This is a genomic window from Photobacterium japonica (assembly GCF_050337005.1).
Classification (GTDB): Bacteria; Pseudomonadota; Gammaproteobacteria; order Enterobacterales; family Vibrionaceae; genus Photobacterium; species Photobacterium japonica.
The window spans coordinates 1-48105 of sequence record NZ_JAKJSN010000048.1 but is presented as its reverse complement, the minus strand read 5'-3'; the positions used below and the strand labels follow the sequence as shown (position 1 = coordinate 48105).

39 protein-coding genes and 1 pseudogene are annotated in these 48105 nt (G+C 50.0%); 20 read left to right on the top strand and 20 right to left on the bottom strand.

Features of this window, described 5'->3' with window-relative positions:
* Nucleotides 1-168 precede the first annotated feature (168 nt).
* From L4C36_RS17750 to L4C36_RS17720, 7 genes are all read left to right on the top strand, one after another.
* Nucleotides 169-1239 carry a permease gene (locus tag L4C36_RS17750; protein ID WP_428479138.1) on the top strand — a complete coding sequence of 357 codons (1071 nt, stop codon included), beginning with the start codon at nt 169-171 and terminating at the stop codon, nt 1237-1239.
* A gap of 556 nt (nt 1240-1795) precedes the next feature.
* Nucleotides 1796-2929 carry a sugar ABC transporter substrate-binding protein gene (locus L4C36_RS17745; RefSeq protein ID WP_428479137.1) on the top strand — a complete coding sequence of 378 codons (1134 nt, stop codon included), beginning with the start codon at nt 1796-1798 and terminating at the stop codon, nt 2927-2929.
* A 109-nt stretch (nt 2930-3038) separates the two neighbouring features.
* A complete protein-coding gene (locus tag L4C36_RS17740) occupies nt 3039-4337 on the top strand; it encodes an ABC transporter permease subunit (protein WP_428479136.1) in 1299 nt (432 codons plus the stop codon).
* A complete protein-coding gene (locus L4C36_RS17735; RefSeq protein ID WP_428479135.1) occupies nt 4337-5254 on the top strand; it encodes a sugar ABC transporter permease in 918 nt (305 codons plus the stop codon). Before L4C36_RS17740 ends, L4C36_RS17735 begins: the two co-directional genes overlap by 1 nt.
* On the top strand, nt 5254-6390 hold the full coding sequence (locus tag L4C36_RS17730; RefSeq protein WP_428479134.1) for an ABC transporter ATP-binding protein: 1137 nt from the start codon (nt 5254-5256) through the stop codon (nt 6388-6390). The genes L4C36_RS17735 and L4C36_RS17730 overlap by 1 nt, the downstream gene beginning before the upstream one ends.
* A 107-nt stretch (nt 6391-6497) precedes the next feature.
* Nucleotides 6498-7121, top strand: a complete 624-nt coding sequence (locus L4C36_RS17725) for a hypothetical protein (protein WP_428479133.1) — start codon at nt 6498-6500, stop codon at nt 7119-7121.
* A 163-nt stretch (nt 7122-7284) separates the two neighbouring features.
* On the top strand, nt 7285-8205 hold the full coding sequence (locus L4C36_RS17720; RefSeq protein ID WP_428479132.1) for a LysR family transcriptional regulator: 921 nt from the start codon (nt 7285-7287) through the stop codon (nt 8203-8205).
* Nucleotides 8206-8381: 176 nt separating this feature from the next.
* On the opposite strand, the gene L4C36_RS17715 is transcribed toward L4C36_RS17720, so the two are convergent.
* Nucleotides 8382-9629, bottom strand: a complete 1248-nt coding sequence (locus L4C36_RS17715; RefSeq protein ID WP_428479131.1) for a right-handed parallel beta-helix repeat-containing protein — start codon at nt 9627-9629, stop codon at nt 8382-8384.
* A 318-nt stretch (nt 9630-9947) separates the two neighbouring features.
* Between L4C36_RS17715 and murQ the strand changes: the two genes are divergently transcribed.
* The 8 genes from murQ (at nt 9948) to L4C36_RS17675 (ending at nt 18842) form a co-directional block, all read left to right on the top strand.
* On the top strand, nt 9948-10850 hold the full coding sequence (gene murQ, locus L4C36_RS17710; RefSeq protein WP_428479130.1) for an N-acetylmuramic acid 6-phosphate etherase: 903 nt from the start codon (nt 9948-9950) through the stop codon (nt 10848-10850).
* A gap of 420 nt (nt 10851-11270) precedes the next feature.
* The gene (locus L4C36_RS17705; protein ID WP_428479129.1) at nt 11271-12617 is read left to right on the top strand and encodes a magnesium transporter; all 1347 of its coding nucleotides are present in this window, start codon (nt 11271-11273) and stop codon (nt 12615-12617) included.
* 294 nt (nt 12618-12911) lie between these two features.
* Nucleotides 12912-13274, top strand: coding sequence for a DUF6404 family protein (locus tag L4C36_RS17700; RefSeq protein WP_428479128.1), 363 nt, complete (start codon nt 12912-12914; stop codon nt 13272-13274).
* A gap of 400 nt (nt 13275-13674) precedes the next feature.
* Nucleotides 13675-15441, top strand: a complete 1767-nt coding sequence (locus L4C36_RS17695) for a tetratricopeptide repeat-containing diguanylate cyclase (RefSeq protein ID WP_428479127.1) — start codon at nt 13675-13677, stop codon at nt 15439-15441.
* A gap of 306 nt (nt 15442-15747) precedes the next feature.
* Nucleotides 15748-15969: a hypothetical protein gene (locus L4C36_RS17690; protein ID WP_428479126.1), complete on the top strand. Its 222-nt coding sequence runs from the start codon at nt 15748-15750 to the stop codon at nt 15967-15969.
* A gap of 215 nt (nt 15970-16184) precedes the next feature.
* Complete coding sequence (locus L4C36_RS17685) at nt 16185-16667, top strand: DUF2127 domain-containing protein (protein WP_428479125.1); 483 nt, start codon at nt 16185-16187, stop codon at nt 16665-16667.
* A 142-nt stretch (nt 16668-16809) separates the two neighbouring features.
* Nucleotides 16810-18267, top strand: a complete 1458-nt coding sequence (locus tag L4C36_RS17680; protein WP_428479124.1) for a hemolysin family protein — start codon at nt 16810-16812, stop codon at nt 18265-18267.
* 191 nt (nt 18268-18458) lie between these two features.
* Nucleotides 18459-18842, top strand: a complete 384-nt coding sequence (locus L4C36_RS17675; RefSeq protein WP_428479123.1) for a DUF2541 family protein — start codon at nt 18459-18461, stop codon at nt 18840-18842.
* 129 nt (nt 18843-18971) lie between these two features.
* Here L4C36_RS17675 and L4C36_RS17670 read toward each other — a convergent pair whose 3' ends face one another.
* The 11 genes from L4C36_RS17670 to L4C36_RS17620 all read right to left on the bottom strand — a co-directional run bounded on the left by L4C36_RS17670 (nt 18972) and on the right by L4C36_RS17620 (nt 34326).
* The gene (locus L4C36_RS17670; protein ID WP_428479122.1) at nt 18972-21128 is read right to left on the bottom strand and encodes a glycoside hydrolase family 3 N-terminal domain-containing protein; all 2157 of its coding nucleotides are present in this window, start codon (nt 21126-21128) and stop codon (nt 18972-18974) included.
* Nucleotides 21125-21664, bottom strand: coding sequence for a hypothetical protein (locus L4C36_RS17665; RefSeq protein ID WP_428479121.1), 540 nt, complete (start codon nt 21662-21664; stop codon nt 21125-21127). Before L4C36_RS17665 ends, L4C36_RS17670 begins: the two co-directional genes overlap by 4 nt.
* Nucleotides 21664-22485 (bottom strand): carbohydrate ABC transporter permease, encoded by an 822-nt coding sequence (locus L4C36_RS17660; RefSeq protein ID WP_428479120.1) that lies wholly within the window; start codon nt 22483-22485, stop codon nt 21664-21666. Before L4C36_RS17660 ends, L4C36_RS17665 begins: the two co-directional genes overlap by 1 nt.
* On the bottom strand, nt 22482-23189 hold the full coding sequence (locus tag L4C36_RS17655; protein ID WP_428479119.1) for a carbohydrate ABC transporter permease: 708 nt from the start codon (nt 23187-23189) through the stop codon (nt 22482-22484). Before L4C36_RS17655 ends, L4C36_RS17660 begins: the two co-directional genes overlap by 4 nt.
* Before the next feature lie 214 nt (nt 23190-23403).
* Nucleotides 23404-24648, bottom strand: coding sequence for an extracellular solute-binding protein (locus L4C36_RS17650; protein WP_428479118.1), 1245 nt, complete (start codon nt 24646-24648; stop codon nt 23404-23406).
* 10 nt (nt 24649-24658) lie between these two features.
* Nucleotides 24659-25645 carry a LacI family DNA-binding transcriptional regulator gene (locus L4C36_RS17645; protein WP_428479117.1) on the bottom strand — a complete coding sequence of 329 codons (987 nt, stop codon included), beginning with the start codon at nt 25643-25645 and terminating at the stop codon, nt 24659-24661.
* 196 nt (nt 25646-25841) lie between these two features.
* Nucleotides 25842-29216: a GH36-type glycosyl hydrolase domain-containing protein gene (locus tag L4C36_RS17640; protein ID WP_428479116.1), complete on the bottom strand. Its 3375-nt coding sequence runs from the start codon at nt 29214-29216 to the stop codon at nt 25842-25844.
* 38 nt (nt 29217-29254) lie between these two features.
* Nucleotides 29255-30370, bottom strand: coding sequence for an ABC transporter ATP-binding protein (locus L4C36_RS17635; RefSeq protein WP_428479115.1), 1116 nt, complete (start codon nt 30368-30370; stop codon nt 29255-29257).
* Between the two features lie 125 nt (nt 30371-30495).
* Nucleotides 30496-31911 (bottom strand): hypothetical protein, encoded by a 1416-nt coding sequence (locus L4C36_RS17630; RefSeq protein WP_428479114.1) that lies wholly within the window; start codon nt 31909-31911, stop codon nt 30496-30498.
* Between the two features lie 104 nt (nt 31912-32015).
* Nucleotides 32016-32975 carry a hypothetical protein gene (locus L4C36_RS17625; protein ID WP_428479113.1) on the bottom strand — a complete coding sequence of 320 codons (960 nt, stop codon included), beginning with the start codon at nt 32973-32975 and terminating at the stop codon, nt 32016-32018.
* Between the two features lie 19 nt (nt 32976-32994).
* Nucleotides 32995-34326 carry a glucoamylase family protein gene (locus L4C36_RS17620; protein ID WP_428479112.1) on the bottom strand — a complete coding sequence of 444 codons (1332 nt, stop codon included), beginning with the start codon at nt 34324-34326 and terminating at the stop codon, nt 32995-32997.
* Nucleotides 34327-34797: 471 nt separating this feature from the next.
* Between L4C36_RS17620 and L4C36_RS17615 the strand changes: the two genes are divergently transcribed.
* A complete protein-coding gene (locus L4C36_RS17615) occupies nt 34798-36048 on the top strand; it encodes a putative glycoside hydrolase (protein WP_428479111.1) in 1251 nt (416 codons plus the stop codon).
* A gap of 128 nt (nt 36049-36176) precedes the next feature.
* Here L4C36_RS17615 and L4C36_RS17610 read toward each other — a convergent pair whose 3' ends face one another.
* Nucleotides 36177-37508, bottom strand: coding sequence for a DUF4397 domain-containing protein (locus L4C36_RS17610; protein ID WP_428479110.1), 1332 nt, complete (start codon nt 37506-37508; stop codon nt 36177-36179).
* 194 nt (nt 37509-37702) lie between these two features.
* On the opposite strand from L4C36_RS17610, the gene L4C36_RS17605 reads away from it, so the two are divergent.
* From L4C36_RS17605 to L4C36_RS17595, 3 genes are all read left to right on the top strand, one after another.
* Nucleotides 37703-38329, top strand: a complete 627-nt coding sequence (locus L4C36_RS17605) for a hypothetical protein (protein WP_428479109.1) — start codon at nt 37703-37705, stop codon at nt 38327-38329.
* Between the two features lie 81 nt (nt 38330-38410).
* Nucleotides 38411-38980 carry a sigma-70 family RNA polymerase sigma factor gene (locus L4C36_RS17600; RefSeq protein WP_428479108.1) on the top strand — a complete coding sequence of 190 codons (570 nt, stop codon included), beginning with the start codon at nt 38411-38413 and terminating at the stop codon, nt 38978-38980.
* Entirely contained in the window at nt 38973-39695 is a 723-nt protein-coding gene (locus L4C36_RS17595) for a ChrR family anti-sigma-E factor (protein ID WP_428479107.1), read from the top strand. Before L4C36_RS17600 ends, L4C36_RS17595 begins: the two co-directional genes overlap by 8 nt.
* A 179-nt stretch (nt 39696-39874) precedes the next feature.
* Here the strand turns inward: L4C36_RS17595 and L4C36_RS17590 are convergent, their stop codons facing one another.
* Genes L4C36_RS17590 through L4C36_RS17575 form a run of 4 tightly spaced genes read right to left on the bottom strand, consistent with a single transcriptional unit; the run spans nt 39875 to nt 45370 of the window.
* Entirely contained in the window at nt 39875-42973 is a 3099-nt protein-coding gene (locus L4C36_RS17590; protein ID WP_428479106.1) for an efflux RND transporter permease subunit, read from the bottom strand.
* Nucleotides 42970-43224, bottom strand: a complete 255-nt coding sequence (locus L4C36_RS17585; RefSeq protein WP_428479105.1) for a hypothetical protein — start codon at nt 43222-43224, stop codon at nt 42970-42972. Before L4C36_RS17585 ends, L4C36_RS17590 begins: the two co-directional genes overlap by 4 nt.
* Nucleotides 43221-44294 (bottom strand): efflux RND transporter periplasmic adaptor subunit, encoded by a 1074-nt coding sequence (locus L4C36_RS17580; protein WP_428479104.1) that lies wholly within the window; start codon nt 44292-44294, stop codon nt 43221-43223. Before L4C36_RS17580 ends, L4C36_RS17585 begins: the two co-directional genes overlap by 4 nt.
* Nucleotides 44294-45370 (bottom strand): efflux RND transporter periplasmic adaptor subunit, encoded by a 1077-nt coding sequence (locus tag L4C36_RS17575; RefSeq protein WP_428479103.1) that lies wholly within the window; start codon nt 45368-45370, stop codon nt 44294-44296. The genes L4C36_RS17580 and L4C36_RS17575 overlap by 1 nt, the downstream gene beginning before the upstream one ends.
* A gap of 199 nt (nt 45371-45569) precedes the next feature.
* Here L4C36_RS17575 and L4C36_RS17570 point away from each other — a divergent pair, with 199 nt between their 5' ends.
* Nucleotides 45570-46316 (top strand): TetR/AcrR family transcriptional regulator, encoded by a 747-nt coding sequence (locus L4C36_RS17570; protein WP_428479102.1) that lies wholly within the window; start codon nt 45570-45572, stop codon nt 46314-46316.
* Between the two features lie 95 nt (nt 46317-46411).
* Here L4C36_RS17570 and L4C36_RS17565 read toward each other — a convergent pair whose 3' ends face one another.
* The 3 genes and pseudogenes from L4C36_RS17565 to L4C36_RS17555 all read right to left on the bottom strand — a co-directional run.
* The gene (locus L4C36_RS17565; protein WP_428479101.1) at nt 46412-47317 is read right to left on the bottom strand and encodes a hypothetical protein; all 906 of its coding nucleotides are present in this window, start codon (nt 47315-47317) and stop codon (nt 46412-46414) included.
* Between the two features lie 231 nt (nt 47318-47548).
* A complete protein-coding gene (locus L4C36_RS17560; protein WP_489685893.1) occupies nt 47549-47959 on the bottom strand; it encodes a hypothetical protein in 411 nt (136 codons plus the stop codon).
* A 17-nt stretch (nt 47960-47976) separates the two neighbouring features.
* Nucleotides 47977-48105: pseudogene (locus tag L4C36_RS17555) on the bottom strand (ISAs1 family transposase); the annotation flags it as partial.

Genomic DNA, 48105 nt, shown 5'->3' with positions numbered 1-48105 from the left:
ACCCTGCATCCCCCCTCTTTTTCATAAAAAATTTAGTCTAAAAATCATAACGATAATTACGAACCTGTAATTATTTCGATTTTTATCGAAATAATTAATTGACGCAGGCCTCTCCCACCCTTATATTTCGACATATATCGAAATAAACCTCCTGTGAAGGTAAATACTATGAGTCCTGAAATCGTCACAATGATCAAAGAGGCAGCAGACATGTTCCTGTTTCTGGCTGCCGAATTAACCGTTCTGTTTCTGGTTGTTAGCTACCTTGTCGGTGTACTACAAGAGTTTCTGACACCAGAAAAAATTCAATCTATTTTGAGTTCGCGTAAAGGCAAAGGCTACTTCGTTGCAGCACTGCTTGGCTCCATCACCCCATTTTGTTCATGCTCAACCATTCCTTTTTTAAAGGGCTTACTGCGAGCACGTGCTGGCTTTGGCCCGATGATGGTGTTTTTGTTTGCCAGCCCACTGCTTAACCCAGTGATCATTGGTCTCTTTGTGGTGACCTTTGGTTGGAAAGTCGCGGTGTTCTACTTCCTGATTGCCATGATCGTATCAGTGGTCGCAGGCTTTGTGCTGGAGAAACTGGGCTTTGAACGCTACGTGCGCCCTGAAGCGTATGAAATGGCCGATGCCGATTCAAGCTGTGGCACTTCATGCCGTACTGATGAAGCCAAACCCGCCGCCGCCACAACATCATGCTGTAGCAGTGCTGCGAAACCGGCACCTGTAACAACTAGCTGTTGTGATTCAACGCCAGCTGTTGCAGTAAACAGCTGTGGTGAAGCGGTATGTGAAGAGACAAGTGCACCAGCCATCAAAGCAGACAGCCGTTGGGTGCGCATTTGGCGTGCAACGTGGAAAGACTTTAAACAAGTACTGCCGTACTTGCTGCTGGGTATCTTTATTGGTTCGTTCATCTACGGTTTCATTCCAACCGATTTGATCGCGAAATACGCCGGTGAAGGTAAATGGTATGCGATTCCAGTCGCTGCGATTATTGGTATTCCCCTGTACATCCGTGCTGAAGCGGTGATCCCATTGAGTGCCGCACTGGTACAGAAAGGCATGGCGTTAGGTTCAGTGATGGCACTGATCATCGGTAGTGCTGGCGCCAGTTTGACCGAAGTGATTTTGCTTAAATCGATCTTCAAAAACCAAATGATTGCCGCGTTCCTGTTCGTGATTTTGAGCATGGCTATCGGTGCTGGTTACCTTTACACCGTGTTGTTCGGCTAACGAAATCCCGCATCAAAACGCGAAGACGCGATACACCAACGCCCTGTCCCGCCTCATACGAGCGCGAGCCGGGGCGTTTTTATTCAAGTCATTAGCGACTATCCGTAATGGAAATGGGGTATCCATCGGCAACCGTTTTACAGTGTAAACTTTCCTTCATCCCCTCTCTGTTACACCGCTTTCCTACATTCGCCAATACATGCATATGGCAGCACGACCATGAACGGGAAAGAAGTGACTTTTTCCGCATGATCCCTACCAAAATTATTTGCTATTACGCTCACGTTTTTGCATTTCTCTCTGGCCCGTATTCCTCCTCATATCATTGCAGTAGATAACATTTATCTATGTGATATGGCTTTTTTCTATGGCTTACCCCTGTTTTTTGCATTTCACCCTATATCAGCGACCTTCTATGATGAGCACATAAAGCGTTCTGCTCGGTGTGTTTCAAGATCCGTTTTCAACCACCCACCGCGCATAACTCACATTGCAGGGATGCCTCCTTAGGAGTGCAGCACCAGAAAACATACTTCGCCCTATCAGGAGAAATACAATGATTAAAAAGTTATCGCTTGCCGTATCCACCGCCTTACTTTTCGCCAATCCAGCCATGGCGGCTGACAACATTGTGGTGGGTGTTGAAAAACAATACGTCACGTATTTCACTGAGCTTGCGGAGCAGTTCAACAAAAACCACGATGTAAAAGTGGAAGTGACTGCCACCAGCATGTTTGATCTGATGTCTGCCCTGCCTACGCAGAAAGGCAACATCGCTGACTTGTTCATGATCCCGAACGACCGTATCGGTGAGCTGGCAGACCAGTACCTGATCGCCCCAACCAACGTGACCATCAACGGTTACACGGCGGCGGCAACGGAAGCGTCTAAATACAACGACGAAACCTACATGGTGCCAATGTCTACCGATACCACGCTGTTCCTGTACAACAAGAAGATGATGAATGCGGCACCGAAAACACTGAAAGAACTGCCACCGTCTGACTGGGCGGCAAAATTCACGGACTTCTACTTCACCGGTGGTCTGTTCATGACCAACGGCGGTTACATCTTTAAAGACAACAACCCTGAAAACATCGGTCTAAGCAACGCAGGCTCTATCAAAGCAGCGAAAGCGGCACAAAGCCTGTATGACAGCGGCGTAAGCCACTGGACACTGATGCAAGACGACACCGTGGCCTTCGACATCATGATGAAGTACTTCACCGAAGGAAAAGTGAAAGCCATCATCAACGGCCCATGGACCATCGCTGATATTGAAAAAGCCGGTATCGATGTAGGCGCTGCGCCAATCCCAAGCTGGGACGGCAGCCACCCATACAAAGCCCTGACTGGCACCAAAGGGATGGCAATCAACGGTTACAGTGATCAGAAAGAAACCGCACAAGCATTCCTTGCTTACCTAGCGACACCTGAGCACGCACAGAAGTGGTACAGCATGACGCGTGAAGTGTCTCCAAGCCTGTCTGTGAACTACGCCGAAGGTTCTCTGCACAAAGCGATTTTCGACGCGACCAACATCGGTCAGCCAATGCCAAACATTCCTGAATTCATGAAGGTATGGGGCCCAATGAAGACCGCGCTGGCACAAATTGCCCAAGGTCAAGATGCACAAGCGGTACTGGATGCCGCCGTCGACACGATTCAGTTCGATATCGAAGACATGTAAGGCTCGTTACAGTCCTTACTCTTACCGCACGGTGTCTGATGTTCTCAGGCACCGTGTCGGTGCATCCCCCTTAACATCGTTACGCATGTCGTCATACAGTAGGTAATACATGAGTCAACAATTGGTTTTCTGGCTCTCAATAGTGATACCGGGCAGTGGTCATCTACTACTTCGCCGGACACGAGAAGCAATTTTCGGTCTCTCACTCTTCGCGTTAGAGATTTTGGTGTACTTTCAATTCATTCTGCCTAATTTCCGCTTACTGGCGGTCGAACAACCCCGTGGCAAACTCACCATCGGTGCAGAACGTTTTGTCGATGATTCCTTCCTGATCATGGTTGGCTCCACCATCGGTGCCATGATGATTCTGGTCTTTTTGGCCCTGCACTATGCCTTTGCCCGTGATGCCAAAGACGTGAAGCGTCAAATCGACCTCAACGGCTACGCCATCACCTTTACCGAAAAGGTCCGTGGCCTGTCCCATGAAATCGTGCCCAACCTGATCACCGCGCCGAAGTTCATTCTGCTGTTTATCTTCGCCCTGTTGCCGGCGATTGTGTCGATCGTGGTCGCCTTTACCAACTACAAACGTCCGGTCTTGCCACCGGCTTTCTTGATCGAATGGAAAGGCCTGAGCAACTTTGAGCGCCTGTTCACCAACGAACGTACCGCCGCCGCATTTCAGGAAACCCTGACTTGGACACTGACGTGGACCTTCTGTGCCTCTGCCCTAACCATCGTGTTGGGGACGTTGCTGGCGGTTGTGGCCAACAACAAGCTGATCCGCGGTAAAAAATTCTTCCGTACCGTATACATTCTGCCTTGGGCCGTGCCTGCTTTCTTGACCATTTTGGTCTTCCAGCTGTTCTTCTCGAAAGTCGGCGGCATGAACACCATGGTGATCCCGTTCTTCACGGGCAACGAATACGACATTAGCACTGCGGTGGGTTTCTTCCTCAACGCTGACTACGCCAAAATCACCATCATTCTGATTCAGGCATGGCTCGGCTTCCCGTACGTGTTCATTCTGGTTACTGGCGTGTTGCAAACCATCCCGGACGATCTCTATGAGGCGAGCAGCATGGATGGCGGCAGTGCATGGACGAACTTCTTTGATATCACCTTGCCGCTGATTTTGATCAGTGTCGCGCCGGTCTTCATCACCCAGTTCACCTTCAACTTCAATAACGTCACCATCATGTACATGCTAGGCGAAGCCACCGTGCAAACAGTCGGGTCGATTTACAAACCGCTCGATACCATCTCGTCACTGGGCTTCCGTTTGATGATGGATGCGAAATACAACGAAGCGGCGGTGTACACCTTGATCACCAGTACCGTGGTCGGTGCCGTGGTGCTGTACTCGTGGCTGAAAGCGGGTGCCTTCAAGAATGAGGAAGTGATGTAATGGAAAAGACAATCACCCTAAACAGTCCGGCGAAGGCGGCCAGCCCGCTGAATCGCCACATGATCACCAAACACTTGGGCTTAGCGTGCAGCTATGCGTTTTTGATTGGCATGGCGATTGTGATTATTTACCCGCTCTTAGTTACCTTGATGAGCGCGTTTAATGTCAGCAATTCGCTGTACTCGACCTCCTTTTTTCCGGAGAAATTCAGCCTGACTGAAAACTTCGTGCACCTGTTTACGGATACCCCGTACATCAGCTGGTACCGCAACACCTTCTTGGTGTCGTTGATCACCATGGTGCTGTCAACGGCGATTGTGACCGTGTCGGGCTTTGTGTATTCCCGCTATCGTTACCAGTCGCGTAAAAGTGCATTGATGTCGCTGTTGATCATCCAAATCATTCCGTCAGGCAGTGGCTTAATCGCCTTGTATGCGATTGCGAGCTCATTGGGGATCTACAGCTCAGAGCACGCCACGCTGTATACCTATATCTTCATGATTCTGATCTACACCACCGGTGGGATCACCATGAATACCATTTTGATGAAAGGCTATTACGATTCCATCCCACGTGCGTTGGATGAATCCGCCAAGATTGACGGCGCGACCCAAATGCAGATCTTCACCGAGATTTTGCTGCCCTTGGTGAAGCCAATGATCATGGTCATTGCCATCTTCTGTTTCCTTGGACCTATCGGCGACATCATCATGCCGAAGTTCCTGATCGCCAGCATGAGTGCCGAAGCCAAAACCTTGGCTGTAGGCCTGATGGGGCTAATCAACAACATCAAAGAATCCAACTACAACGTGTTTGCGGCCGGTGCCGTGCTGGCGGCTATCCCGCCGGTTGTCGTGTTCTATAAATTTCAAGATTACATCGTGGGCGGTTTGACGTCTGGTGGAGTAAAAGGCTAATGAGCAAGATTTCCCTAAGAAATATCAATAAAAAATACCCAAATTCAGACACCTGCTCTGTGCGTGACTTCAACCTCGATATCGAAGAGGGCGAGTTCATTGTGCTTGTCGGCCCATCTGGCTGTGGTAAATCCACCACCCTGCGTATGATTGCGGGCTTGGAAGACATCACCGAAGGGGAGTTTTTGATTGATGGCAACCTGGTGAACAACGTGAGCTCGAAAGATCGCGACATTGCCATGGTGTTCCAGAGCTATGCCCTGTACCCGCACATGTCGGTACGTGACAACGTGGGTTACGGCCTGAAGCTGCGCCACTTCCCTACCGCTGACATTAACGAACGCGTGGATAACATTGCCAAAGACTTGTTCCTGACCGAATACCTTGAGCGTAAGCCGAAGGAACTGTCAGGCGGCCAGCGTCAGCGTGTGGCTCTGGGTCGCGCCATGGTGCGTACCCCGAAACTGTACCTGATGGATGAGCCGCTGAGTAACTTGGATGCCAAGCTGCGTGCCACCACCCGTACTGAAATTTCGCGCATGCACCGCGAAAAAGGCGCGATCACCATTTACGTGACCCACGATCAGGTAGAAGCCATGACCATGGCCGACCGTATCGTGCTGATGTCGATGGGTGAAATTCAGCAGGTTGGTTCACCGAAAGAGCTGTTCACCAATCCAAAGAACTGCTTCGTGGCGACCTTCATGGGCATGCCATCGATGAACCTGATCAAAGGCCAGTACGAAGGCGGTCAGTTTACTTGTGAAAGTTTCACCATTGCGGTCAGCGAGAGCGATCGCGCGATTCTGGATAACGCCGGTTACAACGGAAAATCCCTGCTGCTGGGTGCCCGTGCCAACGCGATCCGCTCTGGCAAGAAGTACGAGCAAGCGTTCCCAGATTGCTGTTTTGAAACCACCGTGATGAACTCGGAATACTTGGGTGACTGCGTGAACGTGTTCTTCAATGCCGCGCCCATGAACCTGTTTATTGGGACACTGGGCAGCGGTGAGCCGGATGTGACCATCGATGACAAAATCACTCTGGTCATCGACAACACCCAGCTGCACTTCTTTGATGCCGACAGCGAAGAGTCCATCAAATACGCGGCGAAACACGCGGCACTGTCAGCGTAATCACGGCATCACCAATCCGTAGTAAGCAACATCCGTGCGGTGAGGTGGCCAGTTTCGGCCTCTTCACCGCCGGCTTTCATCCCTTCCCCCATTCAAGGAACACCCGCATGATTTTCCGTGGACAACTTCAACGCATTCATGACTACATGTTTCACATTGCGGTCGCGGTCGTCATCTTCATCGCAGGCTTCATTATTGCCTACAGCAACCTGCCAAAACCGCAGTTTGACTACACCACCTTTACCACCCAGCAGCCGCAATTCCAGCAGTGCCTCAACAATGCCGCGCTGCAACAACGCGCCCAACAGTTTGAGCAAAGCTATACCACGCTGCCGCTAACAGAGATTCAGGCCAATTTTAAAGCCCTCACAGATCAAGTACCGGAAAACTGTGGGGCGTACCATGTCGAAAGCAGCTATGAACAATTGCAGGCCATGGCCACCCCGGTACTGACGGCGGCACAGCAATACTATGGCGAACAAAACGTGAAAGCCGTCAATGCGGTCTACACCCAGCCCTCGCAATACCGTGCCTTACTGGGTGAGCCTCAGCCATACTTGTTCTTTATTTCTGACAGTACCCAAACGCGCATCGCGGCGTTCAAAGCCACGCCCACACCAGACAGTGTCGATGTGATGCCCTTGTGGGATCATGCCCATAGCCAAGACTTGGCGTACACCCAAGGGGAAGTGCAAAAGCTTTTGTTAGTTTTTAATGAAGTCAAAAGTTAACGAAATCAAAAGTTAATTCAACATCCGTAAGTCCTTGGATAAATTGATCTACGGTAAGTCATGGGTAAATAGATGAGGTTCTGGTAAATCGGGCGATAACAGGGGGTAGTATTGTTTTTCTCCGCCCCCTAAAATGGCGTTTTCTTCTCGACAGATCCTCGCTATGTTCAAGTTAATGCTTCAATTTATTCAGGTGGCTAAAACAGAGAATGTCACCCAAGCGGCCAACCAGTTGTGCTTAAGCCAACCGACGTTGAGCCATAACATGCATAAATTGGAGGAGAAGCTGGGCACCAAGCTGTTCAATCGCAACTCGAAGGGGATCACCCTGACCTCCAGTGGCGAACTGCTCTACGAACAAGCCAAAATGATGCAGCATTTGTATGAAAATACCCTGCACAAGCTGGAGAAACACAAGTTACGCCATCAAACCGAATTAAAAATTGGTTGTGGGGATGCCTGGTGGCATTTGTTCGTGCGCGATTGTGTCAGTGACTTCCGCCACGCCTACCCGCACAGCAATATCACCATTGATGTGGGCGATCACTTACAGCTGATGAACCTTCTGCTCAGCGATGAAATCAGTATTTTTGTCGGCCACGAGATCTTAGGCTTAGCCCAATCCGAAGACATCTTGTTCCACCCCCTGTTCAGCAGCCAAGAAGACGTGTTTGTACGCCAAGGCCACCCGCTATTAGGGGTCAATTGCAGCAATGAAGATATTGCCCGCTTCCCGTCCGTTGACTTGGGGGCCAGCAAAAGCCGCTTTGCCCATTTGGTGCAGCAGCAAAACGAAAAACTCACCACCTTCCAGAAGCGCCACTACCTGCAAGAGAAAGTGAAATACCACACTAACTCTCTCATGACGGCTATTGATTTGCTGCAGACCAGTGATGCCATCTTGCCGTATCCTGCCAGCATGAAAGCCTATTTTGCCCGTTTCGATTTAGTGCCCTTGCAGATGCAAGAATGCTTCAGTACCGCCACCATCGGCGCGTATCTGCACAAAGACAGCCAGCAAAACACCGAAAGCAGTGAGCTATTGGCGCAGTTTAAAGTGCTGTGCAGTCAGTTGGAATGGTAAGGCGAGTTGGCGAGTTGGCGAGTTGGCGAGTTGGCGAGTTGGCGAGTTGGCGAGTTGGCGAGTAAAAATATCAGGTAGCGTCTGGGATACCCTACAAAAAGCACATAAAAAACACCGAGCGGATTCATTCGCTCGGCGTTTTTCGTTCGGAGTCTATTTATCCTGCTCAGACGGGATTAAATACCGATATTAGGCAACTCCGGGAAAGGCCCTAAGCCAAAGCTGCTGCGATCCGGATACAAGGTGTTATTCGCCTTGATGTTATACAAGTCCTGATCATTGAACTTACTACCCACAAAGTCGTTACCCGTAATGTTAACGCTGATGCCAGCCGAATCCGAAGGCAGCCCCAGTAACACATTACCGTTCTGACGCTCCATCAACACGGTGTTGTTTTGTAACTGCACCGATTGTGTCACACCGCTTTTCATGCCTTCCAAACCAAAGCCGATCAACTGATAGTTCGAGGTGTTCGGCCCTTGCTCCAACACACTGTCGCGAATAATCAAGGTGCCGCCATTAGGCACATCCACCAAACGGCTGTCGACACTCGACAAAGAAGCAATCTCACTGTACTCAATCAAGGTATACGGTGCGCGTGATTTGATCTCATGGCCCTGATCTTTCGAGCTGTAGAACTTGCTGTATCGAATTTCTAGCGCGTCGTTATTGCTGTACACCGCGTGGGCTAAACCGCCCTTGCCTAAACGCTCAAAACGGCTGTATTCGATCGTCAATTTCCCCGAACCGCCAGACGATAAAATCCCCTGCTCACTGTCGTGGAAATACACATGGCTCAAGGTCAAATCTTTGCCTTGTTGACGCACGCAAGCGCCGTTTCTGTCCGGCACGCTCACACCACTGCACTCAATACCTTCCAGCGTCACATCATCGCCTTCCACCACAATCGCAGCCTTACCTTGAATCGCCACACCAGAAAAATGGGTGCCTTCGCTGCCTTGTACAGTCACACTGTCAGGGGTGATCAGCAGGCCTTGCTTATACGTACCGGTACCGATCACCACCAAGCTGCTTGGCTGAATCGCCGCTTGCGCCGAGGCCATGTCTTTGTACAGGGTGCCATCGACCGAAATCATCCCTTCAGGTACGTCTACGTCAGGATCGGGCGTCGGGACATCCGGGTTACCGGGATCAACCGGTGGCAACGTTTCATCAGGGTCCGTCGGTGGGATCACGGGCAATTCAGGATCGACAGGCGGCGTCACAATACCGCCATTGCTTCCCCCCTGATCAGGTGTCGTCGGCGTGCTATCACCGCCGCCAGAACCGCCACAAGCCGCTAAACTCAGGGTTAACAGTAACCAACTCCAGCGCCAGTTCCCCCCCAAACGTGAACGCGAGTGATCCTGTTCGGACGCCAAATCTGACGCTGCCTGTGGTGTGTGTTGTGCTTGCTTGTTCATTATATAATTATGTTATTGTGGCTAAGAAGGGCGCCGATCATCGCCAACGTTTCCCCTTCCGTTGTCAGTGTTTTGTCAGAGCCATGCGCGCATTTTATCACCAGTGATGACCCACCAGAGAAAACCACGTTTGATCAGGGATCTAGCACACAGCCTTAACCCGTCATCACGCCTAAAAACACTGACTCTTCACCCTAAAAATACAAACAGCACGATGGTTGTTTTTCCAACAACTTGCCGCGCAAGGCAACTAAACTCCTCTCACCCGCTCCCCCAGCAATGCTATGATAGCCGCCTCTCTTCGCATCAGGATCTGCCATGAAAATCGACTTAACCCAGATGGTCACGGAAAGCCGTAATCCCGCCAGTGAACACATCGATACCCTGCCGACCTTAGCCATGCTGCAGGTGATCAATAATGAAGATAAAAAAGTGGCCGAGGCGGTCGAGCAAACCCTGCCCGCCATCGCAGAAACGGTCGATACTATCGCGGCAGCTTTTCGTCAAAGGGGACGATTAATTTACACCGGCGCAGGAACGTCAGGTCGCTTGGGCATTTTGGACGCCAGTGAGTGCCCACCCACCTTTGGCTCCTCGCCCGATCAAGTAGTGGGATTGATCGCCGGTGGCCAGCAAGCCATTTTCCGCGCAGTCGAAAACGCGGAAGATAATCGCGAGCAAGGCGCACGCGATTTGGAAGCCATCAATTTTTCAGACAAGGATGTATTGGTCGGCATTGCGGCCAGTGGCCGCACCCCGTATGTGTTAGGGGCGATGGCTTATGCTCAGTCACTGGGGGCCACCGTGGCGTGTATTAGCTGTAACCCAAACAGCCCAATGGCACAGGCGGCAGACATTGCCATTACGCCAGTAGTGGGGCCCGAAGTGGTCACGGGGTCATCTCGCTTAAAAGCCGGTACAGCGCAGAAATTGGTGCTGAATATGCTGACCACCGGTGCGATGATCCGCATTGGCAAAGTGTATGGCAACCTGATGGTCGATGTGGAAGCCACCAACGCCAAGCTGGTAGAACGCCAAAAGAATATCGTGATGGCCGCCACGGATTGCCGCCGAGAAGAAGCAGAAGCGGCGTTACTCGCCTGTCAGGGCCACTGTAAAACCGCCATTGTGATGGTATTGACGGGTGTGGATGTAGTGCAAGCCCGCACGCTGCTAAGCGAACACCACGGCATGACTCGCGAGGCAATTGCTCAGCGCTGAGTCTGGCCTTCATTCTCAATAAGCAGGCAGAAAAAAGCCCAGCAGACAGGCTGGGCAAAATATACATATACAGATGTCAGAACGATGACACAAATTAGCAAGCAGGACATGGATATCATATCCACCGCTATCTTACGGTGCACTTCCTTAACCCAAACTGGCTAGACAGAAAAAACGTCCCAGTTTCCTCTTCGGCTTGCAGAATGCACTCACGCCAGAACGAACCGACCAATAAACCCGCAACCTGTCCTTCTTACACCCAAAAAGCACCCAGTGGGGGTAAGACAATACCGCCTTCAAATGGTAAGGTAATCATTCTATTTACCCGCAGGCATCCTCACTGTGGGCACGTACCGTACGATAACAAACAGACAATAATGACCGTACACTGAAGCAGCCGCTAGCAACAAGGAAACCGGCATGATCCACACCCTCGATTTAAGCCTTTTGATTGAGCGCATTTCTGCGGCCGACGCGGAAGAACAGCGTCTCATTTTTAACGAACCGGAAATTCAACAGCTCGAAGCCGGCTCGCTAGCGACATTGTTTGAGGCCCTTCCGCTTGACGAGCGTATGGAGCTGTGGCGACAGTTGCCGCTCAACGATCACGTCGATGTTTTGACCGCGATGCGTGCCGATACCCGTGAATGGGTGATCCAATCACTCACCGATGTCGAGCTGGATCTGGTGCTGGCGAAACTGGATAACTTGTCGCTGATTGAATGGGCGGACTCGCTACCAGAAGAGATCATCGATCGTGCGATCGATATGCTCAGCAAAGAAGATCTCGAACTCTTTGATCGCGCCAACCAGTACACCGATGAACAAATTGGCCGTTACGCCAACCCCAAAGTGATTTCACTGCCACAAGGCATTTCCGTTAAGCGTGCAAAAGTGCTACTAGAACGCTACGGCTACCACTATCCGGCCCCGATTTATGTGGTGACGCGCAGCAAGAAATTCGTCGGCGCGATCAACTACCAACAGCTGATGGAAGCCGACACCGCCGAAAAACTCAGCGCGCTGGCAGATAAAGAATGCCCCGTTTTGGAAGACGATACCTCGCTCACCGAAGCCGTAGAAGCCATTGAACACAGCGAGCGCTTTAGCTTACCGATCGTCGATGATAACTATGCCATCGTCGGTGATATTGACTTGCATTTGGCGCTGGAACTAATGCGGGAAAACTACGAAAGCACCTTGATGGCCAACGCCGGCATGAGTGAAGAGGACGACTTGTTCGCCCCTATCGCAAAAAGTGCACGCAAACGTGCGATTTGGCTGGGTATCAACCTGATCACCGCTGTACTTGCTGCCATGACCATCAGCTTGTTTGAAGATGTGATCGCCGAAGTGGTGGCCTTGGCGATTTTGATGCCGATTGTCGCCTCGATGGGCGGCATTGCCGGTAGCCAGACCTTAACCTTGATGATCCGTGGTATGGCACTCAATCAGGTCACCGCTGGTAACCGCATGTCACTACTGCGTAACGAATGCGGGATCGGTTTTCTCAATGGGGTATTGTGGTCAGTATTAATCGGCCTCATGGCAGGGTTATGGTTCCAATCTCCGGTCATTGGCGTCGTGATTGCAGTGGGTATTATCATTAACATCATCACCGCTGCTTTGTTTGGTGTCCTCATCCCGGTCGCACTGGATAAGCTGGAACTGGATCCAGCACTGGCGGGCTCTGTGGTACTGACCACCGTGACTGATGTGGTGGGGTTCTTTGCCTTCTTGGGTACCGCGAAATTATTGCTGCTGTAACTCGCCCATCAAGCGCCGCTCATCCAGATGCGTGATGACACAACACCGTCACACTACTGCATCACATAAATAAACAGGTTGGCGATCGCCAGCCTTTTTTGTCCCCGCCAACCCTTGCTCTCCCTTGCCTCATCATCCGGTTGATAAATTTCATCAACCGTGACCATAAAAACGTTCAATTTGTCACCGCCACTCAACCGAGTACATTACAGTTATACCTTATTTTTCATAGACCTTTATTAATCGTCCTGTTTTTAACTCGACACTGGCAATACACAAGGAACCTCAGTGGCCATGACATTCCAAGCAAAAATCGATCTCGCCATCAATGAAATGCAACTCGCCAAGGTGAAACCCTACCGCAGCGACATGCTTCGCTATCGTCTTTTGGCGGCACTCGGCATTCAAGCACCCCCGCCGTATTACCGTATCTTTCCACTGAATGTGCTCAGCCACTTTGTTAAGTTCGCCCTGATCTACGGCGGTTTCATGTGGTTACTGGCATGGAAAGACATTCCTGAAATGACAGCGAGCATGATGATCACCAATACCTCTCTTGTCAGTCTGTTCTACGGAATGATGATGGCGTCTTACATTCGTTTTGAGGCCAAGCGTAAAAAACTGACCCCATGGCACAAATTACTTACCCCACACTAAACACGATATCAATACGGATATTGCCTCATCACCTTTGAGCAATATCCGAACAACCACACGAAAAGCCGCTCTCTCATACAAATATAACATTCACATATGTGATGAAGCTCATAAACCTTTCATCGAAAATATCGCACTTAAACAATTACCCCGTATAATCAGGCAGTTATTATGAACACAGTTATTCAGCATGTGCACAAAACGCCCTTACATCCTTGCGCTTCTCATCCTATGTTTCGGCTTTTTTGGCCATGATGCATCGGCAAACAACACCCAAAAGACTTGGCAAGAAAATTACTACACCCATCGTTTCAACGATCCGCTTTACGCCTTAACCGTCTTACAGCAACAATATCAACGCGCAAGAAACACAGCGGAAAAATTATATATCAAAGAGCTGATGTATAATTTAATGACCAACAACAATCGCCCTTACAATAATCAAAACAATGTATTGCCGATTGAAAAAAAATACATTGGTGCACTGATTTCATCTACCAATGCCAATCATTACCAATCGACAAAAGCCTTAACTGAATTGCTGAAAGATGCTATAACCAGCAATAACAAACAGTTAGAAGAACTATTAAACTATCAACTGTGTAAAATAGAAAATAAATTTGGCCGGTATGTTACCGGTGAGAAATATTGCAATAACCTATTGACTATGATCAATAAAATAAATCATATCACCACGGTACAGAAGCATGATGCCTATATCGTCATTGCGATGAATAAAACTCGCCAAGGCTTATATTCAGAAGCTCTTGATATTTACAATAGTATTATTAAGAGCCTCCCCCTTTATGTACCGCCAGTCAGTGCCTACAACAATATCGCGCTTATTTTGATAGATCTCAAACGCTATGATGAAGCCGAAAGGTACCTCGATAAAGCCATGCTTATGTTGCAAAAAGATCCCTCTAGTCATGTGATGGCACAGGTTTACCACAGCGTGGCACAACTGCATGCACTAAAAGGAAGAAAGGAAGAAGCCATTGATATGTATAAAAATGCACTGACATTGATAGGTAAAGGTAATAACTTTTATGGTATCAGTTCACTCTATCTTGGCCTAGGGGATATCTATCTAGGCATGGCGGACTTTGTCAATGCAGAAAAGTACATCAACATTGCCAGAACCGTCGCCCAGACGGGATACGATGAAGACATGCTGGCAAATTCGGTGCTCTCGCTGGGGTTATTATTTAATAAACAAAGCGAAACAGAAAAAGCCCTGCATCACTTAAAACAAGCACTGAAAATGGGGGAGGACTTTGATAATTTTGAAGTCAAGCAAACGGCATTAAAAGCTATTTCTGATATTTACTTTAGTGTCAATGACAATTTAAATGCTTACCTTTACTATAAGCAGTATGCCAATAATTTAGACTATTCCAGCATCAGTCAGTTACCTCGTACCTATAACTTGATTGATGGTTCATTACGAGAACGCGAATTGTATAGCGAAAATACGGTTCTAAAAAATGAATTGGAAACCATGCAACATGGCTTTGATAAAATTTCAATGACCAACAAAGGCATTACCCTTTCTCTTTTATTGTTATTGGCCTTATTGGTGATGACGTACCTGCTCTCTAAGCGGAAAAATGCACAACTTCGCCATGACCCTCTCACGCAAGCCCTGCGACGGGAAGCGATATTAAAAGAAATCTGTGACACCCCTGCCTGTTCCGACGTTGGCCATTTCAACACATTAATTCTGATTGATCTCGACCACTTCAAGCGGGTCAATGATACCTATGGTCACCCAGGGGGAGACGCCGTACTCACGGAAGTCGTGAGACGCTTACAGCAGTATTTGGGGATCCGTGGTTTGGTCGGCCGTTTAGGGGGCGAAGAGTTTGTGGTGCTGATCCCTAACAACGCGGAGTTTCTGTCATCACTGGACATTCAGCGCATTCATGCCGCGATCTGCCACCAGCCGATCACCTTGTACGGTGAACACGATGTCAATATCACCATCAGTTCGGCATTTCTAAATACCGAGTTATCACTATCAACCTTTAAAGATCTCTATTTCATTTTGGATCAGGCGCTTTACTTTGTGAAAAACAATGGCCGTAATGCCACGATTGATGCTTTTAATGACCCGATTGATCTGCCTGTAGGAGCATTCAACTCGCTGATGATGAAAAACATCTGACGGCAGCCTCTGGCAACTAGCCTCTGACAACGAATAACGCTTCAATCAGGCCGTCTTAATTTCGTCGGCCTAATAATCCCCCCGATGAACAATACGACGCACACCCAACTGTCATTCAGATCCACTTTCTTTGTCAATCGCGTGCCTCTCTTGCTCTTTTTATCGACGTAAACAGACCGCGATCTCAAAATCAACATTACCTTAACAAGCACAACAAAATCCATTCATAAAACTGATGCATATCAATTTCCCCTTAACGCGCAATGGTTAAATTGTAATCACTATAGTGCGATCAGGAGAGCGGAAATGAAAGTAGCGATGCAATGTCCCGAATGTCATTCCAACAGTGGCCTCGACCGTGTAAGACGCCGTTGGCACGAAAAGTCACTGACCACCGCCGGGCATGAGAAACTGCAATGCCCAGACTGCCAATCCTATTTTATGCGTGGCCTTGGCCAACCGCGCCTGCTCTATATCGGTACCCATGATGCCGTTGCCAGTAAGGCCCCTGAGTTTGAGTACGAGTAAATGATTCATAGGAGAAGCGTGCACAATATCATGCCTATTTTACAATCGATTCTCTGACCCTAACCAACGGTAGCGGATTGCTTCCCGCTACCGTTAAAAGTTTCGCCCCTCTTTGCCATACAAATCCATACCGTAATGCACTTGCCAAACCCCGTTATCCGGCATGTAATCACTATCATGCCCCACAACCGTAATCACACAGACACATGCATACAATGACAGATAAAAAAGGGCTAAAAGCCGTTGCTTCACTGGAAGCCCTCAAAGGATTAGCCTCCCTCATCGTCGGATTTAGCTTACCGGCACTGGGCGGTCATGATATTCATCAAGCCGCGGCGTTCATTGTCAGCCACTCGCACCTCAATCCCGCCAATGAAATTGCCACCGCATTTCTGCACGCCGCCGACACACTGGCTGACACCAATATGCTCCTCATCACCCTTGGCGCCTGTGCGTATAGCCTGGTCCGCTTTATTGAAGCGTACGGCCTGTGGCACAGCTTATTGTGGACAGAATGGTTCGCGCTGCTCAGTGGTGCCATTTACTTGCCGTTTGAAGCGTATGAATTGTTTGTCCATGCCAATGCACTGAGCCTTGCGGTATTACTGATCAATATTGTGGTCGTTGGGTATATGGCTTATATATTGCGCAGCAAGCAAGACCACAAAAAGCAAGACACGCATCCACCTCGCCCCTGAGCCCTCTCTCTGCCGCGCTTCACTCTTTTGCGCGGCATTGTTTAAAATTCAACCAACATCAAATACCTGCTGCAAATTTCACGTCATAATCAATCATACCCTCTCGAAACACCCTGCAATAAGACAGTGGAAGGAGCGCACCATGGATGTACTCATTATTGCTGCACTGATCCTACTCAATGGCATGTTTGCCATGGCAGAAATCGCGCTGGTCACCGCCCGTAAAAGCCGGTTACAGCGCTTGGCCGAAGAGGGGGATAACCGCGCAGCACGGGCCATTGCATTAGGGGAACACCCCACGCACTTTCTTTCCACCGTCCAAATCGGGATCACCGCCATCGGCATTCTCAATGGCGTCTTCGGTGAAGCCGCCTTGGCCGACCCACTCGCTATCGTCTTGCAACAACTGGGCATGAGCCTTTCAACCAGTTCCGTCCTTTCCACCCTTGTGGTGGTGATCGGTATTACGTACCTATCGATTGTGGTGGGTGAACTGGTGCCTAAGCGCCTTGCCCAACAAAACCCCGAAGGCATCGCGCGACTGATGGCACGGCCGATTTCGCTGCTCGCCACCCTGTCACGCCCTTTTGTTGCCCTATTATCCGCCTCCACAGAACGGCTGTTGCGCGGGTTAGGGAAAGACAACATCGTGGATGACAGCGACACCTTAACGGAAGAAGACATTCGTGCCGTCTTAAAAGAAAAATCACACATCAGCCTCGTCGGCAAACAAGAGCATGACATGATACGTAATGTCTTTCATTTTGATGATCGGCGCGTGGTGTCAATGATGACCCCCCGCAATGCGGTGATTACGTTTGATCTCGACCAACCCCTGACCAACAATCTCAACCGCTTAATTGCCTCGGAGTACCACTGTTTTCCCGTCACACACGGCGAGTTGAACAATGCCAAAGGGATGATCACGACAAAACAACTGCTTCACTACCAACAGAGCGCACCGCTCACGGATCTGGCTCCCTTTATTACCCCCGTCGAGTGCATTTCTGAGCACTGGAGTGGCAGCCAATTACTGGACTATTTCCGTCAATCGGGGGCATCCATGGTCTTTGTGGTCGATGAGTACGGTGATATTCAGGGCATCGTCACCCCGAAAGATATGCTCGAAGCGCTGGCAGGGGAATTCAACCATCCCGACCCTGATGATAAATGGTCAGTAGAGCAGGCGGACGGCAGTTGGAGTATCGATGGCTTGATCCCCATTCTGGTGTTGCAGGACTTGCTCGACCTCAAACACTTACCGGGTGAACCGCAAGGTGGCTATCACACCTTAAGCGGCATGATGATGTGGTGTCTCGACGGCATTCCTGTTGAAGGTGATCACGTGAGTTGGGGAGGCTGGCAATTTGAAGTGGTTTCCTTGTTTGGCAACCGTATTGATAAAGTGTGGGCACATCGCCAGACCTGCGACAAGTCGACCACAGAGGATGCACAAGACACAGAGGTGATGGATAAGCCCATCAATACCGATGATTCGATCGAAACGCCCCCTTCCACCCACGCAACCTGCAATACAACCACGGATGACGATAAGGGGCGAACTCCACGACAACACCGTGCGAAGCAAGATTTTACATAGAATTGTCTTTTCATTGCACAAGGGGTGATACATTCTGCGCCATCACCCCTGTCGCCACAGTCACCCTAGGTACAGGCGGTGCCCCCAAGAACGGTAGGCGAATGATATCTCGCTTTAAAATATAGCTGTAAAAAATGGCTTTAAATAAAGTGAACGCTTACTTTGTGTATGCTTTTTCATGCAGTACATTTATGAAAACCAAAACCTTTATCGCTACCTTGTTAGTGGGCGCTAGCCTGCTGGGTACCGCGGGCCTTGCGCATGCGGATGACAAAATCACCCTTGGCCGCACCATTGTGTTTGAACACCACAGCAAAGATGCGGTGATCCCGCTGATGGTTTGCCGCCGTGCTGATGCCATTCAAGTGAAAGCCGAGCGTGATATGCGCCTTGAGCGCGTTGTGGCGACGTTCCGAAACGGTGAAACCAAAACCATCCGTTTCCACCGTAACCTGGATAAAAACGAACGTACCGACTGGCGTAAGTTTGCTTACACCCGTTGTATCAAAAAACTGGAAGTGTTTGGTAAATCCAAAGGCTCTTCAGCAGGCGTGAAGATTTACGGCCGCAAATAATGCCCTGCTGACGCCCCGCCGTCTGCTTCCGTTGCCTGTTGTGCGTGAAAATAACAGACAAAAAAACGCCCTCACAGGCTCCTTGTGAGGGCGTTTTTCTTCCTCGCTTTCAGTGATCAATCCGCCGAATTACACCTGCAATTCCACGCACTCTGACAGCGTACAATCCGAGTCCCCGCCGACATACACATCGATCATACCCGGCTCCACTTGCCAGCACTGCTGTGCACCGTAGATCGCCAATTGCGAAGCATCCAGGGTGAAGCTGACATCTTGGCTTTCACCCGGCGCCAACGTCACACGGGCAAACGCTTTCAGTTCACACCATGGGCGCGTGGTCGATGACACGCGGCGCGACAGATAACACTGCACGATCTCATCCGCCTGATAGTCACCGGTATTACGCACAGTCACCTGTACCTGCACCGTGTTATCCTGCGCCCAACGGTTTTCAACGACCAGATCTTCATAGCTAAAAGTGCTGTAACTCAAACCAAAACCGAACGGATACAGCGGTGAATCAGCCAGATCTTTATACGGTTGATAATCCTGATAATCACGCATTTTCCCGACTGGCTTACGGCCGTAATACATCGGGATTTGCCCCGTGCTGCGTGGCACGGTCATCGTTAATTTACCGCTAGGCACAGCATCACCAAACAATAAACGTGCCACGGCGAGGCCGGTTTCCGTGCCCGACTGCCATGCATACAACAAAGCATCGGCGTAACGCTCGATCATCGGTGAGGGCACCGGACGACCGGTACACTGTACGACCACCAGCGGCTTGCCGGTTTGACCAATCGCTTCAATCAAGGCTTCTTGGCCGGCTGGCAATGTCAGTTCAGCCACGTTACGCGCCTCACCAGTACGGCGATGGCTTTCCCCCACACACAAAATCACCACGTCAGCACGGTGCGCACATTCCACCATTTCATCACTAAATGCCGGCGATTCCGTAAGTAAAACAGTGTCTGGTGCCACTTTCTTGATGCCCGTCAGAATTGACGTCACATCTTGCGCATCACCGTCTAAACACCATGATCCTAAATGCTGACGACGCGAATCAGCATGCGGCCCAATCACCGCAACCGTCAGGCCACGTTTCGCCAATGGCAAACAACCGTGCTGGTTTTTCAATAAAACCATGCTTTGTTCTGCCAACTGCAATGCCAATGCCACATGTTCCGGATGACGCAATACCTGCTGATGACGCTGCGGATCGATATACGGTTGTTCAAACAAGCCGACGCGGAACTTGGCCGTCAACACGCGGCTGACCGCGTCATCCAATAAACCGTGCAATACAGGATCATCACCGATGGCCACATCCAAGATGCCATCAAACGCTTCATGGGTCATCGCCATATCGACGCCCGCTTGCAAGGCTTGTAGCGCTGCATCTTTCGGATCGGCCGCCACACGGAAATACACCAAATCAGAAATCGAACCCCAATCGCTGACGACCATGCCATCAAAACCTTGTTGCTCTTTCAGCCAGCCGCGGATCAAGGCTTTCGAGCCTGAGACTGGCGTGCCGCCCAAATCGTTAAAACCGGACATCAAGGTGGTGACACCTGCCTCAACCGCTGCTTTAAACGGGGGTAAGTACACGTTATGCAGCGTGTTATCACTGATCTCGGTAGTGTCATAATCACGGCCGCCTTCTGCCGCGCCATAACCAACAAAATGCTTAGCGCAGGCTAACAGGCGATCCGGCGCGGCCGGATCATCGCCCTGAAAACCGCGTACGACCGCTTTGGCAAACTGGCTGGTCAAATACGGGTCTTCACCGCTGCTTTCAATCACACGCCCCCAACGCGGATCGCGCACAATATCGAGCATCGGCGCAAACGTCCAATGCACGCCCAATGATGCGGCTTCACGTGCAACGGCACTGTACGCCAGCTCCACCAGCGACGGGTTCCATGAACACGCCTGCGCCAGTGGAATAGGCAAAACCGTGGATTGGCCGTAAATCACATCGCGGGCAAAAATCACCGGGATCCCCAAGCGGGTTTCTTCCACCGCCGCGCGCTGAATCTCATTGAGTTGATGCGGGTCAACTGACTCGCCCGGCGCATTACCTGCCCATGCGGTATCGGCTAAAATGCGCGAGCCCACACGCCCTTGCGCCACCTGCATCAGATAGTCGTCTCGGTGCTGCGCGTAGTCCAGCATCGGGGATTGACATAACTGACCAACTTTTTCCGCCACCGTCATCCGTGCGAGAAGATCGGCCACACGGGCTGGGACAGACAGTGTGGCATTTTGATAAGGCATCATAGCATCGCGCTCCTGCTTGCTGTTTGAGGCTGTTCGTTAACAGACGTTGAGGGATAATCTACTGCCTGATCGTGATAAACCGGAAAGGCTTCTCGCAAAAATTCATCCATTTCTTGATAGAGCGCGCGATTCTCCTGTTCAGCAGCCAGTCCACGCAATTGCAATGCCGCTTCTGGCACATAACGCATGTCCAACTCTACATACATTTCAATGTATGCCAGCAGTTCATTGGTAGAGAGCTCGGTCAAAATAAGGGCGGTTTGTGCCTTCGCCTTGTCATAAAACGCCGGCTTTGGCCCTAACATCGCGCCTTCCCACGCTTCCACCACTTGCTGGTAACCGCCGCGATAGACTTGTTCGCGTCGCAGTTCCAGCTTATTCATGCCTTTGAGCGCTTCAACCTTGTGCCCTTGACTGTATTGCTGCTCAGCGTAGTCAAAATAATCGGCCGACAACTGATAGGCTTTGAACCACGCCATGCCATAGGCACAACCAACCATCGCTGCAAAGGCAATGTATTTTATCCAATGGGCCATTACTTCACTCCTACCCCAGTGAATGCTTTAATGAAGTTCTTCTGTAGACAGAAAAACACAATCACAACCGGTACCGCAATCATGGTCGTCATCGCCCACAACTGCTCCAAATTCGAGCCAGGGACTTCGGTCTTGAAATTGTACAGCGCCAACTGCAAGGTCATCAGCGAGTCATCACGGACATATAGCAGCGGCCCCATAAAATCATTCCATGCCCCCATAAAGGTCAGAATGCCTACCGTCGCCAACGCAGGACGCAGCATAGGTAACACGATACGGAAAAATATCCGCACCTCGCCCGCCCCATCAATGCGTGCCGCTTCTAGATACGCATTATCAATCTGCTTCATGAATTGCACTAACAGGAAGATGTTGTATGCACTGATGGCGCCCGGAATGATCAACACCCGGTAGGTGTTAATCCAATCCCATTCGTACATCATCATGTAGGTCGGAATAGTGAACAACACCGCGGGGATCATCATGGAACCCAAGATCAACTTGAGCCAAAACTCCCGCCCCGGTAGGTTCGTTTTCACGATGGCATACGCCACCATCGAGGAAAACAACGTGTTCAACACCGTCACCGACACAGAGATAAAAATGGTATTAAAAAACACCCGAAATAAATCGACGGATTCAAACACTTCTCGATAACCATTGAGCGACCAATGGGTCGGCAAGGCATTAGGAGAGTGCATGATTTCAGGTCCCGTTTTAAACGAGTTAATCACCATATAAAAGAACGGGTACATCACCATCATGGCCGCAAGAAATAATGTGCCGTAAATTAACAGCAACTTTTGTCGACTCATTTTCATTCGTCACTTCCTTTACTGGTGATTTTTAATTGCATCATGGTGAGCAAATAAATAACGGCTGCCAACATTAAACCAATGGTTGACGCCTCACCCATCTTCATTTGTTCAAAGCCGGTTTGGTATAAATACAATACGGGGGTCAATGCCGATTGATAAGGGCCGCCGCTTAAATCAAAGTTCATGAACACTTCAATAAACATCTGCAAGCCGTTAATAATGTTCATCGTCATCACAAAGACAATTTGTGGCATGATCATAGGCAGCGTTATGCTGCGGGTTTTACGCCACCACGACGCACCATCAATATCTGCGGCTTCAAATAGCGACTTATCAATGCTCGCGATCCCGCCCAAGAAAATGATCATCTGTACCCCGAACCATTTCCACGCACTGAACACCGCGATTACGGGCATAGGTAGCCATTGCTCAAATTTCCAGAACACCGGCTCTGTCAGTATCTGCGAATTCAACAGGGAGGTTTGTACCGGACCCGAGGGACCTGAGATAAAATCAAAGATCACCATCGCCACCGTAATGGACGTGATAACGGGAATAAACATTAATGTGCGGAATAAACTGGATAAGAACGTAATCTCATTCAGTAATAATGCCAATCCCAAGCCAATGCCAAAGCTTAAAAAGACAAAGATAACTTGGTTAAATAACACATTAAATAATGACTGCCAAAACGTGATATCCGCCACCACACTCAACCAGTTCGCTAGCCCGACAAATCGGGTGTTTTCCGGTGAGAGAATATTGACATTTAAAAAGCTACTTTCAAATGAAAGGAAAAATGGGTATAACAAAAAAACGATAAAGTAGACAATCCAGGGCGCCAGGAAAAGATATCCTATCCCGATATTTTTACTCTTCATACAGAGACCATCAGTAAATTAGTAAGAAAGGATGAAAAGCCTATTGTTTAAATATATCTCGAGCCATATTACCGGCTTGTTCCACCGCCTGCTCTGCCGTTATTTCTTTTTTCAATACCACTTTTGAATATTGCTGCAAGACGATATTGGCGACATCCGAAGACTGGGCAAAAGGTTCACTCATCACCGTGTGTGTCAATTGCTCAACAAACGGCTTGGCTTCTACACTTTGGTAATACGGGCGCTCTGCTAACGCTTTCAGTGCTGGCAACTGCCCCAATGCCATATTGGCTTTGTGGTTCAAGTCGTCTTCCATCAGCAATTGTACAAATGCCCAACTTAACTGCTCTTGTTGTTCGGTGCTTTTGAAAATCATTAACGCACGACCGTCTAACGTGGAATACGGCGTTTGCCCTTCATGCAACGTCGGGATCGGGGCGACACCCACATCTTCGCCAATCACCATCGGTTTTATTGCCGCTTCTTGCAGGTTCGTTTTCCAGCCAAAGCCAAACTGCGGCCACATGCCGACAGTGCGGGAGAAGAAGCTCTTTTCCATCGTCATCGGCGCAAATGCTTGCACTTTCTGCATGGTTGAGAAAAAGTTGGCCATTTGGGCTTCATCACGATCAAACACCGGGTGCGTACCAAAGCGGTTGAGCAACGTATATTGACCTTCATTGAAGCTGTAATAAAGCTGCGCCAACATGCCCCAATACCAACTGCCGGTCGACAACACATCATTCCACAACACGGTACCGTATACCGGGCTACCATCCGCACGCGGTGGCAGTTGGCTGATCTTCTCAGCGGCATGCAAAAATGCATCCCATGTGCGCGGCGGTTGTTCAGGATCTAAACCGGCTTCACGGAACAACTCCTTGTTATAAATCATCAACTGGGTGGTGACATTCCAAGGGATGTAATATGTACGGCCGAAATTTTTACGCAAAAATTGTGGATCGATCCGGTTAACCAGGGCGTCATACCCTTCAAATCCGTCAAAATACACCAGCTTGCCCATTTTGGCGTATTTCGCCGGCTGGTAACCGAACACGCCAGCGTACAAGTGGGGTAAATCACCTGCCGCCATGCGCGTTTCTAGGTTTTCATCGTTAGAGACAACCACCTCGGCCTGCGGATAACGGGCGGTAAATGCAGGGATCACTTCCTGACGAAGAAATTCCATGTAATTACCGGCCGGCGCCATCACCTCCAGCCGTGTGGTTTCCGCCACCACCTGACTGCTCAACACCATTAAACCCGCACACAACCACTTTTTCATTTCGCAAACCTTACAAGGTTTCCCTTGTGATTAATTTGGTTGGCAGGATTTTCACATCTTCCAGCTCGCGGTGACCTTGAATGGCTTTCAGCAATGTATCGGCTGCTAATTCCCCCATCTCGACTTTTTGGTGTGAGATAGTGGTCAAAGCAGGGATCATCAATTCAGCCATCTGGATATTGTCAAACCCGACGACTTTCATCTCTGACGGGATAGCAATATCTTGCTCTTTGGCCGCGCGCATAATACCGATCGCCATTTCATCGTTACCGGCAAAAATCGCACTCGGGCGAATACCGCTGGCAAGGAGATCAACCATCTGCTGATACGCCGTTTTTTCAGTAAAATCGGACGCGATGAGAAAATCGCTGTTAAACCCAATGTTAAAGTAACCCAATGCAGCGATGTATCCTTCTAACCGTTTCTGGTTATCGTACGAATCATCCGGCCCACCGAAGTAATACACTTCTGTGCATCCTGCTGCGATCAGTGCTTTTGTAGCGGCAAACGCCCCACCGAAGTTATCAATCAAAATGTTGTAGATGTGCGGAGCTGACACTTCACGGTCAAGCACGACCAATGGAAAGTCTTCACTTGCCACCGATTTCAAGAACGCATCATCAAAGGAGTGGGTCAGAATAATCGCCCCATCCACCATGCGATCACGAATGTACTTGTAGGCCGTCGAGTTTTCGTTGCCGTACATGCTGCACGCGACCAAATCATACCCATGGCGGTGTACCACCTGCTCAATCCCTTTTACCAATTCGCTGTAAACCGGACCAAACCATGAGTTGAAAAATAAACCGATCGCTTGTGTTTTTCTTTGTTTCAATAACTTGGCATTACTGTTTGCCACATACTTCAATTCGTTGGCGATTTTAAGAACCCGCTCTCGCGTTTCCTCGCTGATCCTGTCGCTGCCGTTGATGGCATAAGAAACCGTCGAAATAGACACATTTGCCTTTTTGGCCACATCTTTGATGGTTATTTTCATTACTACATCCTCCAGATGTTTTTGGGTGTCATTGACTCGGTGTCTTGTGTTTCATCGTTATCACCGCTTACTGTTATAGAAACGATTCTACCAGCAAAGCAGACACAGCCACAAACCATACCAACGCCTATCGTGCATTTATTTGAACTCCCTCAGGGTTTCGACACCCTGAGAGCAGTCCAATTTAATCAATCACTTAAAGTTTAACGACTAAGGTGTTATCCCCCTCTTGTAACGCCTTGTTCAACCAGCTGGCGTTAATACGGGCACCACCGGTACGGTAGCGGTTCGGGGTCAACACAAACGGTACAGGTTGACCATTCAACTGCATGGTTTTCGGCGTATGTTCCCCCGTTTCAGGTTCAATCACGACCTTGATTGGTCGCTGATCCAATTCAAACGTCAACGTTACGGTACCCAGCGAGTGCGCCACAACGGGGTCAATCACCAAATCCGTATTGTCGAAACGCACACCCAGCACACTAGCGACAAGTTGGTTGATGTAGATGCCAGGGCCACTTGAATAAATACGCCAGCCACCTTTCACTGCCACCTTGCCCGCTTTCACATCGTCGAAACGGGCATACGCTTCATTACGATCATTGAACTTGGCGTCAGAACTAGAGAAATACGCATTGGCCTGACGCAATTCCGCATTCGGCACGGCCGACTGAATCCCGACAGGCAGAATTTTGTACAGGTTTTCGTACACCGCCTCTGCATCTCCCAGCTTACACAGCGCTTCAATGAAACGAATGTGTGCATGGCAGTACTGTAAACCGACTTCACGGCCTAAGTTCGCCGCCAATTCCGCACGTTTAAAGTAGGTTTGTTTACCGGCTTTGTACTCCGCCATACGATCCATCAAGCGCACGCCATCAGGATGGACAAGGTGTGCTTTGATCAGCGCCATGTGCTGCTGGGCCATCTCAAGGCTGAAGGTTTCAGAGATGATAGAACGGCTTGCCGGTAACAAACGGTAACTGATCCCGGTTTTGTTGTCCGACGGGTGCAGCAAATGCTCAATGCCCAGCACGTCCCCATTGTCATCACGGTCAAAATGAATAAAGCCTGCAATGACCTCATCTTTGATCAGGTAATGGTGGTAATCCTGCTCCATGTTTTCAGCCAGTGTGAACAACTCACGGCTAAATGTGCTGTAGTCCGCATGGCTTTCTAACGCACGTCCCATGGTTTTCAGTGCTTGCAGCGTCAGTGGGATCGTCCAACCACTCACCATGTTCTCGCGCAGAGACTGGTTCGCCGGTTGCAAGGTGTCATCCCAATCCCCATCCCCGTAGCAAGACAACGACGTACCAGGCAGCAAATTATCATAAATATGCTGAAGTTGGCGTTTAACGTGTTCAAACAAGGTGTACGTCTCGGTCGTGAAGGCAAACTGACCTTCAACCGAGGTATACGGTAACGGTGTGGCTAAGATCGCGACGTTGCCCGTCACGGTGATGTAGTCAGCCAACGCTTTCAGGGGCCAAACTACGATGTCACCGTGCGATTCTTCTTGCTGAATAGCGGCATACTGATCGAACATAAACCACTGCGGCCACGTTCCGGTTTCAATGTATTGATGACGGTAAATTTCATGGATCAAGGCTTCGGCACGATCAAATTGCTGCATGGCCATGAACAATTCAAATGGCCCTTGTGACACATCACGCGTGCCCCATGCCGCACCTGAATACTGCTCCAAGCCGTGTGGCGTGCTGTAATGCACCAATGCGTTATGGGTAAACCAATGTAGGGTTTCATTCAGCTTCTGGCTGTTTTCTTCATCCTTGCTGAAATGCACATTGAAGCCTTTCATTAAAGATTGCTGCACCTGATACGCGTTTTTCGCTTCTGTCGCGAAATCCAGTGTCACACCTTCCGTGTTGACGCTGCCCAGTTGGCCACCCATGCTGATCGACGCGGTGTCACGAAGCTGGCCTTTTAACACCAAGTATTCCACCGCACCCGTTTCACTGTGGGTGATCACACTGTGCTCAGACAGGTTTTCACACGGCATGATGGAGAAATACAAATCAGACGCGCGCTCTGCGATCAAGCCATTGTCGCCGGTGACAATAAAGCCGTTGCGACCTTGTGCCACTGTAATGCCGCTTTCTTGTTCATTGTTGCCGTAGATCAGCTGATGCGACACGGCAATATCCAATGTTTCATTAATGCCTTGGCTGTGAATGTCCAACTGGATCACGGGCTGTTCTGCACTGCTGAACGCACAAATATTCAGAAAACCGTCGCGGTATTTGTAGATCCAACGCGAGTAGTTGGTACCGACTTCGTAGGCTGATGGCATGCCCAGTGGACGGTACGCCTCCCCTTCACGGATCCAAATACGCTGGCCACTGTGGGTGTACTGGTTTAACGCATTACGACACACGCCCAACAGCTTGTTAAATGACGTGTTACCTAACGTGAGCTGCGAGTTGAACACCCCGAAGATATGGTGGGTGGCGCTCATGATCGGATTGCGGTAATCCGTATTGTTACCTGATGCAATCACATGTCCCGTTGCGCGCTCGAGGTATTTTTCCTTTGCTTGCAACGTCACATACTGGCTGTCACCGTAGAAGAACGACAACAATTCACCGTTTTTATGCTCATCGAAACGGCGATCATCACCGAAAAATGTGCTGATTTCAGTCTCGGAAAGCGACTCACCGACAATCGGTTTGGCTTTTTCTTTCGCCAATGCTGGCAATAAGGTGGCCGTTTCCCAATCAATAGCGCTGGCAGTGTGCAACGCACGGATCGTGTCGACAGACTGCGGTGCACGCACATTCGCCTCAGGGCAATGCGCATTCACCACCCCGTAGAACGTAACGGCATGGGTGTGGCCACTCGCCACGCTCGTCGGTGTGCTTTGCAGGGCAATATACGCCATTTCATACTGGTATTTTTCATTCGCCAGTTGCGGCGCTTGCAACGCACGGGCTTCACCGGTGATCTTATATTCAGTACCAAAGAACTGGTAACCGTCAGTGCTGAAGCTCTGCACCGGCGAGAACGCACCCAGTTGAATCGCCGGATTTCCCGAGCTTTGCGGCAAATTCTGACGACTGCATACCACATAACCGGTTTCGGCTAATAGGAAGACTTGGTGATCCAAATATTGACAGCAGTACGCTTCGTTTGTTTTTACTGCTCCCGCATCGGCCATCGCCAAATCTTGACCGTAAATCACATCGATTTGCAGCGCGTCAGGGGCTTTATTCGTCACCGCGACGTCATAGAAGTAAGCATTCTCAGACACATGAACACGGACTGTCGCGTCAAACTGGGCGGTCTGTGTACGCCAACATAAGGTGCCATCCGCTAGTAGAAACGTTTCTATTTCGTTATTAAAAAAAAGCAACGGTGTAACAGAATAGCCTTCGTTATCGGCGATTCGTAGAAAAAGATTGGCAATCGCCTGCTCGCCCACTGGCGTTTCAAACAGTGACATCATGAGACTATCGCTGTACATCGCGCGCAGCGTGTAGTCAGCGTTATATACCAGGTTCAATCCCTGATGGCCTACTTGGTAGGTGGTATTAGACAGTGTCTGTAGCATTGCGAGAATTCTCCGCCTTCGCAAAAAATGAAAAAGGATTATTGATAAAAGATATTGTGCTCGGTGGTTTCATCAAACAGATGGCACTTATCCATGTTCAAGCCAAAATGGCACGCCTCACCCACAGCCGGGATCGTCTCGGCTCCGGCCAGTTTGCAGATCACCTCTGTACCCATCGTGGTGGCATGGAGATACACTTCCGAGCCCAATTCTTCGACAGCGGTGATCACTGCCGGTAATGTATTGGGTTGATCAGCCTGCGCGAGCTGCAAGTGTTCAGGACGAATTCCCACAAACACGTGGCGACCTTCCCACATCGCTGCACGCGTACTACGCGACGCTGGTAAGGTAAGGGTGTACTCACCGACACGAACGATAACCTCACCCTGCTCACTCGCCACATCACCTTCAAGCATGTTCATTGCAGGTGAACCTATAAACTCCGCCACAAACTTGTTTTTCGGGTTGTGGTACACGTTCAATGGGGTGTCGACTTGCATCACCGCCCCTTTGTTCAAGATGCACACGCGGTCCCCCATGGTCATGGCTTCCACCTGATCGTGGGTCACATAGATCATGGTTGCGGGATTGCCGGAACTCTTCAGTTGTTGATGCAAACGGGTGATACGCATACGCATCGACACACGCAGTTTTGCATCTAGGTTAGAGAGCGGTTCATCGAACAAAAACACTTCCGGCTTTCTCACCATCGCGCGTCCGAGTGCCACGCGCTGACGCTGGCCGCCTGACATTTGCTTCGGTTTTCGATCCAGCAATTCAGTAATTTCGAGTAGTTCGGCGGCTTCTGCGACACGCTGTACGATTTCGGCTTTGGGCTTTTTCGCCGTTTCTAGCCCAAACGCCATGTTTTCGTAGGCCGTCATATGGGGGTAAAGCGCGTAGTTCTGGAAAACCATCGCAATACCGCGATCTTTGGGCGGCAGATCGTTACATACGCGATCACCGATAGACAAGCTGCCACTGCTGACGCTTTCTAAGCCCGCCACCATACGCAGCATGGTCGATTTCGCACAACCGGATGGCCCTACGAGCACCATGAATTCACCATCAGCAATATCGAGGCTGACATCATGAATTGCGTGAAATCCGTTGTCGTAGACCTTATTAAGGCCTTCAAGTGTTACCTTTGCCATCTCTCTTCTACTTCCTGATTAACTTGCTGTAGAAACGTTTCTACAGATTAGGAGAATGTCGGTTTGCCGTCAACGAAATATCGTCACGAGGACTTAATTCCGTGACGGCAATCTCTATTCCGTTTTCACTGGTCAACGTCTGCCGCTAACGTGATGTCAGCCACGAAATGGCTGTACAGTGTGGCGAGTGTCGCTTCCCAACCGTGACGCGCCATATAACGGGTCACATTGTCACGCACTTCATCGGCGAGAAACGCCCCGACAAACATCCCCTGATCGATACCGATGATTTTTTGTGACAACCGGCCTTGGCTGTCGATGGCATCGACCCATCCTGCGGATGTTTCGACAGCGGGGTGAGCAGCTTTCAATGCCAACAAACGCGCAATCGCATCTTGTTCATCCACCAAGGCATACAAGGCCAAGGCGTGCGGTGAACCCGTAGGGGCTTGGGCAATGCTGTGGCCATAACGTCGATGGCCTTCCGACACGGCTTCCACTCCAAACGCGCGGTAGCCATTATCTACGGTGGCCGACGCGGTCAGGAACGGAATACCCAATGGGTCGGCATAGCGTTTATGGACTTCGCTGAAGGCTTCTACCATGTCGTAGTTTGGCATTAAGTCTCGTTCATTGAGCCACAAGGCTGGCAACATGGCTTGAAAGTACGAACCATCCCATGTCAGCATGGGCTCGAAGTATTCACCGTTTTGGTTGTACTCGCCGGTGACGACTTCCATGTCGGTAAATGCCGTTGACGGCACGGCCGTGCCGCTGCCTTGAGTCGCTAACACCGCCCAAATCACCGCGAGGCGGCTTTCATTGGCTTTGCGATCCACGTAATAGGTCAGGTAGTTGTTGGTTTTGCGATCCCATCCCGCCCGTAACAACCCTTTCTGGCCATCATATAAACGGCTCCAGCCACGCACCTGTTTGTTCAACAAGGTATCCACCCGTGCGGCCAGCTGCTGCAAGCGCGTATCGGGACGGTCGTAGAATGCGCCGCTGACCGCCGCCAGTGAGAAGGATAAATTACCGTTGTCCACGGCGGACACCACACCATTTTCCGGCGCGGTAAGCTTTTCACCATCAAGGGTATACAGCCAATAGAACAACCCGTTCCAATGTGGGGCTTGTTCTAATTGCGTAATCACGTCCTCCAAACGCACCACTGCTTTTTCGTCCCCTGCCTCGTGCATTTCCACCAGCAGATTCAAATACAGCGCAATCGCCGTTGTATTGGTGTACCCCGACGCGGCGTGCCCATTCGGCTGCATCACGATATGATCAAAGGGCACATTGGCCAGTGTCGATACACCGACCCCATCAATGAAGTAATCCATATTGACCTGCAACGCCTGCGTGAAGTTGCGAGGATAGAGATGTTCACGAAGCGCAATCGCCGTGATGTCACCACTTGGTTTGACGGGTGGCGTACCACCACCGGTATGACCATTGCTGTCGTTGCTGCCACCGCCACACCCGACGAGCACACTGACAATGACACTCGCGACACTGGTTCTTTTTATCCACTGTTGCATAACATTATCCTTTTCAATCGCAATGCAACACGCTCAGTCACATTGCCAAGCAAAAAAAACGAGAGCCATACATCGGCTCTCGTCTCATCGTTAAGCAAGGGATATTAGAAGGTCCAAATCAGGCCCACTTTGGCAAATACGCCCTCTTTATCACCCCAGGAATACTGATTTCCGTGGTGCTGTTTCTGATCGCGGTACGCCAGATCAGCCAAGACACTGAATGTGTCATTCAGTGGGATCTCGGTATATAGCGCATAGTTGTTATAGCGATAACCCGACCCATCATGAATTTCGGTTTCACCCAGCTCATAACGCAGCTCAAGGTACACGTTATTGTCAAAACGGAACTGAACTAACGGCTTAATGGCTTTTTCTGTCCATGCAAAGTCATTGGTGTCTTCGTGGTAAAGCACCTTGGTACCCAGATTGATCCAGTCATTAAATCGGTACACATACAGTGGCTCGGTTTCGTAAAACTCGGCTTTCTCTTCTTCCCAGTACCCCATTTCCAGATTCAAATGCAGGAAGTGTTTCCCCAGAGAAAAATTCAGCTCAGGCGTGATTTGATAACGGGTCGTTTCTTGAAAACCGGTGACTTTTTCATAACCCAACTCCACCACATAGTTGAAGTTTTCATTCACCCAGTGCTCATAACGCGGCATGATTTCGGTGGTCAGTAACGGTTGTCCCAGTGACGTTTTATCTTCCCCTGAATAACGGTGTGTTTCTTTTAGCAGGTACGCGATACGCCAGCGTTCACTGACCTTGGTGGAGCCGTCCGCAAAAATGAACGATTGATAAAATTCACTCGGGGCGTTGTCATACACGTATTCTTCATATTCAAAACCGGTCAGTGCGCGGGTACGCTTCACCGCAGGCATCGACTCGGTCGGCAACAACACGGTTCCAAAGCCGCCGATATCTTGTAACGCTTCGATTGGGATCTGTGTTTTGCCGTATCCCGGCATTTCCACATTATCCCAAATATTTTTCGGCGCGGTTTCAGCGGCAACCGATGCGCTCATTAACAGGCCGATAGACAACGCTAATGACTGCTTTTTCATGTTCTCTTCCTTGATCCGATTAACCGTTGTTCGGCACGTAGCTCTTGTACATGGTGGCGACATCATTGGCGTAGCCACGTGCGTCTAAATAACGCTGTACATCGGCATTAATATCTTTGGCCAGGAAGGCCCCCACAAACATGCCTTGGTCCAGTGACAAGATCTTGGTCGACATTTGCCCTTTATCGTCGACCGCGTCATACCAACCAAATTCAGATTCAATGGCCGGATACGCCGCTTTCAAGCCTTTTAGCGCCGCCACCGCAGTGTCTGGGTTGACCAAGTAAGACAAGGCCACCGCGTGAGGCGTACCGGTTTTGCCGTCGTGGATCACATTATTGAATTTCACTTTACTTTCAGACAAGTACGGCACACCAAACGCGGCATAACCGTCATCGGTCGTCGCCGAAGAAGAGACCATCGGAATGTTATGCTCCGCGGCATAAGCCATCTGGATGAACGTCATGTCTTCAACCATGCGGTAATCTGGCATCAGCGCACGTTCGTTAAGCCAAATCGCCGGTAACATGGCTTGGAAATACGCGCCATCCCATGTCAATATCGGGTTAAACTGACGGCCATTGAAGTTGTAAGGCTGGGTGTAAAGTTCCATCTTATTGAACGCACTCATCGGCACCGCGTCATCACCCATGTCTTGTGTGATCAATGCTGCCCACAACGGCGCTAAGCGGCTTTCATTCGCTTTACGGTCAATGTAATACGTGATGGCGGCATCATTGCCCGTTGTCCATCCCGCATGCATCAAGCCACGGCTTTCATCGTACAGTTTTGACCAACCCGCTTTTTGCCCATCCAACAAGGCATCAATGCGTGACACGATCGCTTGCTTGATCGGATCCGTCGTTTCCAGATACGCGCCCGCCACACCGGCTAAAGAAAACGCAAGGTTACCGTTATCCACCGCAGGGACAATGCCCTCTGCCGTGGGTTTAAGCTCCCCTTTCACAATGTCATACGGCCAAAAGTACAACCCGTTCCAGGTAGGGGCTTTTTCCAACGTATCCAGCACTTCCGCAATACGCACCAGCGCATCGGCATTGCCGGCTTTTTCGACTTCCACCAAAATATTCAGGTACAAGCCAATTTCCGTGGTATTCACGTAATACTGCGGTACCACTTTGCCGTTTTTGATCAATACGGTGTCGTAAGGCACCTTAGCGTCCGCATCCACCCCTACGCCGTCTTTAAAGAAATTCAAGTTGTTCTGTAGTTCGGCCTTGAAGGTCTCAGGGTAAAGGTGATCCCTCACGGTAATGTCATCGAGTGTTACTTGGCTGGCCAACGCCGCGCCGCTTAACGACAGCATCAACGCACAGGCAATCCTGCTCATTGTTGTTTTCATTGTTCTCTTCATCCTTTCTGAATCACGCCATACTTGCTTAAACGTTTCTACACATTGTCGGGGAATGGATAAATTCGTCAATATCCCACGTATGAGATTTGTGATCGCTATAGCTTTAAATTTCAGCTTCTAATAACAAAGAAAAACAATAAACCTTAATTAACAGCAACTTATATCATAATCTGACCATTATCATGAAAAGTAACGGGATTTTTAYATCCTATTCCTCTCTTCATTTCATGCGGATATAGCGTTACGTCACATTTATCCATACGTATAAACTATCGCTATGGCAGTTAAACACCGAGCAAAATTGGAGGTGATCACAATTTCATCGACCTGATTATTTTTTTGCTTGCTTTATTTTGGCCAATCCATCATCGTTTTTGCCGAAACGTTTATACAGGCATGTAACACACCCAAACAGACTGCCTGCACGGTCAGAATTAACGTGAGACAATGGATATGGAAATTAGCATTAATAAAAAAGCCCTCATCGTCAGCGGACTATCACTTAGCCTGTTGGCGGGATGTTTGGACGATCCGTATAACTACCCAGAAGAAGAAGTGGTTCCACCGCAACCCTCGAACACCAGCAATATTTATGGCCCAGAGAGCGACGGGACTTTTGCTCTGTCGGTTATCGATCAAGATGCCTTACAAGCCTCTGTGGATGCGGATGGCTTTGTCAGTCAGGGCAACATTGCCACCAGCAATATTTCTGGCCAGACGCAAGGTAATCTCAATGTGCGGATCAGCAATGAGGCCGCCGCGCGTTTCATCGCACACAGCAGCAACAGTGCCAATCTCGATATGGGCATTGCCGATCCTGCCACCAGCACCTTACAGTTTGATCTGCGCGTACTGGGTCAACCTGCCACGGATCAGGCGATTTACCTGACCAGCCAGCGTGAAGAACATGTCGATCTTGGCAATGTGTCTTTAACTAGCGCGATGATGGCCTATAGCAACGCCGCCCCACAAACGGTCAAAGTGCCGCTGTCTTGCTTTACGGACGCGGGCATGGACTATAGCGATACGCTTTCACCCTTTGTTCTGCACTCCAGCAGTAACTTGAACGTGGATATCGGTAACATCCGTATGGTGACCCATTCCACGGAAGAGACACATGTCTTGGCATGCAGCAGCGACAGCGAACTGTTAAAGCCCGATGGTGAGACAAATACCTCTAACATGTTTGTGCTCGACGCCCCCAATGGCCAAGGTTGGGCGACCGCGCTGGGCACTTGGATGACGGACGGCAGCAACATTCAGGTCGACTGGGGACATGATAGTTTCACCCTGACCCATACTAATGCCAGTGATGGCGCCAATGGTGGAGTGATCTTAAATCCAAACGACGGTAAAGCGCGTGATATGGCGTTATTTGTCGAATCCGGCGTGCTTGAATTTATGATGAATGTTGAGAGTTATGGTTCACACCCTACCAAGCGCTTCCAAGTCCAGATGGAATCTCCAGCAGGCAACTCTCAGCCATACTTCTTACCAACAGGCTTTGCTGAAAATGAATGGCAACAAGTGCGCATCCCATTGAAAACCTTGTTTACGCACCCTGATGGTAGCGTCGATGTGAACGTACTGCGTAACATCGAAAAGCCATTATCGATGCTACCGGAATGGGTAGAAGCCGGTGACACACTACAAGGCATGAAATACACCTTATCTGGGGTCAAGCTGGTACTGAATTAAACCGTTTTCAGTATCATCACTCGCTTCAACTCTCGATCTATATTACCCAGAACAACAAAGGGTCATGCACATTGCATGACCCTTTTATTTTGTTTTTTTACCTTTCGCACAATCACCCGCGGTAAAGATCACTCTCCCGGCGCGGTATCGACATTAATCACAAAGCCGCTGAGATCATCGGTCGCAACCACCGAGTACACGCCGCCGTCTTCCACGCTGGCATCACCGGTAATCAGTGGCTCAAGCGAGTTAGCAGGCGTGACGGCCAAATTGTAGCTGCCGCCCGGTACATTCAAGACCGCATTGTCTTTGAATTCGACATCTTCCAGTACCACGGTAGCTTCACTGAACATGCCATCAGCTGAGGCATGCACGTCCACAGTGCCGGCAGCCGTGCTGGCATGTACCACGCGCACTTTGGCGTACGTGGCGACTGAGCGCAGATCTTCTTCAATCAATAATGGCTCGATATCAAAATCCGAGGCAGACACGAAACTGCCCACCGCATAAATGCTGGATGCGGTGCCACTGGCAACCTCCGTTCCCGGCGCATCAAACACCACGATAGACGGGTCAATATTGGCGACCACACTCAAGTCATAACTGCCTGCGGGTAAGTCTTCACTGCGGAATTCTTTAAAGGCGATGGCTTCAAACCCAGCGACCGTATTGCCGGAGGCTTGCACATCGACGGCCACCGCATCTTTCACCGCATGTACAACACGCACCGTGGCTTTCTCGCCCGTATTGCGCAGCACAGCCATATCATCGCCATCAGCCACCAACAAATTCACCGGTGACACTGCGCCTCCATCGACATTCGGCACGGCGGTGATCATCAGATCGCTCCCTCCGGCTAAATCCAACTCGCCACTGTCAAACACCACATCTTTTTGACCCGCTAAAGTCACGCGAATACGGTAGGTATCTGACGGCAGGGTCACAGGAAGGTCGGGACTGTCGACTTTAAATGCCAAGCCCGAAATGGCAGGTGCTTCCGCCGTAATGCTGTCGGCGGTGCTGAGGTAGATATCAACCCCAGGTACATCAGGGTGAGCATGCAGTACATCCACCCGTACTTGATTACCGCCAATGAAAATATCGTCACGCATTAATACAACGGGCTCAATACTGGCGGTGTTATTCACCGCAAACACGTCATATTGCATGTCACCGGCCAAATCTAAGTTAGCCGCAATCACTTCTAACGTTTCGTCTGCGGGTAGCAAAGCATCAACCGCCACATCATAGGTACCGCTATCAACCGCAAGAAACGGACTGGCTTGTTGGTAATCGACCTCTGCCAATGCATCCACCACATCACCATTGAGTTTTACCGCCACTTGCGGCGCATCGCTACTGGCATGGGTCACACGCAATTTAGCGGTGTCGTTATCATCGTTGCAGCCAACCAATAACGCGGCTGAAATCATCGCGAGGGATAAAGGTTTCAACGTCATAAGGGTATCCTCATTCTTTGTCTGTCATCGTTCACATACTGTTTCATCCATGGATGTGGACAATGGGAAAGTGCAGATAGATACGCTCAGACCAACAGCGTTGGATCAATGAAAATTGACAATTTTACGCTCATAGTCATCCAAAGCCCTATTTGCGACGTAAAGCAAAAAAGTCATGAAAAAGGAGTTGTACTGTGTCTCAAGCCCCCTCTTTTCCGCGCACCGTGTATCCATACACGTTGCCCTACCTGCAAACCACAGAGCATGGCATGCCCATGAGTAAACTGGTGATCTGGGGCAATGGGATCCTTTTCACACAAACCATCACTGACGGTTTGCGCGCCGGTGGATTATGGTTAGTGATGCAAGACAAATGCGGAACGGCCGCCGTGGCGAAGGGCGATATCATAATGCTCGCCCATATTGATGATGTGGATTGGCTCAGTGCCTGCCAAATTAAACTCGACCTGACGATTCAGGCAAGCGGCGTGTTACGTCATGATGCGACCCCGCCGTTGTGCTCGCGTCTACAAGGTGATATCACTGCGCGATGGCCTGATTTACCGCCATTGCCCGAGCATGACATTTTGCTGACCCGCTTAAAACAAGGGATGATTGAGCACCATTTCCCACTGCCCGCCAGCAGCGTCGATGACTGGCCGCGCACGCCTAACTGGGTGTGCTGGCGCTGGTTGGAGATTTTACCTATCCCGCTCGCCACCAAACAACGCCTGCTCAAGCACCCGACGCCCCACCTTTGCATGCGTTACATAAAAAAAATCATCAGACACGGTGATCTTTCTGCTCAGCCATTGCGTTAATTACACATGGACCCCATGCTTGCAGAGAGAGAAATGATCACATCCCATCCTGATATACACTCCGCGACTGGCAAGGAGTCTATGATAAATACCCCCGCACCGGCGCTTGATGTCGCCGAGTTATTGGGCAACATTGCGCAAACACGCTGCCGTAAAAGTTACGAAACCTTGTTTACCTTTGTCGCGCCCAAGCTATTGAACTTTACACGTAAACAGTTGCGTGATGAGTCGATGGCCATGGAAGTTGTACAAGAAACCATGTTGAAAGTCTGGTTAAAAGCCCACTTGTACGAGCCCTCTAAAGGCGCTGCCCTTACCTGGATCTATTCCGTCGCACGTAACGTGAAGTTCGACCTACTGCGTAAAACCAAGCACCAGCAAGATTGGGTGCAAGGGGACGATTTGTGGCCGATCATGCATGAAGAGCGCGATCCGGATAAACTGCCGCTGGAGTTTGAAGCTATCGTCAGTGAAGAACTCGACAGTTTGATCAACACGCTGCCCACCGCACAAGCTGAAGTTGTGCGTATGGTCTGTTTACAAGGTGCATCGCACCAAGATGTGGCCGATGCGATTGGCGTGCCATTGGGCACCGTAAAAAGTCGTCTGCGTTTAGCGCTACAGAAAATGAAGGAGGCCCTCGATGACTAATGTCCGTTTGCACCCCAATGAGGATGCACTGCTGCTGTTTGCCTCCGGTGATTTGGATCCCGCATCCAGCATTATGATCAGTACCCACCTAGAATTTTGCCCTCACTGCCGCCAGCGCGTCGCTAAACTGGAAGCCACGCAAGCCGATGCCGCATGGCAAGCTAATGCCACGCCGACACCGGCAGCAACGACAGAGGCGTTACCGGCGGATTTGCATGCCATGATGGCGCAGATCATGACGCAAACAGAGGCACAAGCTTCAGACTGTGAGCAGGCTGAAGCAGAAAATACATCGGCATCATCAGCCACGCTGACGCTCGGGTCGCACCATTACCCGTTGCCCCGTGCGCTGCAACGCCATCACGACCAGATTGGCCCGTGGAGCAAACTGCCCGGCAACATCAAACGGGCCCATGTTGCAGTAGGCGGCAGCAGTAAAATGAACTTCATCTATATGGACAGTGACAGTGCGCTGCCAGAACACACCCATCAAGGGCAAGAGATCACCTTGGTCTTGGCCGGTGAATTCCACGATGAAAACGGCACCTATCATGCTGGCGATTTTGTGGTGCAAACCGCTGCTGATAAACACGTGCCACGCACCCATGAAGGGCAAGACTGCTTATGCCTAACCTTGCTTGATGCACCGCTGCACTTTACCTCGGGCCTAGCGACATTACTTAACCCGTTTAGTCAGTTGTTCTTTCGCCACTAGGTAAGTACACACTATCGCCGCTGTATCTGTTGATAACGACATAGCCGTTTTTAGTGAGAAAAGACGGCATCGAAAAGACAGCAGCAAAAAAGCGATAAACAAAAAAAGCCCCGCACCTAAACAGCGCGGGGCTTTCTCATGCTGTGCCGATAAAAAGCACCACAGCGTTGACGCTTTACTTAAGCGTGAGCAACCTGCTCATGCGTCGGCGTTGCTGTGGGATCCGGCGCTTTCACATTGAAAAACAACGCAAACAACACCGGCACCACAATCAAGGTCAGTACCGTGGCAAAGCCCAGCCCCGCCATGATGGTGATCGCTAACGAGTCAAAGAAGGCATCCGACACCAAGGGGATCATCCCCAAAATGGTGGTCAATGCCGCCATGCTTACCGGACGCACACGGCTGATCGCACTGTGTACAATCGCATCATACGGCGCTTTGCCCTGCTCCAATTCAATGTTGATCTGATCCAACAAAACGATGCCGTTTTTCAAAATCATCCCGCTCAGGCTCAGTAAGCCTAACAGCGCAGTGAAACTGAATGGCACATTCGTCGCCAACAAACCAATGGCTACGCCGATGATCGACAACGGCACCGTGGCCCAGATCACCAGTGACTTTTTCACCGAGTTGAACAAGAAGATGGTGATCACAAACATCAACAGGTAGCCCATTGGCATTGAGCTCATCATCGACTCTTGCGCGTCTTTCGACGATTCATACTCACCGCCCCACGTAATGTGGTAACCCACTGGCAATGACAAGGCTTCCACTTGCGGACGTACACGGGCAAACAAACTCGCGGCGGTTTCATCGCCCAGTACGTTATGGTCGGCCAATACCGTGAGTGTGCGCTTACGATCACGGCGCTGTACTAACGGCTCTTCCCACGCCAGATCGATACCATCAATCACTTGCTCAACCGGCACATACGCCTGTTGCACCGGGCTCCATAGCGTCAGATTCTGTACGCTGTTGAAATCCACCCGTTCGTTTTCAGGCAAACGGACTAGGATAGGCAACATCTGTGTGCCATCACGCAACACGCCGATGGTACTGCCGCCGTAGGCCATTTGCAGCGTCTGCGACAAGTCTTCTTTCGAGATCCCCAAGCGACGGGCTTTGGTTTCATTGAACTGCGGTACCAGCACTTTGGTTCGCTCACGCCAGTCATGACGTACGTTACGCGCACCCGGATCGGCCAGCAGCACATTTTCCACGTTCACCGCAATATCACGCAGCACCTGCGGATCAGGGCCGCTAATGCGCGCTTCAATTTTCGACGCCGGTGACGGGCCAAACTCCATCAACTTAAACTGGAACGACGGCGATGCAAATTGCGTGGCGAGTGTCTCGTCGAGGGTGTGGAGCAACGCAAACATGCTCTCGCGATCGTCGGTACGTACCTGCAACTGCGCATACGCTTCATAGCTTTTCTCCGGCTGGTAGGTCAACGCAAAACGCTGTAAACCCTGCCCGATAGACGCCGTCACAAACTTCACATTGTCTTGCTGACGAATGTAGTGCTCCACCTGCTCCGCCTGACGCTGGGTTTCACGAATATCCGTGCCTTCCGGCATCCACATATCGACATAGAACATCGGCGTGTTCGACGGCGGGAAGAACGACTGTTTCACATGACCGAACGCGACCACCGCAGCCACCAACAACGCCAGCATGCTGGCCATGGTGAGCCAACGAAAACGCAGGGCAAACTTCAACGTGGCACCAAACAGGGTAAACAAGGCCCCTTTGTACGCCTCATCTTCATCCCCTTCCCCCGCAGCGGTGTCGTTGTCTTTGAGCAATAAATCCGCCAAGAACGGGGTTAACGTCAGCGCGGTGATCCAGCTCAGGAACAGCGAGTAACACAATACCCAGAACAGCGATCCCATGAACTCGCCACTGGCGTCTTCCGACAAACCAATCGGGGCAAATGCGGTGATCGCAATGATGGTGGCGCCCAGCAACGGCCATTGGGTTTGCTTGGTGATATCCACCGCCGCCTGCACTTTGGTGCGGCCTTTTTTCAGCCCGACTAAAATGCCTTCCACCACCACAATGGCGTTATCCACCAGCATCCCCAATGCAATGATCAGGGCGCCGAGCGAGATACGGTGCAGTTCGATATTGTTCAGCTTCATCAGAATAAACGTACCGAACACGGTTAACAGCAACACGGCACCGATAATCAACCCGCTGCGCAAGCCCATGGCAAACAGCAGTACGACAATAACAATCGCGACCGCTTCACCCAGACTAATGATGAAGTCTTTCACGGATTTATCGACTTCTTGCGCCTGATTGTAGAAGTTGTTTAAGGTGATCCCGGCCGGTTTCACACTTTCCAGCTCAGCCAAGCGCACATCCACACGCTGGCCGACTTCCACCACGTTCACACCATCGGCAAACGCAATGCCCAAGTTAATGGCTGGCTGACCGTTGAACAGCACCACGTTACTCGGTTTTTCTTGCACGCCACGGGTCACTGTCGCGACATCTTTCAAGCGGATCAGATTACCGGTGTCACGCCCGTGGATCACCAGGTTCTCTACTGCTTCCACACTGTTCATGCTGCCGTTCGGGCGGATCACCAAGTTCTGGCCGTTGATCATGATTTCACCGGCAGACTGCACGCTGTTTTGCTGATTCAACAACCCAACGACCGTGTTCATATCGAGATTCAGCGCCGCCATGCGTTCCAGTGAGATCTCAACAAAAATCTGCTCTTGCTGCTGACCGGCGATGCTGACCTTGCCAATGCCTTCGACCAAATCCAATTCACGGATCAGGTAATCCGCGTACTGCTTCAGTTCCTCATAGGAATAGCCTTTACCGGTCATCATGTACATCACGCCGTACACATCACCAAAATCATCCATGATCTGCAGCGACGTCACGCCAGCCGGTAACATCGGCTTGAGATCGTTCACTTTACGGCGCATCTCATCCCAGATCTGCGGCAGCTCCTCTGCCCCGTAGATCATCTCCATGCTGACCATAATTTGCGTCATGCCCGCCGAGGAGGTCGATGTCACCTTGTCGATGTACGGCAACTGGCGCACCGCTTTTTCAATCGGGTGCGTCAGTTCTTCTTCCACTTCGGTCGATGTTGCCCCTGGGTAGGTCGCAATGATCATCGCATCTTTAATGGTAAAGGCAGGGTCTTCTAAACGGCCCAACTCAAAAAATGCACTGATCCCGCCTACCGTTAAAATGATTAAAAACAGCCAGCTAATGACTTTGTTTTTAATTGAATATTCCGCAATGCTCACTGTACTGTCTCCATGAGAACACGAACGCATGCCATGATCGCGTCAACCTGTGTGGCAGGCTGTTCAACGCCCGCTTCCCACCCTGCCGGTTGCAGGGTTACTTCCAAATGCTGCACATTTTCACCAATTAATTGCCAAACCAGAAACTGACCCAGTTCGCTTATTACCATCAATCCCAACACGGTGATCCCGATACCGATGCCCCATCGCAATACCATCAGGCCACCATGACGCATCGCTGTAAAATTCACTGAGCAGACGCCTGAACGGGCACCGCAGATTGCACCGTCACGGCCATGCCATCACGCAACTTGCGCAAACTTGACGTCACCAGACGATCCCCTTGCGCCACGCCACGACCAATGATCGCCCCTTGGCTGTTGATATGTTCAACGCCGACTTCCACGCGCTGTACCTTGCCCTCCACCCATTTCCAGACAAAGAACTGGCCGTCTTGCTGGCCGGCATCCAACGCCAATAGCGGCAACACAAACCCTTGCTGCGTGCTCAGCCCCGCCGCTGTCATGTCCACATTCAGGGTCACACTGGTACCGGGCAAAATGGCCGGTTCACGTTGCGGCATGTCAAACCACATGCGGTAGGTTTGGCTGTGAGGCGCAAGTTCGCTGGTGTGTTCACGGTACGTCACCGGATAACCGGTTTGCTCCGCGCCGAAATACGCCATCGGCTGATACCCTCGGCCCCCTTGCGCGGGATTAATCATCGCGATCACGGTATCCGACACCGGAATGTTGATGTAGACGCGATTATCCTGATACACGCTGACCACGGTTTCGCCCGGTGTCACCGCTTCAAAGGCTTCTTTTGGCACCTCCGCCACCACCCCGTCAAACGGTGCTAAAAGCTGGGTATAACCTCGGCGTGCCGTTGCGGATTCAAAGTGCACCTTGGCCAAACGCTGGTTAGCAACCAGTTCATCCAACTCGGCGTTAGACACCATCTTGCGGCTGTGCAATTCACGGCCACGCTGCAATTGCTTGGTCGCCAGTTCAAACTGCACCTTGGCATCGCGCAACTGCTGGTCAAACTTGTCAGCATCTAGCACCGCGAGCGGTTGCCCTTTCGTGACGCGCTGGCCGGTACGTACCGACACTTGCTTCAGTTCGCCTTCCACCCGAAACGCCAACGGCGTCAGCTCGGCGGCCTCCACCTGTCCATTGAAACGGCGGTATTGGCTGGCCACCGAATCGGTCACCGTAATGGTCGACACCGTTAACGGCGCGGGCGGTGTAATACCGTCTCCGTCTTGACAGCCTTGCAGCATCGCCAATGACAAAATCACCCATGATATTTGTTTCATTAAATTCCGCCCTCGCGTTCCCATGCGCGTACTTGCTGGCCAGACAACAATTCTTGTGCCCCCGCCGTCACAATCACCATGCCTTGTTGTAATCCTCCTACCACATCACCGCGCGCATTCAGCGTCAGTGACAAGGCGCTAACCACGCCTGTGGCGGGGTCGACCTGCCACACGGTGCCTTGCTGATCGTCTTTTTCTACCCAACTGCCCGCCGGCAAATGCAGCGCAGCCATGGCTGAGGGCTTACCGATATGCACCTGCGCCGACATGCCTGACAACATGTTGCGATCGGCCGGGCGGGCAACCGTGACTTTGGCGGTATAGCTATTGGTGTCGGCATCCGGACGGGTGGAGAGTTCTTTAAACTCGGCAGGCAAAGATTGCGCGGCGTAGTTGTCCATCACCACCCAGATCATCGCCGCTTGCAACGTCGCCAGATCGGTTTGCTCGACATAAGACACAGGCAAACTGAAACTCAAATCTAACGTGGTCACATTCTGTACATTCACAATCGGTTGGTTTGCGCCAACAAACTGGTGCGGATTCACATGCTTCAGCGAGACGGTGCCAGCAAACGGCGCATGCAACAAAGTGTGCTCCAGATCCGTACGGGCTTGCTCAAGGTTTGCCAACGCCGCTTTGTAGCGGGTGTCGTGACGGTCAAACTCATCGGTGCTGATCAGCTTTTTGCTAAACAGCTGCTTAGCGCGCTGGAACTGGCTTTTCGCTAACTCAAATTCCGCCAATTTGGCTTCAAACGCCAAGCGGTAATCGGTGTCATCCAACTGTGCTAAGACCTGACCTGCTTCAACATGCTGCCCCACTCGCACGGTGAGGGTGGCGATTTCACCAGGGACTTGAAACGACAGTTGTGCCCGTTGCGATGCTTCTGCCCGCGCCGGAAAGGCGTCGCTAGCGTGCGCTTTTTGCATCGGGATTTGATACAGCTTGACGGGTTTCACGGCGTCGACCGTGGGTTCAGATTGGGCTTGGAAACAGCCAGCCAACAGGCTGCTGGCAATAACCAAGACGGCGACCCGCATAAAAGGGGTCAATACGGTGGGATGTCCCTGCAAAATGTGTTCTCTTTCGTTTTTTATTACACAGGCGTGCAGTATATGTTGATCGCAATGAAGATCAACTATATTTTACAGGTGGACAATAAAGGAATTTTCTGAGCAAAGACCCGATTAAAGATGACGGTCAATCACGGATTTAGGTACACTACGAGGCCTAAGCAGCCAAGATGGATGCGGGAAAACAAGCAGATAGCGTATGACAGAGAAAAAACAAGGGCGGCGCAGCGCACAAGCCGCCGAAGAAACCAAACTTCACATCATGACCGTGGCGGCAGACATGTTCTGCGAGCTGGGCTATGAGCGCGTCTCGCTGCGTAACATCAGTGAGCGCGCGGGAGTCTCTCACAGCTTGATCCGCCACCACTTTGGCAGCAAAGAGAAGATCTGGCACAGCATCAGTGATTGCTTAGAAGCCTATATGCATCACTACATGCACCAGCTGCTTGCTGATATTCCGCAGACGTACCCGTCTCACCAACGGCTGTATCACTTTTCGGTCCGTATGCTGGCGCACATGATTGTGCACCCACAGGCGATTCAATTGATTGCCGATGCCGTGCGCCAAGAAGCCTTGTTTGATTATTTCATTGATAATTCAGGCAATATTGAAAAGCTGGTGCAAGATTTGATTGATCCGGTCAATCAGGATTTCCCCCAACAGCAAATCGACATTAAAGTGCTGAAATGGCAGCTGATGATGTACGGCCACGCCGCCGCCAGCATGAAGCCATTTATTGCCGAAACCTGGGCCGATCAAAGTGATGATTTGGACGTGTGCTTGCGCAATCACTGGCAACTGTTCAACCAGCAGATGGCCTGCTCGCTGAGCATTCCATCCGATGAGGTGCTCCAACCCACGCACCTGAGTGAGTTGGTATTAAACATTGATTGCAACTGGCAAAAGAAAGACGATGCTGAACACGCTGACGCCAAAGACGTTTAAAGGTCGTGTTTATTGCGAGTCATTGTGTTGATACATTGACCGCCCCCTCTCACACAAGCCATCGCTGTGTGAGGGGAATTATTCGCGTAAATACATTATGCCGACGCATTTTGTTTGAGTTCACGCAAATCGAATTCGATAACTTCAAGGGGAGGATTTTGATCTCTGATTTTTTGATAAATAGATCGACTGTCTTCTATGTTTTTATCTGATTTTTTTGATTCCGTATAAAGTACATCTACGTCATAGCCCACTTTTTCATTTATAATCGCTATTACCTCATCGATGGGCCGATCATTAAAATAAAAATCAGCAGTTGTTACTTTTTCGAAAATTTTCAATTTAATGTCATTTTCCTGTAAAGTTATTCCTTTAAAGAAAACGGTAATCTCTCCCAATTTTTCATTAACCTGTAAGTACAAAATAGAGTCATAAGGTATAATTTGATAATGATATTCTAGCCTCATGTTAATCGCTCTAAAAGCTAATAATGCAGATGCACCAGCGCCAACAAATATCATCGGGCTAAAAATCAATGCCATCACGATGCAAAAAATAACACCAAACCAGCCTATTCCCCTTACGATCTTATACGAAAGTTCGGATTCATCTCTATGCCACCTTAATGCAATTTTTTCGTCACCAAACCGGTAGTCATAAATAAACCCAGCTAATCCACCCCAAAATACAAACCCAATAAACAATGAAGAAATTAATGACATAGCATAATAAACATCCCAAGCAGGAATTAAATTCTCCCATCCGTCTTTTAAGAATGAACCCAACAGGTACATAAACGTAAAACCAATAATGCCTGCCGTTTCACGAAGGTATTTAAACCCAAGGTAATCGAATCCCCGCCACTCCATTACATGACTTTCAGATTCCATCTGATCAAAATGTGCCTTTCCATATTTCTCGGCAGTTTCACTTATCGGAACATTTTTTATCATCTCAACATATTGTTCGGTAAGTTGGGGGTTACGGTAATTCGGTTTCATAAGTGTGCTTCAATCCTTGAAGATATAGAGGGGACAGTATGATGCCAGTCGCAGTGACCTGCCGACGATGCATCGCTGGTGCTATGTTCAGCGATTTCACGGCTCAGCGGTACTGTGTACGTACGAACCGTGGAAACAGCTCACGATAAAGACCAGAAGAATAACGCCAGTTTCGTGGGGAGGGAACTGGCGAGTGAGGAAAAGATACAAAACGTTGAACACCCTCGAGTGTCACGATTTATTCATTTCATCGTTTTCATTAATTATTTCTCTATGTTTTGAATAAATAGGATGCTGATACTGGTCATTAACCCGATTAATATCTACAACCTCAATATCAACATCAAGTATACTGTTACATAATTCAGATATAATATGATTTTTTTGCTCAATAGATTGTGAATGCAAGTCACGTAAAAATAACTGGTGCATATTATCTTTAGATTTTATCGTGAAGCGAGTATCTCCGATAGGATTGAATATTATCATTGATTGAGAGAAAAAAATATGGCAATTCCGAGCCTGTGGCTGAAAATTTGTAAATAGAAATGACATTAATGCAAAACCACCAGCACCAACAAAGATAACCGGACCGTACATCAAACCAGCAACAATACAAAGTGGAATCCCTAACCAAGCCAGGGCGTCCGCATGAGCGCTTAATTTTTAGCCATTGACGTCAATCCGGCCACAAGGACTTGCTCCAAGAAGGCAGGTTTCATCATGCAGCGTTTCTGTTTCATCGGTACGCTAATCTTGGTTGGTTCAGCTCTAAGCATGTTAAGTGC

Coding starts and splice junctions, on each gene's coding strand:
- L4C36_RS17675 (WP_428479123.1), top strand. CDS start 18,459: ATGAAAACCAAAACCTTTATCGCTACCTTGTTAGTGGGCGCTAGCCTG.
- L4C36_RS17660 (WP_428479120.1), bottom strand. CDS start 22,485: ATGAAAATGAGTCGACAAAAGTTGCTGTTAATTTACGGCACATTATTT.
- L4C36_RS17615 (WP_428479111.1), top strand. CDS start 34,798: ATGGATATGGAAATTAGCATTAATAAAAAAGCCCTCATCGTCAGCGGA.
- L4C36_RS17690 (WP_428479126.1), top strand. CDS start 15,748: ATGAAAGTAGCGATGCAATGTCCCGAATGTCATTCCAACAGTGGCCTC.
- L4C36_RS17680 (WP_428479124.1), top strand. CDS start 16,810: ATGGATGTACTCATTATTGCTGCACTGATCCTACTCAATGGCATGTTT.
- L4C36_RS17700 (WP_428479128.1), top strand. CDS start 12,912: ATGACATTCCAAGCAAAAATCGATCTCGCCATCAATGAAATGCAACTC.
- L4C36_RS17750 (WP_428479138.1), top strand. CDS start 169: ATGAGTCCTGAAATCGTCACAATGATCAAAGAGGCAGCAGACATGTTC.
- L4C36_RS17695 (WP_428479127.1), top strand. CDS start 13,675: ATGTATAATTTAATGACCAACAACAATCGCCCTTACAATAATCAAAAC.
- L4C36_RS17630 (WP_428479114.1), bottom strand. CDS start 31,911: ATGCAACAGTGGATAAAAAGAACCAGTGTCGCGAGTGTCATTGTCAGT.
- L4C36_RS17685 (WP_428479125.1), top strand. CDS start 16,185: ATGACAGATAAAAAAGGGCTAAAAGCCGTTGCTTCACTGGAAGCCCTC.
- murQ (WP_428479130.1), top strand. CDS start 9,948: ATGAAAATCGACTTAACCCAGATGGTCACGGAAAGCCGTAATCCCGCC.
- L4C36_RS17725 (WP_428479133.1), top strand. CDS start 6,498: ATGATTTTCCGTGGACAACTTCAACGCATTCATGACTACATGTTTCAC.
- L4C36_RS17600 (WP_428479108.1), top strand. CDS start 38,411: ATGATAAATACCCCCGCACCGGCGCTTGATGTCGCCGAGTTATTGGGC.
- L4C36_RS17720 (WP_428479132.1), top strand. CDS start 7,285: ATGTTCAAGTTAATGCTTCAATTTATTCAGGTGGCTAAAACAGAGAAT.
- L4C36_RS17580 (WP_428479104.1), bottom strand. CDS start 44,294: ATGAAACAAATATCATGGGTGATTTTGTCATTGGCGATGCTGCAAGGC.
- L4C36_RS17705 (WP_428479129.1), top strand. CDS start 11,271: ATGATCCACACCCTCGATTTAAGCCTTTTGATTGAGCGCATTTCTGCG.
- L4C36_RS17745 (WP_428479137.1), top strand. CDS start 1,796: ATGATTAAAAAGTTATCGCTTGCCGTATCCACCGCCTTACTTTTCGCC.
- L4C36_RS17610 (WP_428479110.1), bottom strand. CDS start 37,508: ATGACGTTGAAACCTTTATCCCTCGCGATGATTTCAGCCGCGTTATTG.
- L4C36_RS17730 (WP_428479134.1), top strand. CDS start 5,254: ATGAGCAAGATTTCCCTAAGAAATATCAATAAAAAATACCCAAATTCA.
- L4C36_RS17670 (WP_428479122.1), bottom strand. CDS start 21,128: ATGATGCCTTATCAAAATGCCACACTGTCTGTCCCAGCCCGTGTGGCC.
- L4C36_RS17735 (WP_428479135.1), top strand. CDS start 4,337: ATGGAAAAGACAATCACCCTAAACAGTCCGGCGAAGGCGGCCAGCCCG.
- L4C36_RS17665 (WP_428479121.1), bottom strand. CDS start 21,664: ATGGCCCATTGGATAAAATACATTGCCTTTGCAGCGATGGTTGGTTGT.
- L4C36_RS17620 (WP_428479112.1), bottom strand. CDS start 34,326: ATGAGCAGGATTGCCTGTGCGTTGATGCTGTCGTTAAGCGGCGCGGCG.
- L4C36_RS17635 (WP_428479115.1), bottom strand. CDS start 30,370: ATGGCAAAGGTAACACTTGAAGGCCTTAATAAGGTCTACGACAACGGA.
- L4C36_RS17595 (WP_428479107.1), top strand. CDS start 38,973: ATGACTAATGTCCGTTTGCACCCCAATGAGGATGCACTGCTGCTGTTT.
- L4C36_RS17645 (WP_428479117.1), bottom strand. CDS start 25,645: ATGAAAATAACCATCAAAGATGTGGCCAAAAAGGCAAATGTGTCTATT.
- L4C36_RS17565 (WP_428479101.1), bottom strand. CDS start 47,317: ATGAAACCGAATTACCGTAACCCCCAACTTACCGAACAATATGTTGAG.
- L4C36_RS17650 (WP_428479118.1), bottom strand. CDS start 24,648: ATGAAAAAGTGGTTGTGTGCGGGTTTAATGGTGTTGAGCAGTCAGGTG.
- L4C36_RS17570 (WP_428479102.1), top strand. CDS start 45,570: ATGACAGAGAAAAAACAAGGGCGGCGCAGCGCACAAGCCGCCGAAGAA.
- L4C36_RS17740 (WP_428479136.1), top strand. CDS start 3,039: ATGAGTCAACAATTGGTTTTCTGGCTCTCAATAGTGATACCGGGCAGT.
- L4C36_RS17715 (WP_428479131.1), bottom strand. CDS start 9,629: ATGAACAAGCAAGCACAACACACACCACAGGCAGCGTCAGATTTGGCG.
- L4C36_RS17625 (WP_428479113.1), bottom strand. CDS start 32,975: ATGAAAAAGCAGTCATTAGCGTTGTCTATCGGCCTGTTAATGAGCGCA.
- L4C36_RS17640 (WP_428479116.1), bottom strand. CDS start 29,216: ATGCTACAGACACTGTCTAATACCACCTACCAAGTAGGCCATCAGGGA.